This window comes from Nocardia sp. CWNU-33 (assembly GCF_046764895.1).
Classification (GTDB): Bacteria; Actinomycetota; Actinomycetes; order Mycobacteriales; family Mycobacteriaceae; genus Nocardia.
The window spans coordinates 1-56,710 of sequence record NZ_JBKOQN010000027.1; the positions used below are offsets into that span (position 1 = coordinate 1).

The 56,710-nt window shown below is 64.5% G+C and carries 54 protein-coding genes, 4 tRNA genes and 3 pseudogenes (1 of these 61 cut by a window edge); 23 read left to right on the plus strand and 38 right to left on the minus strand.

The annotated features are described in order from the left end of the window. The 4 genes from ACLMAL_RS28690 to ACLMAL_RS28705 all read right to left on the minus strand — a co-directional run. On the minus strand, positions 1-713 hold a 713-nt coding region (locus tag ACLMAL_RS28690), incomplete at its 3' end, for an L-threonylcarbamoyladenylate synthase (RefSeq protein ID WP_412001944.1). A 525-nt stretch (positions 714-1,238) separates the two neighbouring features. Beyond that, on the minus strand, positions 1,239-2,120 hold the full coding sequence (locus ACLMAL_RS28695; RefSeq protein WP_412001945.1) for a MerR family transcriptional regulator: 882 nt from the start codon (positions 2,118-2,120) through the stop codon (positions 1,239-1,241). Positions 2,121-2,230: 110 nt separating this feature from the next. Further along, positions 2,231-3,712: an SDR family oxidoreductase gene (locus ACLMAL_RS28700; protein WP_412001946.1), complete on the minus strand. Its 1,482-nt coding sequence runs from the start codon at positions 3,710-3,712 to the stop codon at positions 2,231-2,233. A 64-nt stretch (positions 3,713-3,776) separates the two neighbouring features. Continuing rightward, a complete protein-coding gene (locus tag ACLMAL_RS28705) occupies positions 3,777-4,430 on the minus strand; it encodes a fasciclin domain-containing protein (RefSeq protein WP_412001947.1) in 654 nt (217 codons plus the stop codon). 1,026 nt (positions 4,431-5,456) lie between these two features. Between ACLMAL_RS28705 and ACLMAL_RS28710 the strand changes: the two genes are divergently transcribed. The 3 genes from ACLMAL_RS28710 (at position 5,457) to ACLMAL_RS28720 (ending at position 7,445) form a co-directional block, all read left to right on the plus strand. After that, positions 5,457-6,089, plus strand: coding sequence for a hypothetical protein (locus ACLMAL_RS28710; protein ID WP_412001948.1), 633 nt, complete (start codon positions 5,457-5,459; stop codon positions 6,087-6,089). Between the two features lie 359 nt (positions 6,090-6,448). Then, positions 6,449-7,039, plus strand: coding sequence for a hypothetical protein (locus tag ACLMAL_RS28715; protein WP_412001949.1), 591 nt, complete (start codon positions 6,449-6,451; stop codon positions 7,037-7,039). A 259-nt stretch (positions 7,040-7,298) separates the two neighbouring features. Beyond that, on the plus strand, positions 7,299-7,445 hold the full coding sequence (locus tag ACLMAL_RS28720) for a DegT/DnrJ/EryC1/StrS family aminotransferase (RefSeq protein WP_412001950.1): 147 nt from the start codon (positions 7,299-7,301) through the stop codon (positions 7,443-7,445). 117 nt (positions 7,446-7,562) lie between these two features. Here ACLMAL_RS28720 and ACLMAL_RS28725 read toward each other — a convergent pair whose 3' ends face one another. Together ACLMAL_RS28725 and ACLMAL_RS28730 are read right to left on the minus strand one after the other, a co-directional pair. After that, complete coding sequence (locus ACLMAL_RS28725; RefSeq protein WP_412001951.1) at positions 7,563-7,688, minus strand: hypothetical protein; 126 nt, start codon at positions 7,686-7,688, stop codon at positions 7,563-7,565. 1,686 nt (positions 7,689-9,374) lie between these two features. Then, a complete protein-coding gene (locus ACLMAL_RS28730; RefSeq protein ID WP_412001952.1) occupies positions 9,375-10,205 on the minus strand; it encodes an RNA polymerase sigma factor SigF in 831 nt (276 codons plus the stop codon). A gap of 207 nt (positions 10,206-10,412) precedes the next feature. Between ACLMAL_RS28730 and ACLMAL_RS28735 the strand changes: the two are divergent. Next, a pseudogene (locus tag ACLMAL_RS28735) lies at positions 10,413-10,905 on the plus strand (SDR family oxidoreductase); the annotation flags it as partial. A gap of 206 nt (positions 10,906-11,111) precedes the next feature. Further along, positions 11,112-11,357, plus strand: a complete 246-nt coding sequence (locus ACLMAL_RS28740) for a CsbD family protein (RefSeq protein ID WP_412001953.1) — start codon at positions 11,112-11,114, stop codon at positions 11,355-11,357. A gap of 93 nt (positions 11,358-11,450) precedes the next feature. Here the strand turns inward: ACLMAL_RS28740 and ACLMAL_RS28745 are convergent, their stop codons facing one another. Both ACLMAL_RS28745 and ACLMAL_RS28750 read right to left on the minus strand, forming a co-directional pair. Continuing rightward, positions 11,451-11,789 carry a hypothetical protein gene (locus ACLMAL_RS28745; protein WP_412001954.1) on the minus strand — a complete coding sequence of 113 codons (339 nt, stop codon included), beginning with the start codon at positions 11,787-11,789 and terminating at the stop codon, positions 11,451-11,453. Between the two features lie 26 nt (positions 11,790-11,815). Further along, positions 11,816-12,145: a hypothetical protein gene (locus tag ACLMAL_RS28750; RefSeq protein WP_412001955.1), complete on the minus strand. Its 330-nt coding sequence runs from the start codon at positions 12,143-12,145 to the stop codon at positions 11,816-11,818. Between the two features lie 116 nt (positions 12,146-12,261). On the opposite strand from ACLMAL_RS28750, the gene ACLMAL_RS28755 reads away from it, so the two are divergent. Then, complete coding sequence (locus tag ACLMAL_RS28755; RefSeq protein ID WP_412001956.1) at positions 12,262-12,612, plus strand: hypothetical protein; 351 nt, start codon at positions 12,262-12,264, stop codon at positions 12,610-12,612. Positions 12,613-12,758: 146 nt separating this feature from the next. Here ACLMAL_RS28755 and ACLMAL_RS28760 read toward each other — a convergent pair whose 3' ends face one another. The 3 genes from ACLMAL_RS28760 to ACLMAL_RS28770 all read right to left on the minus strand — a co-directional run bounded on the left by ACLMAL_RS28760 (position 12,759) and on the right by ACLMAL_RS28770 (position 13,747). After that, positions 12,759-13,145 (minus strand): hypothetical protein, encoded by a 387-nt coding sequence (locus ACLMAL_RS28760; RefSeq protein WP_412002030.1) that lies wholly within the window; start codon positions 13,143-13,145, stop codon positions 12,759-12,761. Positions 13,146-13,381: 236 nt separating this feature from the next. Beyond that, on the minus strand, positions 13,382-13,528 hold the full coding sequence (locus tag ACLMAL_RS28765) for a hypothetical protein (protein WP_412001957.1): 147 nt from the start codon (positions 13,526-13,528) through the stop codon (positions 13,382-13,384). Between the two features lie 54 nt (positions 13,529-13,582). Next, positions 13,583-13,747: a hypothetical protein gene (locus ACLMAL_RS28770; RefSeq protein WP_412001958.1), complete on the minus strand. Its 165-nt coding sequence runs from the start codon at positions 13,745-13,747 to the stop codon at positions 13,583-13,585. A gap of 458 nt (positions 13,748-14,205) precedes the next feature. On the opposite strand from ACLMAL_RS28770, the gene ACLMAL_RS28775 reads away from it, so the two are divergent. Beyond that, positions 14,206-14,457 carry a hypothetical protein gene (locus ACLMAL_RS28775; protein WP_412001959.1) on the plus strand — a complete coding sequence of 84 codons (252 nt, stop codon included), beginning with the start codon at positions 14,206-14,208 and terminating at the stop codon, positions 14,455-14,457. Positions 14,458-14,543: 86 nt separating this feature from the next. Here the strand turns inward: ACLMAL_RS28775 and ACLMAL_RS28780 are convergent, their stop codons facing one another. From ACLMAL_RS28780 to ACLMAL_RS28810, 7 genes are all read right to left on the minus strand, one after another. Then, a complete protein-coding gene (locus ACLMAL_RS28780; protein WP_412001960.1) occupies positions 14,544-14,801 on the minus strand; it encodes a DUF4235 domain-containing protein in 258 nt (85 codons plus the stop codon). Next, on the minus strand, positions 14,798-15,262 hold the full coding sequence (locus ACLMAL_RS28785; RefSeq protein ID WP_412001961.1) for a DUF3618 domain-containing protein: 465 nt from the start codon (positions 15,260-15,262) through the stop codon (positions 14,798-14,800). The genes ACLMAL_RS28780 and ACLMAL_RS28785 overlap by 4 nt, the downstream gene beginning before the upstream one ends. Further along, positions 15,259-15,672 (minus strand): phage holin family protein, encoded by a 414-nt coding sequence (locus ACLMAL_RS28790; protein WP_412001962.1) that lies wholly within the window; start codon positions 15,670-15,672, stop codon positions 15,259-15,261. The genes ACLMAL_RS28785 and ACLMAL_RS28790 overlap by 4 nt, the downstream gene beginning before the upstream one ends. 148 nt (positions 15,673-15,820) lie before the next feature. Continuing rightward, the gene (locus ACLMAL_RS28795; protein ID WP_412001963.1) at positions 15,821-16,093 is read right to left on the minus strand and encodes a GlsB/YeaQ/YmgE family stress response membrane protein; all 273 of its coding nucleotides are present in this window, start codon (positions 16,091-16,093) and stop codon (positions 15,821-15,823) included. Positions 16,094-16,632: 539 nt separating this feature from the next. Beyond that, positions 16,633-16,980 carry an STAS domain-containing protein gene (locus ACLMAL_RS28800; protein WP_412001964.1) on the minus strand — a complete coding sequence of 116 codons (348 nt, stop codon included), beginning with the start codon at positions 16,978-16,980 and terminating at the stop codon, positions 16,633-16,635. Between the two features lie 125 nt (positions 16,981-17,105). Continuing rightward, a complete protein-coding gene (locus ACLMAL_RS28805; RefSeq protein WP_412001965.1) occupies positions 17,106-18,041 on the minus strand; it encodes an anti-sigma factor RsbA family regulatory protein in 936 nt (311 codons plus the stop codon). Next, positions 18,038-18,328, minus strand: coding sequence for an STAS domain-containing protein (locus ACLMAL_RS28810; RefSeq protein ID WP_412001966.1), 291 nt, complete (start codon positions 18,326-18,328; stop codon positions 18,038-18,040). Before ACLMAL_RS28810 ends, ACLMAL_RS28805 begins: the two co-directional genes overlap by 4 nt. Positions 18,329-19,152: 824 nt before the next feature. Here ACLMAL_RS28810 and ACLMAL_RS28815 point away from each other — a divergent pair. Both ACLMAL_RS28815 and ACLMAL_RS28820 read left to right on the plus strand, forming a co-directional pair. Beyond that, positions 19,153-19,287 carry a hypothetical protein gene (locus tag ACLMAL_RS28815; RefSeq protein WP_412001967.1) on the plus strand — a complete coding sequence of 45 codons (135 nt, stop codon included), beginning with the start codon at positions 19,153-19,155 and terminating at the stop codon, positions 19,285-19,287. Positions 19,288-19,405: 118 nt separating this feature from the next. After that, positions 19,406-20,476: a YihY/virulence factor BrkB family protein gene (locus ACLMAL_RS28820; RefSeq protein WP_412002031.1), complete on the plus strand. Its 1,071-nt coding sequence runs from the start codon at positions 19,406-19,408 to the stop codon at positions 20,474-20,476. 372 nt (positions 20,477-20,848) lie between these two features. Here ACLMAL_RS28820 and ACLMAL_RS28825 read toward each other — a convergent pair whose 3' ends face one another. From ACLMAL_RS28825 to ACLMAL_RS28880, 12 genes and pseudogenes are all read right to left on the minus strand, one after another. Continuing rightward, positions 20,849-21,487 carry a hypothetical protein gene (locus ACLMAL_RS28825; protein ID WP_412001968.1) on the minus strand — a complete coding sequence of 213 codons (639 nt, stop codon included), beginning with the start codon at positions 21,485-21,487 and terminating at the stop codon, positions 20,849-20,851. Between the two features lie 51 nt (positions 21,488-21,538). Further along, positions 21,539-23,890 (minus strand): SpoIIE family protein phosphatase, encoded by a 2,352-nt coding sequence (locus ACLMAL_RS28830; RefSeq protein ID WP_412001969.1) that lies wholly within the window; start codon positions 23,888-23,890, stop codon positions 21,539-21,541. Next, positions 23,890-26,901 carry a response regulator gene (locus ACLMAL_RS28835; RefSeq protein ID WP_412001970.1) on the minus strand — a complete coding sequence of 1,004 codons (3,012 nt, stop codon included), beginning with the start codon at positions 26,899-26,901 and terminating at the stop codon, positions 23,890-23,892. Before ACLMAL_RS28835 ends, ACLMAL_RS28830 begins: the two co-directional genes overlap by 1 nt. A 15-nt stretch (positions 26,902-26,916) precedes the next feature. After that, on the minus strand, positions 26,917-27,762 hold the full coding sequence (locus ACLMAL_RS28840) for a HAMP domain-containing protein (RefSeq protein WP_412001971.1): 846 nt from the start codon (positions 27,760-27,762) through the stop codon (positions 26,917-26,919). Between the two features lie 776 nt (positions 27,763-28,538). After that, positions 28,539-28,853 (minus strand): annotated as a pseudogene (locus ACLMAL_RS28845) (IS701 family transposase); the annotation flags it as partial. Positions 28,854-28,979: 126 nt separating this feature from the next. Further along, the gene (locus ACLMAL_RS28850; protein ID WP_412001972.1) at positions 28,980-29,699 is read right to left on the minus strand and encodes a maleylpyruvate isomerase family mycothiol-dependent enzyme; all 720 of its coding nucleotides are present in this window, start codon (positions 29,697-29,699) and stop codon (positions 28,980-28,982) included. Positions 29,700-29,712: 13 nt separating this feature from the next. Beyond that, positions 29,713-30,540, minus strand: a complete 828-nt coding sequence (locus ACLMAL_RS28855; protein ID WP_412001973.1) for a fumarylacetoacetate hydrolase family protein — start codon at positions 30,538-30,540, stop codon at positions 29,713-29,715. Between the two features lie 6 nt (positions 30,541-30,546). Then, a complete protein-coding gene (locus ACLMAL_RS28860; RefSeq protein ID WP_412001974.1) occupies positions 30,547-31,623 on the minus strand; it encodes a cupin domain-containing protein in 1,077 nt (358 codons plus the stop codon). Between the two features lie 60 nt (positions 31,624-31,683). Beyond that, positions 31,684-33,372 carry a (2,3-dihydroxybenzoyl)adenylate synthase gene (locus tag ACLMAL_RS28865; protein WP_412001975.1) on the minus strand — a complete coding sequence of 563 codons (1,689 nt, stop codon included), beginning with the start codon at positions 33,370-33,372 and terminating at the stop codon, positions 31,684-31,686. Continuing rightward, complete coding sequence (locus ACLMAL_RS28870; protein WP_412001976.1) at positions 33,369-35,486, minus strand: acetate--CoA ligase family protein; 2,118 nt, start codon at positions 35,484-35,486, stop codon at positions 33,369-33,371. The genes ACLMAL_RS28865 and ACLMAL_RS28870 overlap by 4 nt, the downstream gene beginning before the upstream one ends. Continuing rightward, on the minus strand, positions 35,483-37,189 hold the full coding sequence (locus tag ACLMAL_RS28875) for an FAD-dependent monooxygenase (protein WP_412001977.1): 1,707 nt from the start codon (positions 37,187-37,189) through the stop codon (positions 35,483-35,485). Before ACLMAL_RS28875 ends, ACLMAL_RS28870 begins: the two co-directional genes overlap by 4 nt. 87 nt (positions 37,190-37,276) lie before the next feature. Continuing rightward, entirely contained in the window at positions 37,277-38,098 is an 822-nt protein-coding gene (locus ACLMAL_RS28880) for a PaaX family transcriptional regulator C-terminal domain-containing protein (RefSeq protein ID WP_412001978.1), read from the minus strand. A 203-nt stretch (positions 38,099-38,301) separates the two neighbouring features. Between ACLMAL_RS28880 and ACLMAL_RS28885 the strand changes: the two genes are divergently transcribed. The 3 genes from ACLMAL_RS28885 (at position 38,302) to ACLMAL_RS28895 (ending at position 42,437) form a co-directional block, all read left to right on the plus strand. Next, complete coding sequence (locus tag ACLMAL_RS28885; RefSeq protein WP_412001979.1) at positions 38,302-39,648, plus strand: MFS transporter; 1,347 nt, start codon at positions 38,302-38,304, stop codon at positions 39,646-39,648. Between the two features lie 179 nt (positions 39,649-39,827). Then, positions 39,828-40,934, plus strand: a complete 1,107-nt coding sequence (locus ACLMAL_RS28890) for an NAD(P)-dependent alcohol dehydrogenase (protein WP_412001980.1) — start codon at positions 39,828-39,830, stop codon at positions 40,932-40,934. A gap of 57 nt (positions 40,935-40,991) precedes the next feature. After that, positions 40,992-42,437 carry an aldehyde dehydrogenase family protein gene (locus tag ACLMAL_RS28895; protein WP_412001981.1) on the plus strand — a complete coding sequence of 482 codons (1,446 nt, stop codon included), beginning with the start codon at positions 40,992-40,994 and terminating at the stop codon, positions 42,435-42,437. Positions 42,438-42,704: 267 nt separating this feature from the next. Here the strand turns inward: ACLMAL_RS28895 and ACLMAL_RS28900 are convergent. Further along, positions 42,705-42,902 (minus strand): annotated as a pseudogene (locus ACLMAL_RS28900) (AIM24 family protein); the annotation flags it as partial. A 488-nt stretch (positions 42,903-43,390) separates the two neighbouring features. Further along, positions 43,391-44,281 carry a hypothetical protein gene (locus tag ACLMAL_RS28905; RefSeq protein WP_412001982.1) on the minus strand — a complete coding sequence of 297 codons (891 nt, stop codon included), beginning with the start codon at positions 44,279-44,281 and terminating at the stop codon, positions 43,391-43,393. A gap of 470 nt (positions 44,282-44,751) precedes the next feature. Here ACLMAL_RS28905 and ACLMAL_RS28910 point away from each other — a divergent pair, with 470 nt between their 5' ends. From ACLMAL_RS28910 to ACLMAL_RS28925, 4 genes are all read left to right on the plus strand, one after another. Further along, positions 44,752-45,369 carry a hypothetical protein gene (locus ACLMAL_RS28910; RefSeq protein WP_412001983.1) on the plus strand — a complete coding sequence of 206 codons (618 nt, stop codon included), beginning with the start codon at positions 44,752-44,754 and terminating at the stop codon, positions 45,367-45,369. A 25-nt stretch (positions 45,370-45,394) separates the two neighbouring features. Then, positions 45,395-45,616, plus strand: a complete 222-nt coding sequence (locus ACLMAL_RS28915) for a hypothetical protein (protein WP_412002038.1) — start codon at positions 45,395-45,397, stop codon at positions 45,614-45,616. A gap of 891 nt (positions 45,617-46,507) precedes the next feature. After that, positions 46,508-46,642 carry a CsbD family protein gene (locus ACLMAL_RS28920; protein ID WP_412001984.1) on the plus strand — a complete coding sequence of 45 codons (135 nt, stop codon included), beginning with the start codon at positions 46,508-46,510 and terminating at the stop codon, positions 46,640-46,642. 81 nt (positions 46,643-46,723) lie between these two features. Beyond that, complete coding sequence (locus ACLMAL_RS28925) at positions 46,724-46,879, plus strand: DUF6131 family protein (RefSeq protein WP_412001985.1); 156 nt, start codon at positions 46,724-46,726, stop codon at positions 46,877-46,879. 231 nt (positions 46,880-47,110) lie between these two features. Here the strand turns inward: ACLMAL_RS28925 and ACLMAL_RS28930 are convergent. After that, positions 47,111-47,182: transfer RNA gene (locus ACLMAL_RS28930), tRNA-Val, on the minus strand. A 482-nt stretch (positions 47,183-47,664) separates the two neighbouring features. Here ACLMAL_RS28930 and ACLMAL_RS28935 point away from each other — a divergent pair. The 3 genes from ACLMAL_RS28935 to ACLMAL_RS28945 all read left to right on the plus strand — a co-directional run bounded on the left by ACLMAL_RS28935 (position 47,665) and on the right by ACLMAL_RS28945 (position 47,933). Continuing rightward, positions 47,665-47,737 (plus strand) — tRNA-Gly (locus tag ACLMAL_RS28935). A 49-nt stretch (positions 47,738-47,786) separates the two neighbouring features. Further along, positions 47,787-47,857, plus strand: a tRNA-Cys gene (locus ACLMAL_RS28940). A 1-nt stretch (position 47,858) separates the two neighbouring features. Further along, positions 47,859-47,933: transfer RNA gene (locus ACLMAL_RS28945), tRNA-Val, on the plus strand. A gap of 40 nt (positions 47,934-47,973) precedes the next feature. On the opposite strand, the gene ACLMAL_RS28950 is transcribed toward ACLMAL_RS28945, so the two are convergent. Further along, positions 47,974-48,345 carry a hypothetical protein gene (locus tag ACLMAL_RS28950; protein ID WP_412001986.1) on the minus strand — a complete coding sequence of 124 codons (372 nt, stop codon included), beginning with the start codon at positions 48,343-48,345 and terminating at the stop codon, positions 47,974-47,976. Positions 48,346-48,699: 354 nt separating this feature from the next. On the opposite strand from ACLMAL_RS28950, the gene ACLMAL_RS28955 reads away from it, so the two are divergent. After that, on the plus strand, positions 48,700-49,917 hold the full coding sequence (locus tag ACLMAL_RS28955; protein ID WP_412002032.1) for a sigma factor-like helix-turn-helix DNA-binding protein: 1,218 nt from the start codon (positions 48,700-48,702) through the stop codon (positions 49,915-49,917). A 17-nt stretch (positions 49,918-49,934) separates the two neighbouring features. Here the strand turns inward: ACLMAL_RS28955 and ACLMAL_RS28960 are convergent, their stop codons facing one another. Continuing rightward, complete coding sequence (locus tag ACLMAL_RS28960) at positions 49,935-50,915, minus strand: hypothetical protein (protein WP_412001987.1); 981 nt, start codon at positions 50,913-50,915, stop codon at positions 49,935-49,937. 530 nt (positions 50,916-51,445) lie between these two features. Between ACLMAL_RS28960 and ACLMAL_RS28965 the strand changes: the two genes are divergently transcribed. After that, a complete protein-coding gene (locus tag ACLMAL_RS28965; protein ID WP_412001988.1) occupies positions 51,446-52,636 on the plus strand; it encodes a hypothetical protein in 1,191 nt (396 codons plus the stop codon). 377 nt (positions 52,637-53,013) lie between these two features. Here the strand turns inward: ACLMAL_RS28965 and ACLMAL_RS28970 are convergent, their stop codons facing one another. Next, a complete protein-coding gene (locus ACLMAL_RS28970; protein WP_412002033.1) occupies positions 53,014-53,943 on the minus strand; it encodes a LysR family transcriptional regulator in 930 nt (309 codons plus the stop codon). A gap of 144 nt (positions 53,944-54,087) precedes the next feature. Between ACLMAL_RS28970 and ACLMAL_RS28975 the strand changes: the two genes are divergently transcribed. Continuing rightward, positions 54,088-54,543 carry a YncE family protein gene (locus ACLMAL_RS28975; protein WP_412001989.1) on the plus strand — a complete coding sequence of 152 codons (456 nt, stop codon included), beginning with the start codon at positions 54,088-54,090 and terminating at the stop codon, positions 54,541-54,543. Positions 54,544-54,688: 145 nt separating this feature from the next. Beyond that, positions 54,689-54,841 carry a hypothetical protein gene (locus ACLMAL_RS28980; protein WP_412001990.1) on the plus strand — a complete coding sequence of 51 codons (153 nt, stop codon included), beginning with the start codon at positions 54,689-54,691 and terminating at the stop codon, positions 54,839-54,841. Here the strand turns inward: ACLMAL_RS28980 and ACLMAL_RS28985 are convergent. Both ACLMAL_RS28985 and ACLMAL_RS28990 read right to left on the minus strand, forming a co-directional pair. Further along, complete coding sequence (locus ACLMAL_RS28985; RefSeq protein WP_412001991.1) at positions 54,838-56,367, minus strand: flavin-containing monooxygenase; 1,530 nt, start codon at positions 56,365-56,367, stop codon at positions 54,838-54,840. The genes ACLMAL_RS28980 and ACLMAL_RS28985 overlap by 4 nt on opposite strands. A 51-nt stretch (positions 56,368-56,418) precedes the next feature. After that, positions 56,419-56,710: the end of a cytochrome P450 gene (locus ACLMAL_RS28990; RefSeq protein WP_412001992.1), read on the minus strand. 1,025 nt of this gene lie beyond the right edge of the window; 292 of the gene's 1,317 nt are visible here — the last part of the coding sequence; its start codon lies off the right edge, out of view; the stop codon is at positions 56,419-56,421.

Here is a 56,710-nt window from a genome sequence, read left to right on the forward strand (position 1 = left end):
CCATCGGCCGCTCCTGGTTGCGCATCATCTGGGCTTGCTGGCGCGACAAAACGGGCTACGACTCTGCCCTCAAACAACCCGGCCAGAACGCGATTGCCGCATAGGGGTTGACTCAGGGAACTCATCGCGCCCGCCCGCGTGAGGAGGGGCACCGCGCCGGTGAGATCCACGATCGAGGAAGCGACCGCGGCCGGGGTGGGCCCACCGTCGAGGTAGACGGCCACCGAATCGCGGAGCATGGCTCGTGCGGCATCGCAGTCCGGCGGGGACGGCTGCCCGGTCAGGTTGGCGCTCGAGACCGCCAGCGGCCCGGTTGCGGTGAGCAAATCCAACGCCACCGGATGTGACGGCATCCGTACCGCGACCGTGCCGTGGGTCTCCCCGAGATCCCAGTTCAGTCCCGGCCTCTGGCGCACGACCAGCGTCAGCCCACCCGGCCAGAACGCCTCCACCAACGCCCAGCCGGGCGCGGGCAGATCGCTGACCAGCTCGTCCAACACCTCTGGTGCCGCGACGAGCACCGGGGACGGCATCCCGCGGCCGCGGCCCTTGGCCCGCAGCAGACGCTCGACCGCCGCGGGATCGAAAGCTCCGGCGCCGACGCCGTACACGGTGTCGGTCGGCAACACCACCAGCTCACCGCGGCTCACCGCCTCGGCGGCCTCTGTCAGCCCAGCAGCACGCCCGGCCACAGTGGAGCAGTCATAGCGCATCACGCCCGCACTCTCCTTTCCGTAGTCGTTGTCTGTGCTCCAACCCCGGCATCCCCGGTAATCTATCGGCCCGATCCGGTGCCGCAGCGACGTCGGGGTGGTGGGATCGGTGGGGCCGTGGATCAGGGAGCGGTGGCGGGCCAGTCCCGGGGCAGGTTGAGCCAACAGCCGATCACGCCGACCGCGCTCAGGAATGCCTGCGTCCCGTCCGAACCTCCGGCGACGGCGCGTGGCCGGTCATCGACTTGGAATGGGCAGTTTCACCTTTGACTGAAACGGCGTTCAGATGCTCAACGCCGTCACCCACGAGAACGCCGTTTCTCCGGCGGCTGCCGACGGAAGCGCCTATCGCCAGTGCCCAATCCACAACTAGACGGAACGCCCATCCATAGCTGCCACAGAATTACCTGCGTCACCAAGTATTCAGAGACTCAACGACATGGGGAGACCTCGTCTCCGATGCCCAGCGAGCAGACTGCAGTCCACAGACGGTTTGATGCCCTCGACATGGGAAGTCGCTCGCGATCACCGCAGATTCGCCGCTACCGCGGCCTGTAGCTCCGCGATGGCCGCCTCGAGCGTGTCGACACGAACCGCTGCTGACGGCGCCGCGCATTCTCTCCATCCGGGCCCCGCCAGCAGCACGTGCGCCCAGCCCTCGCGCGGGCCGAACGTCGGAACCGCGATCGCGGTGCGGTTCGATTGCGACCACAGCACCACCACCGGCCTGCGATCATGCTTGGCCAGCGCATCGGCGAGGGCGGCGGCGGGCACCGACGCGCCGAGTAGCAGCGCAGGCAGACCGAGTTCGGCCATGGCGGCGCGCAACACCTCCAATGGGAGCACATGATTCTCCCCGTCGGTGCAGGCCAGCACGATCGATGGCCCATCGGAGACGTTGCGCAACAAGGGAATCGCCCGGTGCAGACTGGTAGTCACTGCCCAGGACAGCAGATGCTCGACATCGACGAACCCGGCTCCCCCACCCTGCTTTCCGACGATCTCGGCAAAAGCCGGGCGGCACAACCGATTCCACGTCGCCACCACCCCATGATGAGTGAGATAGGCAGTGATCATGGCGAGCAACTCGGCGGCGTCGAGCCGCCCCGCGGCGGAGATCACCGGCCCGAGGTCACCGAGCTGCGGCTCCGGCACGGCCACCGCGCGGGCAGCCACCGCTGCACTGGCCGGGCTCGCGCCCGCCCGCACCAACTCGACCATCCGAACCGCAACCGCGAAGTCGGTCGGCGTGTAGCGCCGATGCCGGCCCCTGCAGCGCTGCGACGGTCCGAGGCCGTATCGCTGATTCCAACTCTGCAACGTCGCCACCGGAATTCCGAGCCTGCGAGCCACCACTCCAACGGAGTACTCGATCAGCGGCTCCGCGGGCCACTCGTCACTGCTCACGGGCCCACCGCACTTACCTCGATCCCCCTGCACCCCATCACCTGACCGCAGCCACTCAACGCCAGGCCTCCTCCAGTTTGTAGCGAGTCGAGGAGCGGGTCGTCGAATCTTCAGCTTGATGAGGGCGCGCTCGCGGCGGGGGTGTGTTCGGCCGTCCCGGTGATATTGCGAGCCATGCCGCCGAACACGGCGTTGTGAAACGGTGTGATCGCCTTCCAGTAGAGGTGCCCGGCAAGTCCGTGCGGCTGGAAGATGGCGCGTTGCCGGTAGCGGGAACCCCCGCCGGGGTCGGGCTCGACGCCGAGTTCGAGCCATGCCAGTCCCGGGACTCGCATTTCGGCGCGAAGCCGCAGCAAGTAGGGACGGTCGATGTGTTCAACGCGCCACCAATCCAGCGCTTCGCCGGCGTGCAGGCGGTGTGGGTCTTTGCGGCCACGACGTAAACCGACACCGCCGGTAACCCGGTCGATCCAGCCGCGCAGCGACCACGCAAGCGGAAACGAGTACCAGCCGTTCTCGCCACCGATGGACTCGATGACCGCCCACAAGGTTTCGGAGTCGGCGTAGGTGTCTCGCTCACGGAGGTCCTCGTAAAGTGAGCCGCCGGACCAGGCCGGGTCAGTAGGCAGCGGATCCGAGGGCGCGCCGGATGTGCTGGCGTCCGACCAGCGGGTCGGCACCTCGGCGTTGCGAATGCGGGTCAGTGCCAATTCCATGGCACGTTCGCAGCGGGTGAGGCCATCGGCGGGGTCGGGGATGCACTGGGCGATGTCATGGTCGCCGCACACGACTTCGTGGACGAGAGATTCGATGAGCGGGACGGCCAGGGCGCGCGGCACCGGGGTCACCAGGTTGACCCATTGCGCCGACAGCCACGGCGTGAGCACCGGGACCGGCAGCACCACCCGACGAGTCAGCCCGGCGACCACCGCGTATTTGCGCATCATGGTCAGGTAGGTCAGGACGTCGGGGCCGCCGATATCGAACGGACGGTTGACCTCAGCGGGCAGCTCGGCGGCCCGCACAAGGTAGTACAGGACATCGCGCACGGCGATGGGTTGGATGCGGTTGCGCACCCATCGGGGGGTGATCATCGCGGGCAGGCGTTCGGACAGGTAGCGCAGCATCTCGAAGCTGGCCGAGCCGGATCCGATGATGACTGCCGCGCGCAGTTCCGCGGTGGGGACCCCGGATGCCCGCAGGATTTCTCCGACCTCGGCGCGGGAGGCGAGGTGGCGCGAGAGCTCCGTGTGGTCCGGGATGATGCCGCCGAGATAGACGATGCGCCTGACCCCGGCCGCAGTCGCCGCGTCCGCGACGACCCGCGCGGCGTGCTGGTCGATGTCGTCGAAGTCCCGGCGGGTCAACGAGTGCACCAGGTAGTAGACGACCTCCTGGTCGGCGACTGCGGCACGCACCTGGTCGTCATCGGTGACATCGCCGCGGACCACCTCGACCCGGTCCCGCCATGGCACTTCCGCAAGTTTCGCCGGTGTCCTGGCCACCGCCCGGACCTGATGACCGGCCAGCGCCAGTACAGGCACCAAGCGTCCGCCGATGTAGCCGGTTGCGCCGAAAACCACACAACGCATGCTCGATCATCCTTCTTCCCGGTCACGGTGCATAAACGACGCATGCACATCCAGCCGCACCGTTTCACGCGGGTGGCATCAAGACCGAGTCGATCAGGTAGACGGTGGCGTTCGCCGTCTGCACTCCGCCACAGATCACCGAGGCGTCGGCGACCTTGATGTTGTCGCCCGAGCGGGTCACGCTCACGGTGGCACCTTCGACGGTCTTGTGTTCGCCCGCGATCTGGCTCGGCGCGAGCCTTCCGGGCACCGCGTGATAGGTGAGAATCGTTGTTAACTTTGCCGAATCGGTTTTGAGCGAATCGATCGTCGCGGCGTCGATTTTCGCGAATGCATCATCCATGGGCGCGAAGATTGTGAACTGACCGCCGTTGAGCGTATCGACCAGGTTGACTTGCGGATTGAGCTGACCGGATACCGCCGCGACCAGCGTCTTCAGCAGAGGGTTGTTCGATGCCGCCACAGCAACCGGCTCTTGCGCCATGCTGTCGACCGATCCGGGTCCGGTCGGCACCTGTTTCGCGTAGTCAGCGCAACCGGGCCCGACCAAATCCGCAGCAACACTGCCCGGCGCCGCCGAAGTAGGCGCGGCCGAAGTGGCCATCGTTTTCGATGCAGTGGACGAGGAATCGGAGCTGTCGTCGGAGCAGGCCGAGGCGCCGAGCAAGGCTGTCGCCAAGGCCAGACCGGTCAATACCGATCGTTGGGTTTTTCTCATTGTTCTGTCGCTTTCGTCGATTCGACCTCACAGAGTCGTCTGTGGTTGTGGCGGCTAGCATCGCCGACAGCGCCGCCAGCCGTGGCGAGGGTCCGAAGGTCGGGCTGCACCTGACTCGCCCTCACTGTGCTCTATCAGCAATCCAGCGCGACAATCTCGAGCACCATCTGAGTGTCGCACCATCTCGACTCGAATGCATCGCTTTTGCATCGAATAATCCCGGATAGTGATGCTTGCCGGTCTCGTGGGGACGACGGTCACTGCCAGGTCATGGCACAAACCGTCAAGTCGGTGGCAATACCGATATCCGTCGCGTCCCTGGTCAGCTCTGCGAACGAGGGTCGGTCACTTCGAAACTGGAGGTACCGAACTGTGGCGCAAGCTCCGACTCGTCGACAGCGCATGTACGCACCCGGCGCGCCGAGTCATCGATCCCGGCTTATGCATGCCGCAACCTCGCCCATCGACTGCTGACAGCACCCCTGACCCTACTGCGGCGATCACAGCGGCAACGGAAACAGGTCACTGCCTAGCCACGGGGCATTTCGGTGATCGCGCCTGGCGAATGCACCGTCGTCGAGTAAGACTGCACCGGACGCACATCAGGGATGAACGCCCCCGACCCACCGATCTGGATCTTCACACATGCTCCCTAGATCTCGCCCCTACTTAACTGTGAACGATCACGGGCGATTGTTTGGACACCCTTTGTGTCCTGGGTCCGTGAGGCCTCATCGAAGACCAGGTGCCGAACCTGAGGCCCGCCGTAACCGCCGGTCTTCGCTCTGCCCCGCAAACTGGCGTATGCGGCGCGATGGCCTGCTGAGTATGCGTCGGCGGACGTCGCCATGACTGATCTCCGGTCACGAGCGCTCGTCTGGTCGAAAAGTACTGTGGTTCAACGGCACTGGCTGCACACTCGGAGACAGCAGTGAGCCAGGCGAATCGCTCGGTGTCCGGACCGGAATGCCTGATTGGTGCGAAGATGGTTGGGGCAGAATCGGATTCGCAGGTGGGAGCGAAGTTATGAACGCACGAGATGTTGTTGCGGGGCGCTTCGCTGACCGCAACCGGTACGCGGCGCCATGCGGGCGATGTTCGGTGCTGGTGCGCGCTCGTGGCGGCGTCGTCCGCGACAACTCGGTGATGGGCAAGGCGTTGATGTGCCTGACCTGCCTGGGAATCGAGCATGATCCCGATGCCGAGATCCGGCAGTCCACACCGCATGCGGCGGCGTGGGTGACCGTGCTGGTGCTGGGATTGACCCGTGCGTGCCGACTCTGTGGTGAGGAGGTGGTCTGCGTCTCCGGGTTGTATCCGTACCAGCCCGCGCCAGGGTATCGAAACCTGATCACAACCCAGGATGAGGACGGCATCTTGCTGGCCACCGCGGCCGGGCTGCTCGACAGGATCGGCCGCCGCGACATCACCGACACGATCGGTTCGGTGTACAGCCAATCATTGAAGGCATGGACGATAGCGGTGAGTTGCCCGCACTGCCGCGGGTTGCAGGGCAACTACTTTGTCGGTGAGGAAACGATGGGCCGTGTCCGCACCGACGGCATTGCCGGGCTCGAAGTCCTCGGTCGTGTCCCCTGCGTGACCCCTGAATGGCAGCTGATCGTTCATGACCCGCACTTCGCCCGGTTATCGTTCTGACCCCCAAACCCACACTATGTCGCGATTCGAGCCGGTCTGTCGGTGTTAGGCGGCACCACCAATCTTGTGCCCGGAAAATCCGGGGCGCCAACGGATCCAGTAAGGGGGGACCTGCCGATGTCCGAGCAGACCAACCGTCGCCGCCGCGCCTACGAGCTGTTGACTGATGAACGCAATGTCGAAATAGTGCGGCTGCTGCGCACCGGGTTGCCGGTGCGAGGTAATCGCCGACCGCGTCAGTCGCAGTATGACCGTGCTTGGTACGCAATGTCGCAAGCCGGTTCGACCTTTTCCCCTGTGCACTCCTGCCTGGCGTGTCAGCGGATGGTCTCCGTGTTCGGACTGCCAGCATGGTGTCCATGACCACGGCGGAGAAGAAGACGGCACGCTGGCGCGTCTGGCAGACCACACGCCTCGCCCGCCCGAACACTTCGGAGCGGGAGGGCGATCTTGTCACGGCAGTGCAAGCCGAGATCTGGCATTGCCGTTACCCACCGGTCAGCGCCATTCAGGCCTTGAGCACCGAATGCGGTCACCCAGTGCACGCAGCTGACATGAGGATGTTCACCGGTTTGGACATCACGCTGCGCGCCCGCGGCTGGAGCTTCATCGGGGAATGCTCCGGCCCGGAAGTGCTCACCTTCAGCTACGGACCCGCCGCCGCCGACTTCGACTACGCGAGCCAGGGACGCGAACCGGTCACCACGGTCGTGGTCGTGTTGGATCGCTCGCTTGTGACCGGTACCGTCGCCGACTGCGAGGTCGAAATCCTGCTCGCGGGCGCACCGCACGGGCAAGCCCACCTCACTCGCCTGTCCTCCCTCACGAAGCATCTCGCCGTCATCGAGGCCCACCGACCCGCGGACCCACCCCCGATCTGCTTCCCGGTCGGGCGTGCCCGTGCAGCTCAGCGCGTGGGCCGCGCTGCGGCAGCCGCAGCGCATGTATAGCTGTGGACCGGCGGCCGACACCGAACTCGGGCCCACCACCGATTCGTCGTAGTGGTCTGCGTGAGCCGCCGCGTGGCGACATCCTTCGCGCAGGTAGTGGACATGGCCGCTGCGGGGGACGGACACTTGTCCGCAACCGCGGGGCTCTCCGACTACACACCGCAGGCCCCGTCCCTTTACTCGACTGAGCCGACAGTATTTCGACCAGTACGCGCGCACCGCGTCGCGCAAGCGAAAATGTAATCACCACCCCATCACCTTGCCGGCCACCGCCAACATCATCGTCCACCTCGGCGCGACCCCGGTGTTCGCCGACGTCGAGCCCGACACCCTCAACATCGACCCCGTCGCCATGCGCGTGGCGATCACCGAGAAGGCCAAAGATCTCCTCGTCGAGCGGTGGTAACTCGATAGCTTCGATGTCAGGACCGAACGGGAGACTTTGCTTCCCGCCTACCCGGGCTGGGTGGCAACCTTGTATGCCGATGGCGTGACAGCCGTCAGCCATCGGGACATGGCTGACCTACGCACGGTCGTTCGGACCGGCGAGGAGTTGAGCGATCAGGTGCTCGCCGCCGGACGCGATGTCACTGCGGTCGGGATTCGCGGGGCTGGTCCTCGGCTCTGCGTACACCGCTGTGGTGGCCACCTTCGACACCCTCGTCGGTGGCTTCGGTTTCCGAGGCCTGCGATGCGGGTTGCTCGTCGGCTGGGGAGGTGGTGGCGCCTCCGGGAGTGTCTTCGGGGGCAGGTGCTTTGAACTTCGAGTCGGTCACCGGGTGTACAGCGCCTGCGGTGTTGGCGCCGGTCCCTTCGCCCGCACTGGTACTCGTGATTCTTCCTTCGGCGCTTGTTCGGCGGCCTTCGTAGGGAGGTATGGCCGGTTCCGCGTCTCCCGGAGGGACGGTCCCGGTCGTGCCGATGTTTTCTTCGGTCGGGTTGTGGTCGCGTGTCGAGGTGACTTCTTCTTGGTCGAACGTGCCGGCCGGGCGATCGGCCGTTCCGCCGCCCGGCTTATCCGACCCGGTGTCTCGTGAGCCTTTGGCTCCTCGTTCCGATTGGGGCTCTTCAGATAGATGTTTGCTGGACATAGCTCCATCGTCTCCTCTAATAGAGCGCTGGATTATCGTCTCTGCATTTCAAGGGTGATGCTCGATTCAACCGCAGTCAAGGCTGCGGTGACGACGTTGAGACCAAATTTTCGCCGCTAGTACATTCCGTGGACCCTAATGACGGAAAGAGCAAGGCGGTTCGCATCTCCGCCGTTGGTAGCTCGGTCCGGCGCGGTATCGGCGAACCCCAGGGCCTACCGGCAGCACGAGGTCGTCGTCGACGTAGTAAATGCGACACGAATTTCTACCGGCAGGTGCCGGTAGGAGATGATCTGATTTTCAGCAGAACTCACGTTCTGCTGAAGGAATGAGTGGCCTCAGCACCCAATGCCGCGACGCTGGAGGCACTGCTTCGGCTGACTCCTCGCAGCGCGAGGAGTCAGCCGACAGCACCCTGGCAGCGCAGCACGCAGCTCGAACGTCGCCGTTGACCGACGATCAGATGCGCGATCATCTCCCCTAAACGAGGAGTGTCTCACATTCCACGACACCGGAGTCGAGAGCACAGGCACAGCTGCCCCGGGCCTCCCCTCCGCGGCAGCGCGTCGACTTGGGACAGGCCGAATGCGGGTAAGAAATCCCATCACACACCGCCCGGACTACTCCGAACCCCGACAGTTGTCGACAATCGGAGCTCCGGCGGAGATGAAAACGCGCCGCCTCCAGACCCATTGGTTGACGTGTAGACCAAAGCGGGTGCGAAGCCTGCACGCTCGCGGGATGGCGGTCGATGGAGCATCAAGTGCCCGTCAGCATTCCGGTGAAATGACTATTCGTAGGACGGATACACCGCAGAACGCAGCCGACCGGGAGTTGAGCGGCATTGCGTGCCATAGCATTCATCGCGATGTCCGTCCTGAAGGCCGCGCTCTGCAGTCGGTGCGGTCACAATGCTCAGCCTCCTAAACTGGTGGTCAGGAGGGGCGCTGCCAGGACTACTCCACCGTGCGGCGCCGTCGGCATCGCACATGCATACTGGTGCCAACCGGGCACAAATGGATTCGGATCCGATCTCCCAGAGCAGATGCTCCACTGCTGTCGGACGCAGCAGCCACACGACCGTGACTGGCAACAGTGAAGGGGGAGAACTCTCGGCGTCGAGGTATCACTCGTCTGAGACAGTTGCGGGTGCTGATGGATGTATCCGCTATCGGTGCAACATGATACGTCCCGGTCGATTGGTTGGGGAGCATCGTTACCGTGACGTCGGGCTCGGCGGAGATTCAAGCCGCTCGCCTGAGTGCAGGCTCGCCCACGGCCCGCTCTCGCAGGCCCGACAGGATCCGGACCAGCAGCCGCGAGACCTGCATCTGGGAAACACCCAGGCGTTCACCGATATAGGACTGAGTCCGATTCTCGAAGAACCGCCATACCAGCACCTGGCGATCGACTTCGGGCAGTGCAGCCAGCAGCGGCCGCACCGCCATCGAGTCCTCCAGCAGTCGGTAGCACGGCTCTTCGGCACCGAGACGATCCATCACCGGCAGTCCGGTGTTGTCGTCGGGATCGCCGACAGCGTCGAGGGTGTCGGTCTTGTAGGCATTTCGGGCGATCAGCGCTCGAGTGACTTCACTGAGCTCGATATCGAGCTCAGCGGCGAGCTCACGCGCGTTCGGTATCCGGCCCAACCGCTGCGAGAGAACTTCGGTGGCGGGGCCGAGGAGCTGCTGAACTTCCTTCGCTCGGCGCGGCACCCTCACCGACCAGGTGCGGTCGCGGAAGTGGCGGCGGATCTCACCCATGATGGTCGGCACCGCGAACGCCAGGAACGAGCTGCCGCGGGTGATGTCGAAGCGGTCCACGGCCTGCACCAACCCCAAGCGGGCGATTTGGTGCAGGTCGTCGAACGCCTCGCCGCGACCTGTAAAGCGGCGGGCGATGTGCTCGGCCAGCGGCAAGCACAGCTCGATGATGGTGTCGCGCACCTCTCGGCGATGACGATCGTCGGCGGCCAGGGCAGAGAGTTTCTCGAACCACGGTTCGATGTTGTCGTAGCTGTCGCCGGTAGAACCGGTGGCGTGCGGTCTCACGGTTCGAATGATTGTTTCGGTCATCGAAATCCTTCGCTCTCAACGGAATCCGTCTCCATCAGACATACCCACGTTTCGTGTTATCGAAACGTGACCACTGTCCATCGGCCGCCCAACCGAGACACGCCTCGGTCACGTTTCCTACACCCACCAGGCTCGATGGGCGTGTTCACGCGGGATCGTCGGGCGGAGACTCCGGAGGCGGCGTTTGCTCCGGGTCGCCCCGGGTACGTCCTGGTCAGCAACGCCGCCTACCAGATGACCCACGAGAGTCTCGAGGAGATCAGCGACGAGGAATTCGACTACACCTTCCGGCTCAATGTCGGCGCGTACTTCCATCTGGCGAAGGCGGCACTACCGTATATGTGTCCCGGCTTATCGATCATCGGAAGCTCCTCGGTGAACTCGGATATGCCCTCACCCACCCTCGCACCGTACGCCGCGACAAAGGCAGCCATCGCCAAACCTCTCCGCGAGTCTCGCACAGCTACTGGGCGAGAAGGGGATTCGGGTCAACAGCGGGGCTCCTGGTCCGATCTGGACACCGTTGATCCCCGCCACCATGCCACCGAAGAAGGTAGCGAATTTCGGTGACGACGTTCCATTGGGGCGCGCGGGCCAACCCGCCGAACTCGCCGCGACCTACGTGCTGCTCGCCTCCGATGACGGCAGCTATATTTCCGGTGCGCGTGTGGCAGTTACCGGCGGTCGGCCGATCTTGTAGATCTGACCGGCGATAGATCCCCTATCGCGGGAGGACTGGTGTTCGGCGGAGTGCCGCTGGCTCGACAGAGCCGGAAAGCGTCCACGCTGGGCTATCTCCGATCCGACTCCCCAAACGCTTCCGAAATCGAGCGTCCAGATTGAGCCCATCGATCGCGGGTATGCGGTCAGTGTCCACCTGACAACCGACATTCGGAGGTAGATATCGTGTCCGAACACAACAGCGGTCCCCGCGAAGGCGTCGAAGGCACTGTCGAAGGTGTCAAGGGCAAGGTCAAGGAGGCCGTAGGAGCCGTCTTCGGAAACGACGACCTGCGGGACGAAGGAAAGGCTCAGCAGGACAAGGCGGAATCCCAGCGCGAAGCCGCGAAGAAGGAAGCCGCTGCCGAAAAGGCACGTGCCGAAGCCGCTGTGGACGAACAGCGTCAGCGCGCCCACCAGCACGGCCAATAGCCGAGTCGGCCCTTCATAGAACAGCCCATAGCTGAACACAGAAAGGGTTGCCGGGCTTTCGCCCGGCAACCCTTTCGTTTCGACGGTATCAGTCTACTTGGGAACAAATATGCCCGTCAGGTCCGCCTTCCTGATCGGTGTATCCGGATTGGCCTGCGCCTTACACATCAATTCGATGGACGCAATGGCGGCGTCGATGGTCTGGTCGTTGGTCGGTGCGGACTTGTCGCTGCTGCGTTCCTGCTCGAGGAACTTGGTGACGGTGACGCGCTGTTTGTCGTTGTCCTGCGCGACGAACTCGTTGCACGGTGTGTCACCACCCGCGTTGACTGCCTTCTTGGCCTCGTCGCAGCCGCTGGTGAAGACAGTGGTCACGGCGGCGACAGCCAACGCGGCGATCGCCATCCTGCTCGGATGTCCGGTTGCTCGCATGTCGCATTCTCCTGACGAAAAAGAGATCAATGGCCCCGCGGTTCGCTGAGGCCGAGCCCTTCCTGGTGTTTCACCTGCCGGTGCTCGGCGATCACCAGCACCGAACCCATGAGCAGGCACAGGACACATGCGATACCGGCGATGACCGCCCAGCCAGCGAATCCGTATCCCGCGGCGGTCAGTGTGAGCGCTACCAAGGCGATACCGATGCCGAAGAGAATGATTCCCGGCCAGTTACGGGTGTCTTCGATGGATTCACCGGCATGGGTTCTCGTGGTGCGTGACTCGTCGGGAAACTCGTGTTCGGGCCGGTCGATGTCGTTGTTTCGGCTCGCATCGTTCGGTTCGCCGTGCATGATGTGTCCTTCCGGGTCGAACCGTCGAACAGGGGCATTCGTCCGAATACCCCGCGACGGTGCGTGTATGCGCTCGGGAACCCGAGCAAGCGAACGGTCGAGGAAGGAAGCTGTTCGTGGCCGTACAAGATCGCGCCTCGGATCGGAACCCAGGAAACCGAGGCGAGAAGCTGCTGACCACCATCAAACAGATCCATGACCCCGAAAACGACACCACCACAACGCAGAACGTGACTCTGGGCCACAACGAAGGTAACCGGCCCAGCACCAACCTTGCCCGACTGCGCACCGTGCTGTTCGACGGCCAACTCAGCACACGCTCCACGGTCACCGCCGGAAACTCCTCACAACTGTCCGACGGAGCCTCCGCCTACATACTGATGGGAGCCCGCGAATCCGAGCGCAGGCCTTTAGGATCTACCGCAGACTCGCCGTCGCAGTATGCGCACCCGACGAAATGGGCATAGATCGGTGCCCGCAGTATTGAAACTGCTCCGCCGACACGGTCTCACCGTGGAAGACATCGGGCTCTGGGAACTCAAAGAAGCGCGGGCGGAAGGCCCTCCTCCGCTCCGTCTCGATCGCAGCCTACGGCAGCGTGAGGGGTGTGCTGTCAATCGGGCCCCGGCGGAAGCGGGCGAAGGTGAGGATGTCGTACACGGCGCGGATTTCCGAGCCGATGTATCCGGCCAGTTACCGTGGGCCCATGATCCCGCAATCGAGCAGGCCGTCGGCGCATTGGCCGACAGTGGGAGAATCGTGATCGGTGACAACGGCCGGCATTGCGGCCACGACAGCCAGCGCGGCCTGCCGCGACCATCCCGCCGCCGATACAACATGGTGACGATGACATAACGCACGCCCCCGGCGCTTTGCTTCGATGAGGGGCATGCCCGACCAGCCGGGAGCCGGTCATACGGTAGGGGTGGCCGACCGCGATGGCGCCGCCGTCGACATTCAGCCGATCAGGGTCGATGCCGAGTTTGTCGCGGCAGTACACCGCTTGGGCGATCCCGGTGCGCGCCGCCGCCTGGTCGATCGGGCCGTTGCTGCCGTTCCACGCCAAGCACGCGAGGTCCAGTGCCAGTGGATCGGCGGGCCAGTTCGCGCGCCCAACTCGTCGCCGTCGCGATGGGCGGCGGCCCGACGCAGAAGCAGACCCGGTTCGATCATCTGCTGCTCACCATCCACGAGGCGCCGCAGGCTGATGTTCCACGAGACGCCGCGGGCTGCTGTCTAGTTCGGGGTGTCGCCCTCGTAGTCCATATTCGCTGCCTGATCTTCCGTCGTAGCCGATGTTTCGTCGTTCGACTCCGGCTGATCGGCGTCGTCATGCTTGGTCTCGGGGTCCTCGGGACGGTTGGTATCGGGTTCGGAGGTCATGGTTTCCAGCATGCCGCACCCGGTCCCCGGGCGACACCTGGTGTGCTCGGGCGGCTAGATCAGGGCCAGTAGCAGGCTTGTCGCGGCGATGAGGGCAATCCAGATCGCAAGGATCGCGTACGCGGAGTGCGCGGTGCCGAAACATGGGGCGACCTGCCCAGGGCGACGGCGTTTGGCGGGATAGGAGGCGTTCAACGAGATCATCTCCTTCGTAAGCATCAGAGCGTGCGCGCGGCTCGGCGGGGCTACCCGCGGAACGGCTGTATGGGAACGGGAGCGGCGGGTTTGCGTATCTCCTACCAGTGGCTCGCGGTCACCGTGGCGTACCCGGCGACTACCGCGGATATCGGAAGAAGCGGCGCGATCAGCATGATCGTGATCAGTGACATGGAGGACACCTCCCACTCGAGTTCGTTCCTACAGCGCTGCGCTCGTTCCCGTAACTTCCGTTGTACCTGAACCTCAAGTATCCCAACAGGTTTCCCGCCCGATGCGGTGATACACCTCACCGTCGGCCGAGCAGCCCGGAGCAACGCATGCCGAGACCGAGACCCGCTATCACCACCGGGCCCTGCCAAACAGGGGCATCGCGGTTCCGCCGCGGGTGGGGACCAGCATCCACAGCAGTGTCGGAGCGTGGCCGTTGATGGCGCAGGATACCCACCACCGTGCTCACGGTGGACCGTCCCGCATGCTGGAGTTGGGCCAGGCTGTGGCCGTTCGGGCAAGCGTGGATTCGGTTGGAGCTCATCGAGAACGGGGCGAATTCCACCATGGTGCGCATGCTCGAGAAGATCGAGAAGGGCTCAGGGCGACCACTTCCCAGCGCGTTGCAGGCCACCGTGTTGAGACCACGCAACCAGGAGTCACTGGCACGGTTGACCGACCTTGTCGTCACCGGGTACAGAGAGACCCTGACGGGTCGCTAGACCCGCGGGCGTGGGACCGGCGGTCCGCGGGTGGCACGTGATCGACGGCTGCGCCATAGGTTCGGCAGCGTCGGAAGCCGCCGGAGTCATTCCGGCCACGTGCCGGTCAAGCTTTCGTATCCCGTCGCGCCCGCGCGATCGATCGCGGCCTTGACGAGGCCGAATACGGCGCCCTGCAGTGCCGCTGCTATCAAAACTTCACGCCAGGTGTAGTTCTTTGCAGTAGCGGCTGGTGCTTCGTTCTCGCCTCGAAGAGCGCGCCATACGCGGATGAACACGGCATTGGCCACCAGCCCGCCGACGACGCTGACGAGCATGCCCAGGGGCTTGTAGAGCGCTTTCATTCTGTTCGCCGCCGAAGGATCCACCAGACCAGCAGCGTGGCGACCGCGGCAGTTACGACGGTGGGGACCGGCCGCCGAGCAGCCAGACTCGCGAGTTTGTTGCCGCGTTCGACGACCGGTCGGGGTGCTGCGGACTCGGCCCTGTCGACCAGTTCGCGCGCCTGGGACTTGGCCTGCGTGGCCATCTCGTGTGCAGTATCCCTGGCGCGGGCCGCCTTCTCGGCGGCAGCCTCCGTGGTGTGGACAGCTTTGTCGCGCGCGCTGTCCGCGGTCTCATGCAGTTTGTCCTTGGCTCGCGTCTTCACGTCCAGTTTGTCGGTTAATTCCGAAACTGTGTGTCCCAGTTGCTCTCTGGCTTCATCACGGTCCGCGCGCAGGGCCTCTTCATCGACCGGTCCACTCACGATAGGCTTCGGGGGCTCGGTGACCGTTCGGTCGGGCGGATGTCGTTTGTCAGTCATCGGTGTTTCCCGTCCTTGATAGTTTCGATGTCACGTTTGACACCCTCGACTGTTTCCTGAGGTAGTGGCGGCACAGCCTGCTGGACGTCTCTCTTGCCGAGGATGCCGAGGATCGCGCCGACGACCAGCAACAACGCACCCACGATCAGCGCCGCAGCCCATGCGGGTAGCACAATCGCCAAGGCGAAAATCGCCGCCGCGATCAGGCCGGCCCCACCGTAGAACGCCAGCAACGCGCCCGCTCCGGCCAACCCGGCCCCGCGACCGATCACCTTGCCCTTGTTCTGCACTTCAATCCTGGCCAGCCGAATCTCGTCACGGACGAGCCTGCTGATCTGCTCGGTTGCGTCGGTGACCAGTTGAGCGGTCGACCGCGATTCCGTCGACGGCCCGGTCTGTATTTGCGTCATGTGGCACCTCCCACTCGAGGTGGCGGTACCCGGCCGTGATGGCGGCAAACGCGAACGAACATAGAAACGCCATCGTGACAGTTTCAGAGGACGGCGGGGTGCGGTCACCCAGGGGCGACCGCACCCCGCCGATGCGGACACTCGAGCGTCAGCGCACGGCTCGTCGGCCGGTCGCGAGATTGACCAGGAACAGCAGGATCACCGCACCGCCGAGACAGGTGAAGAAGCTGAACCACAAACCGCCGCCCTGGACATCGACTCCGAACAGCTTCAGCAGGAAACCACCGAGCAGGCCGCCGACCACGCCGACCACGATATTGAGCAGAATGCCCTGCTGAGCATCGGTCTTCATGAACTTGCTGGCGATCCATCCAGCGAGTCCGCCGATAATGATCCATCCGATAATTCCGAGACCGAGCATGGCGTTCTCCTTACTGTTGACGTCGCCGAGACAACCGGCGCTCTTTGCTGCATACCCGCCCCTGCCGAAAGGAAGCAGCGCGCATCAAGATCCTTCGGAGGCCCGGCTAGTTGGACCCACGCGGTTCTCTCCCCCGCGCCCACACCTACGAGCAGCGTCACCTTCTCGGCGCCGTTCAATACATCGGCGGCCTCGGCATCGTGCGACTGTGCGAGACGAATCACGGTGCAGTAGAACCACTCTCGACCGTTGCGCCCGCTATGTCTCCGGGCACGGTCAAGATTGCTACGCCCGGGCGCGACATCGCGGCATTCACTGGCCTGTTCGAACAGGCGCGTCAACTGGGCCTCGCTGGTCACCGTGGCCGTGAATTCGGCGACGTCACGGAAGACCGCGTCGTTGTCCACTTCCTGGAAGTACTAGCTGCAGAGCGGCGTAGACCAGAGACTCTGCCCCGCAGAGCTACCCGCACGGGAATCAATATGACCGTGCCACCTCGATGGCCGAGAACGAGCGCAGCCGCAAATGACGCGAAAGGACTACTTGTCGACGGCCAGCGCTTCCTCCAGCGTGCCGTAGATATCGAGCAACTCGTCGAACCCGGTCAATTCGACAGGCCGCCGGACTGGCGCGGTGGCGACGACCCGCAAGTGCCGTCCGGCGCTCGCCTCCAGCGCTTCGACCAGCACGGTCACCCCGGCCGAACCGAAGAACCCGACCTCGGACAGGTCGATGACGAGCACCGGCGAACCGATGCTCAAGGCTTCGGCCACTGCCGCCGATAACTTCGGCGCCGAGACCATGTCGACCTCGCCGGCAGCGGACAGGACCACCGCAGATTCGTCCGATCGCGTCCGAAGGACCAGCTCTCTTACTTCGTTGCCCACTATTTCGCTACCTCCGGACACAGGGCACCTGCGCGAGCAACTGCTCTTGCATCACAAGTAACCCTACTTGTGAGATTTCTGTGCCGCTGCCTCTACCCTTTTCATGCGGGTAGACGGGCGTGTGGCTAGACGAGCGGCAGGCGGATGTACAGCGTGGTCCCTTGCACACCGGTGTACATGCACACCAGGTCGGCGAGTTGGTTGACGATCAGCAGGCCACGGCCACCGGGAACTCGTGCGGGCGCAGGCAGGCGCCCGGCGAGCGGATTACTGATATGCCCCGAGTCCCGAACTTGGCAGCACAGTTGTCCATCCGCCGGCCATAGCGCGAGAGTGCCGCGCCCGCCACCATGCACCACCGAGTTCGTGGTGGTCTCGGCAATGACCAGTTCCATGTCGATGATTCGCTCCGGAGTCATGCCCGCGTTCCGGGCGTAGTCCACCGCTAGGTGCCTGACGCCGGCCAGCGCCGCACCATCGAACGCGAGCAGCATGGCGGTGCCGGGAGGATCCTCCAGCGGTCGGTTGTACGACGCCACAATGTGCTCGGGATTGTATGCACTACTCACGCTTTCACCGGCGCTGTCGAACAGCGTGGGGTGGGTTGCGCGTGCGTCGGCCAGGACTTCGGCGGAGAGCGACGCGGCGTTGTAGGGGCAGAGAATGGTGACCTCGCACCCGGCAAACGCCGCATTGATCAGTGCTTCGTGCTGAACGCAGGCGGGGTACTCCGTCGCCGAGCGACCGGCCCAGATCGGTTCGCCGATAATGCGAACCCGGCCGGCGGGGTGCGCATCCGCGAAGGCCCGCAGCACCCCGGGAATGATTCGCCCGGGATTGCGTCCCTCGACCGTCATATCCATCAACCGCACCGACTCGCCGTCCGACCCCAGCACGGCGCGCAGCAGCGCCAGATTCTCTGTCGGGACCGCTACCGCGACAGGTTCTCCCTTGGCCAACCCCTCCCGGATGAAACCGATTGTGCCGGAGAGATACTCGTCACTGTCGCGATAGAAGAGCGCCGGATGAACGAAGAGATCAGTCGTGTCGGCCGCGCTCATAAATGAGCTACTTCGATGGCCGCCTCGGCAGGCCAGAATCGCCGCAGCACGCGGAGCACCGACACCGGCGGGCGGTACAGCGCGATCCGCCGATCCGCTACCGCGTCCTGCGAGGCTTCGACGAGGATCAGGGTTCCGCGGGTATCGACGAACCGCATTTCGCATAGGTCCAGGTGGACTTTGTCGGTAGCGGGCAATGCGCTCAGGGCGGCCTGCCAGTCGCCGTAGTTGGTGAAATCGACTTCGCCGACACAGCGCAGGCCCGGGGGCCGGCCCGTCGAATACACGCGCAAGGAGTCCCGGTCAGGGGATAGTGCTACGGAATTCCCGGGATCTCGCCCGGGCTGAGTCATCACCGTCTGTCACTCTTTCTGCCGGTCTCCGGCATCGGAAGCTGCCGCACATGGTACGCGCCACCACATCGGCCGACATTTGCGCGCGATACGGGATGCAAGAATTGCCACCGTGCAGGCACAAGTCCTGAATGTTTGATTGCGGCGACATTTCAGGGTATCCGCGCTGAGTCGGAGCTCGGTATGTTCGTGAGCGAGCCGGAGAGAGTGGGTTGAGTCATTTCCGATCAAATTCGAGGCCACGATCCCGAGGCAGCGGCTGCACGAGGATGAGGACGACGCGGGAGTCCGTTCCGCGGAGCACGGACACAGCGATGTTGTCGCGCAACCCCATACGGAAGCTGAGAGCCGCCCCATCATAGCTGCCGAATCCAGGACAGCCGAGGTGAGCAGTTCCGGGTATCCGTTCGGCAGGCCGGGCCGGCGCTTCGACCGGCGTTCGCCATCCATGGTCGGCGTGGCTGGTACGCCCGTGGCTTCCGCCCTCGGTCGCCGTCACCACGGTCTTCCTGATCGGCAGCGGCATGTTCGCGGGCTGTCTCGCCGGCGGCGATTCCACCGCGGGTGACGCAGGGCGGTGCGCTCATTCACAACGCACCCGATTACGTCAGCCACCTCTCCCCGCGCTATCCGTTCATTCATACGCCCAATGACTGGTACCACCTGCAGGACTGCGTGCAGCAGTCCCTCCGCACGGATTCCTCGCACGTGCTCGGCGATGTTCTGAATGCATCGGTCGCACGGTCCAGGTTCCGCCGGTGGTCACCGTGGTTTCGGTACTGCTGGGCGGCGCACTGCTCGGCATTGTCGGTGCGCTGCTGGCTATCCCGGTCGCCGCGGCGGGCCTGCTGACTATGAACGATACGCTGCTGCCGTCGCTCGACAACCGCTGATCTGCGAAGCGGGCAGTGTTTACGGCCGCTCGGGCGGGGTAGTCGGACTTCGATCTGGAGGTGACATATGTCAAATGCTGTATCCGTCACCGAGGATCGGCCGGAAGGGCCTACGCAGATGAGCGGCCAGTCGTGGAGGCGGGTGCTGCGGAGCACGGCGCGCCGGCTCCTTCACGATGAACTCACGGATTGGGCTGCGGCACTCACATATTACAGCGTATTGTCCATCTTCCCTGGCCTGCTGGTTATTGTCTCGGCGCTCGGGTTGCTCGGTCCCGGCGCCACCGGATCGTTGATAGACACGATCCGCGGAATCGGCCCGGGCAGCGGAACGGCGTTACTGGTCGACGCGATCAAAGAACTCGACGGTGCGCGATCCTTCGCCGGACCCTTGGCGGTCGCAGGTCTGATCACGGCCTTCTGGACGGCCTCCACTTACATCGGCGCCTTCATTCGTGCGGTCAATTCGATTTACGGGCCCGCTGAGGGCCGTCCGCTATGGAAGACCCTTCCGCTCCGGCTGGGACTGACCACAGCGGTGATGCTGCTGGTGGCGTTGTGCGGCATCGGTGTTGTGGTCAGTGGCAGCATTGCCGACCAGATCGGTCACTGGTTCGGGCTCGGGTCGGCCGGAGTGGCGGCCTGGAATATCGCGAAATGGCCCGTGCTGGCTGTACTGGTCAGTGTGGTGCTGGCAATGCTGTACTGGCTGGCGCCCAACGCCCGCCAGCTGGGCTGGCGGTGGCTGACACCCGGCAGCGTGCTCGCGGTGCTGATCTGGACCGCCGCTTCGGCCGGATTCGCCTGCTACGTCACGAATTTCGGTAACTACGACAAGGTGTATGGGTCTCTCGCCAGTGCGATCGTGTTCTCGAGCTGGTTGTGGCTCACCAATGTCGCGGTACTACTCGGCGCGCAGTTCGATGCCGAGCTGGCTCGTGGCCGCCGCATTGAGCAGGGTGGTTCGCCCGATCAGGAACCGATTCTGCCGACACGCGACCCACCGGACGGCGTGGCGGAGAAGGCCATCGATGCTTCTATGTCAAGCCGCAGGTTGATGACGGGTGATGTGGTGCTGCCAAGGTGCTTGATCGGCGGTCATGGTGCGGTGGATGACATCGACGAGATGGCGTTGGAGGATGCGGCGGGCGCCGCCGGCGCCTTTGGCAGGTTCATGCCGGGCGAGTAGCGCCTGAGCGTTCGGGTGGAACCGTTTTTGCACGATGGCTGCGGTGTAGAGGATGCTGTTGAGTCGGCGGTTGCCGCCTCGGTGTACGCAGATCACCGGGCACCTCCCCCATCATGGTGGGATAGCGACGGAGAGGAAACGCTAGTAGGAGACATCGAACCGGTCGATAGTGTGCAGCAGTCCGATGCGAGCCGTCCGCTGCATGCCTTCGAATGATTCGACGCGTCCGGACAAGCTGCGGGCGATGTGGTCGGCACGCGGCCGGTAACGGTCGATCCCCTTGTTGCGCAATAACGTCTCGCCGAGGATCGAGATCTGTAGTCACGGCGTGCCAACTCTTGCAAGGCCGGCTCGTCATCTTCCTAGCCATTCTCATCCATCGAGGCCGTACTGACTGCGGTGAAAAGTCACCTCTATCGGGAAGCCGGAAGCATCAGCGTCGAAGGGCTGCGTGATCGTCCATATCGAATCGGTCAGCGCGTCCAGCATGTTCCAGCCGAATTCGCGTTGATCGAAGGGTGTCGCGGTGTACGAGACCGACGCGACTCGCACCGTCATGGCCCGTTCGTCGTAGGTGAACTCGCACTCGATCTCTGCCCGCGGCGCTGCCGACAGCATCAGTGTGGTCGCTACTTCGTCGAGCGCGACACGGATATCGGTAGCCGTATCGATCGTGAAATCCGCTATGAGGCAGATGGTTTCGGACAGCGCCCGCAGCATGGCCAGCTGTGTCAGTCCGGCCGGCACCCGAACTCCGACCGAGGTGGCCGAGGACGTGAATTCCGGCAGAACGCGCCTGCTGCGCCCATGATCCGAATGGACAAGGCGCAGCGCTGCCTGAGCCGTACGGTCCGAAAACTTCCCGTTCTCTGTGCGCTGTGCGGGTGGTAACTCGGTCACTGTGAATCGCCCCTGGGTACTGGTAGGCAGTCGTGTTCGCTCGATCTCGTATTCCTCCTGTTGCTGGACGTACCCGGTGCGGTCGGGGGAAAACACTGCGGTGTTGAACACTGGATTTGCGGCTATTGCCGTGACTGCAGCGCCTCGTTCGAACGATCCGCCCTAGCTCGGCCCCACGTAGATGCCGACCACACATGTGTCGTCATCGGTGTCGGCGTCGCTGTCGGCGAGCAAGTCGTCCAGACGGTCGTCCAGGCTCCCGGTGAATTGGGCGGAGATCGTAAGCAGTCGCTCCACGCAGTGATCCAGGTTCCGGTCGCGGCGCTCGATCAGTCCATCGGTATAGAGGAGCAGGGTGTCATCCGGTTCCAGTTGGAGTTCGCCCTCCTCGTAGGTCGCCTCCGCCGAAGCACCGAGAATCATTCCTTTCAACGCGGGAAGGCTGGACGCTTGGCCTTTGCGTACCAGCACCGGCGGCAGGTGGCCCGCGCGAGCCCAGCACAGTGCCCGCGTCTGCGGATCGTAGAGGCCGCAGATGGTGGTGGCGAAAATTCTGTCGGTGAGGTGGTGGGCCACCACGTTCAGCCACGTCAGCATCTGTCCTGGGCCCGCACCTGTCGCAGCGAGGCCGCGTAAGGCGTTGCGCAGCACAACCATTCCGGTTGCCGCCGTAATGCCGTGGCCAGCGATGTCCCCGACCGACACCAGAATCTTCCTGGACGGCAGCACGATCGCGTCGTACCAGTCGCCGCCGACCAGGTGGTCCTGCTGGGTTGGCTGGTAACGGACCGCGATACGGAGTCCGAACGCATCGGTCGACGGCTGCGCGTCGGGCATGATCGCCTGCTGGAGTCGGCGCGCCAGCAGACTTTGCTCGGCCGCATGCTCTTCGGTGTGTGTGAGCCGGTCCCGCGTTGCCGACAGCGCGATCTCGGTCCAATGCTGCGCCGACACGTCTTGGTAGACACCGCGAATAGTGAGCAAGTGTCCCGCTGTGTCGAGTACCGGTTCGGCGATGATCCGGCTGTGCCGGGTAACCCCGTCCGGGCGGATCAAGCGAAACGCTGTGGAGGCTGGTCGACGATAGCGCAACAGGGTCCGGAGGAACTGCCGCACCGAGTCCGAGTCGACTTCGTGGACGTGGTCGGGCAGCTGGGCGAGCGGGATAGGGTCAGCGGTTGGCGCCAGCCCGTAGAGGGCGAACAGCTGGTCGCTCCACGTGATCTCGCCGTTGGCAACGTTCTCCTCGAATCCCCCGACCCGACCGAGCCGCTGGGCATGCTGCAACAGCGCCGCCAGCCGCGTCGCCTCGTCCTCCACTCGCCACACCACAAGGACAGCGGCACCGTGACGGCTGATACTCAGGGCTGCCGAGACAGTCAGCGGTATCTGGTCGACCAATTCGGTCAGCATCATCCGATCGGCGCGGTAGCTTTCGCCGGTGGCGAAGACATGCTCGATCCGCTCGAAGAGCCGACCCTCGGATGCTGCCATCGGGTACGCCTCGAAAAGCAACGCACCGCTGATCAGGCCGCGGTGGCGGCCAGCCGGATCGACGAAGCAGGCATTGACGTGGTGGATACGGAAGTCGGCGAGCGCGCCGTTGTCCAGGGAGGGCAGCAGTACCAGCGCAGGATCGAACAGCCCGTCCGCCAGCCGCACAAGATCGGAAACGACATGCCGAGACAGCGGCGGAGCGACAACTAGGTCCGACTCCAGTATATGCGCACACAGCTCCGCCAACGCCTCGAACTGTCGGCGTACCTGCGGCGGTTGCGGTTCGATCGGATGCGGCCAGCACACCTCCAGCACCCCGAGCAGTTTGCCGCCGGCACCCACCGGGATCGCGGCCCGGCCACCAACAAGGTCACCGATCGAGGGCACCCCCGATGCGCCCAGGCTCCCGACCCATAGGGCGTCGCGTTCCACGAGCGCCTGCCGCGCCAGGGTTGCCACTCCCGGTGGCACGTAGCGCCACCGCTCTGCCTCGTGCGCGGCGATCCCGGCGAAACCCACCAGGGACAGCGCCGCGTCAGTGCCTGCGGACCAAATCGCGACGGCCGTAGCACCCAGCGGGGCGACAGCATGCTCGAGAACCGACACCGCCACGCGCTGTGTGTCGCTCGCCGCGAGTAGCCCGCTCTCGGCGGTACGCAGCCGCACGGCAGCCGTCGCCTCGTCGGGTCCGGCGGTCCGCCGCAGGAACTGCCCCACCGCCGCGCTGACCTTGTCCCGCGCCGCCTGGTTGACCAAGTCGGCGGCCAGCTCGAGCTGAGTAATGCCTGCTTGCTCGGACAGGATGTCGAGCTGCAGTGCCGCTTGCGCAGGCCCGCACCGCAATCGCTCCACAAGCACGCCCTTGGCCATCTCCACCAGTGCCCGCCCGTCGGCGGTGGCCTGGGCCTGATAGACCTCCCTGCGCAGCCGTTCCACGGTAGCCGCGAGGCGGGTGAAAACTGGTCGTGCAACCGAACCGCCGGACTCTTCGGAGTCGCGGGCGTTCGAGTCGGCCATCAGGCGCCCAGCCAGTGCTGGATGCACGCGAGCAAAGCGTCCGCGTCCACCGGCTTGGTCACGTAGTCATTGGCGCCGGAGGCGAGGCTCTTGTCCCGATCGCCCAACATGGCCTTGGCTGTCACCGCGATGATCGGCAGCTCCGCGTACTGCGGCATCTCGCGAATCGTCGCGGTCGCGGTGTAGCCGTCCATCTCGGGCATCATCACGTCCATCAGAACCAGGTCCGTCTCCTGGTGAGCGAAAAGTTTATCGATGCCTTCACGCCCGTTCTCGGCATGAAGCACGCTGACGCCGTGCAACTCGAGAATGCTGCTGAGCGCGAACAGGTTTCGGGCGTCATCGTCGACAATGAGGACCGTGCGCCCGGTGAGCCCACCGACCGGCTGCGGCACGGTGGCCGCCGCATCCTCATGACGTACCAAGGGCAGCACGTCGCCCGGCGCTTCCGCGGTGACATGCAACGCGATCCGCTCCCGCAGCTCATCCAGGCTGGTCAGCAGCTCCAGCGGCCGGCGCCCGACGCGTTCCCGCAGGAGGCGCTCCTGCTCAGCATCGAGCCTGCGATTGTGGGCGAGCACCGGAACCCCGCGCAACGCGGTGTCCGCGTCCATCCTTTCCAGAAATAGCAAAGCGGCGTTGTCCGGCATATCCAGTTCCATCACCACGCAGTGGAAGGACTGCGTGGCCATCGCCGCTGCCGTCTCCTCCATTCCGATCACACTGACAACCTGGACGGGACCTCGCGGGTCGTTGCTGTCGGCAAGGTCGGCCACGGCGCTCTGCGCGACCAGTGACAACAGGCCCTGCGATCGTTCCTCTACGACCAGCAGTCTGCGCGGTTGCCCCACTGTGAGGGAAGGCGGCGCGGGGCGGCTGTCAGTGTGAAGAGCGGCCCCGCCCTCCTGGTGGGAGACTTCCTGGAAGTCCGGCCGGGCGACCGGAAGGTACAGGTTGAACGTGCTGCCCCGACCGGGCACGCTTTCAGCAGAGATAACCCCGCCGAGCAGGTACGCGATCTCCCTGCTGATCGACAGCCCCAGCCCGGTGCCGCCGTACTTACGGCTGGTTGTGCCATCTGCCTGCTGGAAAGCGCCGAAGATCGACTCCAGCTGATGCTCGGCGATGCCGATGCCGGTGTCGACCACCCGAAAAGCGATAGCCGGACCATGTCGGCGCACTGTCGCGGGCAGATCACGCGGGTCCGAGGTTTCCAGGCGCAGCTCCACCGCCCCGGTCTCGGTGAACTTCACCGCGTTGGACAGCAGGTTGCCCAGCACCTGCCGCAGTCGGGAGCCATCGGTGAGCAGTTCAAGGGGCAGGTCGGGCGCACTCGTAATCCGGAACCCCAGGCTCTTCTGCGTGGTCATCGGCCGGAAGGTGGCGTCAACGTAATCCAGCAGCTTGCGCAGCGGCACCTGTTCGGGCGTGATGTCCATCTTGCCCGCCTCGACCTTGGATAAATCGAGGATGTCGTTGATCAGCTGCAGCAGATCCGACCCGGCCGAGTGAATGATCCCCGCGTACTCGACTTGTTTGGGTGTGAGATTGCGGGTCGGATTCTGGGCCAGCAACTGGGCGAGAATCAGCAGGCTGTTGAGCGGTGTGCGCAGCTCGTGGCTCATATTGGCCAGGAACTCCGACTTGTATTTCGACGCGAGCGCGAGTTGCTGGGCACGGGTCTCCAGCTCCTGCCGGGCCTGCTCGATCTCGAGGTTCTTGCCCTCGATATCGCGGTTCTGCATGGCCAGCAGCGCCGCCTTATCTTCCATCTCGGCATTCGACCGCTGCAGTTCTTCCTGCCGCACCTGCAGCTCCTCCGAGCGGGCTTGCAGCTCGGAGGTCAAACGCTGCGATTCGGCCAGCAATTCATCGGTTCGGGCATTGGCGATAATGGTGTTGACGTTGACGCCTACCGTTTCCATCAGCTGGTCGAGGAAGTCTCGGTGGGTGCGGGTGAAGCGGTGCAGTGAGGCCAGCTCGATCACGCCGAGCACTTGATCCTCGACCCCGATAGGCAGCACGAGAAGGTTGACCGGTGCGGTCTGCCCCAAGCCGGAGGAGATGGTGACATAGTCGCCGGGTACATCGTCGACCGCGATGGTGCGGCGGCTGCGCGCGGCCTGACCGACCAGAGACTGGCCGAAGGCGAATCGTGGCGCCGTACCTGGCTCCTCCGGGCGTCCGTACGAGCTGATCAACCCCAGCTCCGGGCGCTCGGCCGTGTCGTCGGCCAAATAGAATGCGCCGAACTGCGCCGAGACCAACGGCGCCAGCTCGTCCATGATCAGCTCCGCCACCACATTCAGGTCGCGCTGCCCCTGCATCAGGCCCGAGATGCGGGCCAGGTTCGTCTTCAGCCAATCCTGGTCCTGATTGGCCTTGGTGGTCTCGCGCAACGACTCCACCATCGAGTTGATGTTGTCCTTCAAATCCGCAACTTCGCCGGACGCCTCGACAGTGATCGAGCGGGTCAGATCGCCCTCCGCGACGGCGCTGGTGACCTCGGCAATAGCCCGAACTTGACGAGTCAGGTTGCCCGCCAGCTCATTGACGTTCTCAGTCAACCGCTTCCACGTTCCCGAAACACCCTCGACCTCTGCCTGCCCGCCCAACCGACCCTGCGATCCCACCTCTCGGGCGACGCGGGTCACCTCCGCGGCGAACGCGGAAAGTTGATCGACCATCGTATTGATCGTGGTCTTCAGCTCGAGGATCTCGCCGCGAGCGTCCACATCGATCTTGCGGGTCAGGTCGCCCTGCGCGACCGCGGTGGTCACCTGGGCGATATTGCGGACCTGGCTGGTCAGGTTGTTCGCCATGGAATTGACGTTGTCGGTCAGGTCCTTCCACGTGCCAGCCACGTTCGACACGCGGGCCTGGCCGCCGAGCATGCCTTCGGTACCGACCTCACGAGCAACGCGAGTGACCTCGTCCGCGAATGCGGACAGCGTGTCGACCATCGTGTTGATCACCCCGGCCAGCGTTGCGACCTCGCCCTTCGCCTCCACGGTGATCTTCTGGCTCTAATCGCCGCGTGCCACCGCGGTGGCGACCTGAGCGATCGAACGCACCTGGCTGGTCAGGTTGGAGGCCATGACGTTGACATTGTCGGTCAAATCCTTCCACGTGCCTGATGCACCGCGCACGGTCGCCTGGCCGCCGAGGTTGCCTTCGGTACCGACCTCTCGGGCGACGCGGGTGACCTCATCGGCAAAGGAAGAGAGCTGGTCGACCATCGTATTGATGGTCTCCTTGAGCTCCAGGATCTCCCCGCGCGCGTCCACTCGAATCTTCTGGCTCAGATCGCCACCGGCGACTGCGGTGGCGACCTGAGCGATCGAACGCGCCTGCGCAGTGAGGTTGCCGGCCATGAAGTTCACCGAGTCGGTCAAGTCACGCCAGGTACCCGAGACACCCTTGACGTCCGCCTGACCTCCCAGGATGCCTTCCGTTCCCACCTCGCGGGACACGCGGGTGACCTCATCGGCAAAAGAGGAGAGCTGGTCGACCATCGTATTGATGGTCTCCTTGAGCTCCAGGATCTCCCCGCGCGCGTCCACATCGATCTTCTGCGACAGATCCCCTCGTGCCACAGCGGTGGCGACTTGAGCGATATCGCGCACCTGGCTGGTCAGGTTGCCCGCCATCGCGTTCACCGAGTCGGTGAGGTCCTTCCAAGTACCGGACACACTGGGCACCTCGGCCTGTCCGCCCAGCCGCCCGTCCGTGCCAACCTCGCGCGCTACACGAGTAACTTCGGAGGTGAACAGGGAGAGCTGGTCAACCATACCGTTGAACACGGCGGCGATCTCGCCGAGCAGACCGTCGGCGTCGGTAGGCAACCGGGTACCGAAATCACCGTCGTGCACGGCCGTCAAACCAGCCAGCAGCCGGCTCAGCTCGACCTGGTCCGGAGCTGCGGCGGCCTGCTTCGAAGTGGTGGGTACCGGGTCTGCCATATCCGTCATTCCATCCTCGCTCTGGTTGACCGATCCGCGCCGACGTGAATCCGGTCCAAGTGCAACACTTGCGTCGCGACGCCCCTGACGACATCGGTGACGAGCGATGAGTTGCTGGATTCGACACCCTGCAGAAGGAGACTCTACGTCTATGAACGTTCGTGCATGAATCCATTGGCGCACAGGTGATCAGGCCGCGAACGGCCGGTGCCGAATCCTGTCGCACCCGATCACAGCGAACATCGCCGCCAGGCGAGATGCCCAGAATTTCCGCGCCGTCAGCGCCTACACGAACACCACCGACTACGGATCCGCCGACACCTTGTTCGCCAGCAGCTATTTGCCACTGCCAGTCCAGTGGCAGTGCCCGGTGAGCAGCAGGTCGGCGGTCGTCCGCCACAGGTTCGTCGTGTTGGATTTGGTTGAGCTGTTCGAGCAGGACTGCGAGGAGTCCGGCGCTGTCGCGGACGAGCCGGGCGTCTCTATGGACCAGAGAGCCCATGAGCGTGCCCGGTTGCGAGAGCCGCCAGTTCGTCAGCGCCTCACGAGTGCGTGCCTCCTGCAATAGCCAGCTGTCCGGGTTGAACGGGGCTCTGCGGGCTGCACGAAAATCAAGTTCCTCGAGTCGAATCCGGCGACCAACCAGATGCGAGCGGTCCAGGGTAGGCGCGACGTCACCCGCCATTGCGAACCTGGTAATGGTCGAGTCCGGCTTCGCCGTCGGCCTGCTGGAACGCTTCCTCCACATGCCAGCGAGAACCCGCTGTCCAGGCCAGATCGACCAGCCGCGCCAGGGCCGGACTATAGCAGATGTATAGGCGATCTCGGCCGGGTCGCTGATGCTGCGCCGGGCCAGCAGCCAGTGCCCGCGCCCGGTAGCCCACCTGCCGTCGATCTGGCGGCGTGCCCAGTCGTATTCGCGGGGTCCGTGCGCGCCGGGCGCCGACCGAGAGTCGCTGCCAGGTTCGGTCGACGAATTCGGCGACCAACTCATCGGCCCGGCGCTGTGCGGTCGGCGCGGGTAGTTATCCGGGCGTCGCAACGGATGCCATCACGTAGAACACGGTCGTGGAAGTGACAGGCGGACGTCACATCTGACTGTCACCGGTGGATCCGCCGACCGCCTGTCACAGCCAGGTCGGCGGACCGTCGATATCACCTTCCACTTGCACGCCAACCGAGCCGCGTCCGGCGGCCCATCGGACCACCGCCGGTAGCGGGCCGGAGACGATTCCGCCCGGTGACGACTCCTGCTGCACGACAATGGAAGACCGGCCGTCGACTGACAGAATGAGACCCGCGCCGAGGGCTTTCTTCTTCCACATGCCGACGATGTCGATGAGCAGCGAGTCGAGAACATCGTCGGGAAAGTCCGTGAAGCGGCCGCCGTTGTCCAGGTCGACCGCGTGGATCCACACCTCACGAGTACGCATCCACGCGGTTTCCGACGCCTCGACGAGGCGCCCCTGCGCCGTGCGCACTTCGGCCGACCATGCCGATTCCGGCAGCTCACACCACTTCTCGTTCAGCCGAGCAACGGTGTGGTCGAAGAGGTTTCGCAATGCCGCCGCGTTGAGAGTTGCGCCCTCGCCGATCTCACGATTCCGTTGATCGGCGCAGGTGTACATCGGCGTCTCGATGCCGGTCGCCGCCCAGTCCAGCACCCGGCACAATGCTGCGGCGTTGTATCCGACGTGGGCCAGCAGGTGCCGGTGAGTCCAGCCCGGCAGCAGGCAGTCACCGTCGAGGTCGTCGTCGACCAACTCGGCGAGACGTTGTGCGAAGTACGCAGTGCCACGGCGGGCGATCAACAACCGCTCGGGCAACGTCAGATCGTGAAAGCTCACGGACGCCTCGCTTCTACTTGACGATCGTCTTGTTCTTCACCGATCCGAGACCTTCGATGCGCACCTCGACGGTCTGTCCATCCTGGATGTAGACGGCCGGTTTGCGGGCGTGTCCGACGCCACCGGTGGTGCCGGTGATGACCACGTCTCCGGGCTGCAGAGTGACGATATGCGAGATGTATTCGACCAGTTTCGGCGGTGTGAACACGAGATCGTCAGTAGTGGTGCTCTGCACGACCTGCCCGTCGAGTCTCGTCTCGAGCGCGCCACCGAAGGAGTACGAGTCGGTTGTGGTGAGGAACGGGCCGAAGCCGCTGGTCTTCTCGAACGTCTTGCCCTGATCCCATTGCAAGGTGCGGTACTGGTAGTCGCGCATCGTGTAGTCGTTGATCACCGAGTACCCGGCAATATAGGCGGAGGCGTCGATCTCGGACACCTGGTAGGCCCGCTTGCCGATGACGAAAGCCAGCTCGCCTTCCCAATCCAATTGCGACGCAGCATAAGCCGGGACGATCACGTCGTCGTAGGGACCTATTAGCGCTTCTTTGAACTTGGCGAACAGCGTGGGGTATTCAGGCAGATCACGACCCATTTCCTTGATGTGTGTGGCGTAGTTGAGCCCGACGCAGACGATCTTTCCGGGATGCGGAACCACCGGCGCGTAGTCGGCGCCGGAGAGGTCGAGGGTGGCACCCGCGGCGTTCTCCGCCAACGTCTTCCAATTCTCATCGTCCATCAGAGCGGACAGGTCGGCGAACCCGTCGATGACGGTGGCACTGGCATCGTCGTCGACCCGCACGGCGGCAGTGGCACCTTGGAGACGCAGGGTGGCAAGTTTCATGATTGGTCAGGCTCCTTCGGAAATGTGGGTGCGGGCGAGGTGCAGGCGCTCGACGATGGGCGCGTCGGAGAACGCGAAGAGATCGAACTCGCTGTCGGCGCGGATGGACCATTCCGTCCACGACGGAACGACGATCATGTCGCCCTTACTCACTGCGCGGCTCTCCCCGGCGAGAACGAATCGGCCCGATCCCTTGAACACCTGGTAAACGGTCGACCCAACCTGGCGACGCGGACGAGTGTGCGCGCCCTCGCGCAGGCGATGAAATTCCGCCCGGATCGTCGGCATCACATCGCCACCGGTTGTGGGGTTGGTGTAGCGGACCGCTGCATGTCCGGGCTCGGTGGTGGCCGCATAGCCCTCGTCTTCGAGCGCCAGTTGCTCCCGTAGAGCCGCATCGGTGTGCTCCCACCGGTATGCGGCGATCGGCGAGCTCGTTTTCGCGCCCAACCCCACCAGCGGTCGTAATCCGGGATGCGCCCACAACCGCTCGGAACGCGACACGTCCGGCATCGAGTCGTCGGTGACGCCTTCGGATCCGAATTCGAAAAACCCGGTATCCGTGTAGTGCACGAATGGGATATCGAGTCCGTCGATCCACGCCATCGGTTGATCGGTCTCATTGTGATGGCCGTGGAAATGCCAACCGGGAGTAAGCAGGAAATCGCCGCGGCGCATCGCGACCGGATCGCCGTTCACAACCGTCCATACTCCCGCACCCTCGACGACGAACCGGAAAGCGTTCTGCGCGTGCCGATGTTCCGGCGCGATCTCCTTGGGTCCCAGGTATTGGATCGCTGCCCACAACGTCGGCGTCACGTACGGCGCCCCACCCAGACCGGGATTGGCCAGGGCGATCGCACGCCGCTCTCCCCCACGGCCCACCGGCACGAGATCACCCGCGCGTTCGGCCAGCGGATACAACGTCGACCACTTCCAAACGAACGGCACAGCCTTGGACGTGGGCGTCATCGGCATGAGGTCGCCCGGCTGGGTCCACAGCGGGTTCAAGTGCGCGCCCTCGAAATCCCGGTAGAGCTGTTCGAGAGGAGCATCGTCGAGGCGGGGCTCGGTGTCAGTCATCGGTTCGTCACTTTCGTCGGATGCGTCAGCGGCATCGATGTGGTCGTCGGCGCGGCTTCGCTACGGCGCCAACGTCTCACGTTCGTTCATCAGCCGGTCGCGGATGTCGTCGCGAAGGGTCTTCTTGTCGACTTTTCCCACCTTCGTTGTGGGGATCTCGTCGATGATGACCAGCCGCTCAGGGAGTTTGAACCGGGCGACGCCGGCAGCATTCATTACGGCGAGGATGTCGTCGAGGGTGACCTCGTGCCCGGCTGCCTGCGAGATGTATAGGCACAGTCGCTCGCCGAGAACCGAATCGGGCATGGCCACGGCGGCCGCCATGTCGACACCGTCGATCTGGTAGGCGAAGTTCTCGATCTCTTCAGCTGAGATCTTCTCGCCCCCTCGGTTGATCATGTCTTTGTCGCGCCCGGCTACGACGAGGTTCCCATCCGGACGCCGGATGACGATGTCCCCGCTGGAATACCACCCTTCGGCTGTGAACGCGCGGGCATTGTGCTCGGCCGCGCGGAAGTACCCACGCGGGGTGTAGGGACCGCGGGTGAGCAGGGCGCCGGGGGTGCCGTCGGGAACCGGATCACCCTTTTCGTCGACGACAGCGATCTCGTCGGCCTCGCTCACCGGGCGGCCCTGCGTGGTGATGATGATTTCGGGGTCGTCGTCGAGCCGAGTCATGTTGACCAACCCTTCGGCCATCCCGAACACCTGCTGCAGGCGTGTGCCGAGGATCGGCTCAACGCGTGCCGCGAGTTCGTCGGGCATCCGGGAGCCGCCGACTTGCAGGACGCGCAGAGTCGTTCCGGTGTAGGTGTGATGTTCGCGCTGGTGTTCGATCCATGCCTGGGCGACGGCCGGAACGGTCGCGGCGACGGTGACGCCTTCGGCGTCAATGGCACGCAGCGCTCGTTCAGGCGCCGGCGAGGGCAGCATCACCGTCCGCCCGCCCGCGAAGAGCGCGCCCAGGATACCGGGGCATGCGAGCGAGAAGTTGTGACTGCTGGGCAGGGTGCCCAGATAAACTGTGCCGGAATCGAATCGAGAGACCGCATTACAGCGGAGGATGTTGTAGACGTAGTCGTTGTGGGTGCGGACAATCAGCTTCGGGAGTCCGGTGGTGCCGCCGGAAAGCAGCAAGCACGCTACGTCGCTGCCGTTCGGCTCGTAGTCGGCTTCTACGAAGCGTGGTGTTGTGTCCATTCCCGCACGAAGTGTCAGTTCGGGTGCGTAGCGGGTATCGCGGGGCGACAGCGCGCCGTGGACCAGTACGGTTCCTACGCTGGGCACCTCTGCGGCGACCTGCTGGGCGACTTCGCGCAGATCGGTGTCGCGGTCGGTGTCGGCGACGACGATGGCGGTGGCGTCCGACAGCGACGCAAGGTGGGTCAGTTCGTGCCGCCGGTGCGCGGGCAGGGCCATCACGGGAACAACGCCGATGCGCAAGCAAGCGAGCGTCAGCGCGACGAACTCCCAACAGTTCGGCAGTTGCAACACAATTCGGTCGCCGGGTGCGATGGACAGGTCCAGTAAGTACTGTGCGCAGGAAGCGGACTTGTCCCACAGTTGCCGGTAGCTCAGACGGGTCGGCCCGTCGACGAGCGCGATATCGTCGGGCCGGCGCTCGACCTGCCGTGCGACATGTGAGCCGAGTGAGGTTTCCTCCCAGTAGCCGGCTTTGCGGTAGCGCTGCTCGAATTCCTCGGGCCACGGCACGACGCCTTCGATCGTCACACGGGCGCGGCTGTTCATTGCGACTCTCCTTCGAGTGCGATCTGCCGGTTCGGTGCCGCCACGATGACGGCGTCAAGCGCGATCAGTCCGGTTGGCGTCAGTCGCAGCGGGTTGATCTCGATGTCGCCGATGTCGGCGTGGCTGGTGAGGTAGTCGGCCAAAGCAATGGCGACTCGCGCGAATTCGTCGCGGTTCAACACCGGGCCGCCACGCCAACCGTCCAGCAGCGGAGCGCACTGGAGATCGTCGAGCATGGCCGCTGCGCCGGCTGCAGTGAGATCGCCGCTGCGAATGGTCACGTCCCCGATCGCCTCGGCCGCTGTGCCGCCGAGCCCGGCGACGACGATCGGTCCGAACACCTCGTCGTGGCGTACGCCGAGAAACAGGTCGACGCCGGGCTCGGCCATGGTCTCGACGAGGTAGGCCGGGGAATCGATGGCGTCCAGTGCATCGAGCGCGCTGTCGAGTTCCTGCGGAGTCCGGATACCGAGGTGCACGCCGCCGATGTCGGTCTTGTGCAGGACACCGGCGTCGAGGATCTTCACCGCCACGGGCAACGATAGCTCGGTCAGCGCTTGGTGAGCAGTGTCGCGGTCGGGGCATGCCCGCCGGCGCGGAGTCGTGATCGCTAGAGCGTCGAGCAGATCCTTCGACGTTGCTTCGTCGGCGGGCAAGTTGATCACAGGCAGCGGCGGATGCGTAGCGGTCCGGGTACCCGCATCGACAGCGCGTAGGAATCGGCTGCGGGCGTCGTGAACGAGGGCGCGGATCCCCGTCGCGAGGGCAGTCGGGCTGGACACAACCGGCACACCGATACCGGCCGCCGCCGCCGCGGTTTTCGACACGGCTTCGGCCGGGCCACCGACGCCAAGTACGACAGGCATATCGGCGTGCACGCCGGCTTTGCTCACGGCATCGGCAAGGTCGATGGCATCGGGCTCGGCGAGTGCGTACACCGCGAGCGCGCTGACCTCCGGGTCGGAAGCGGTCGCCGAGAGCACAGTGCTGAATGTTGCGCCGGGCCGTCCGGTGTCGACGGGATTCGCCTGGAATGTCATCGGCGGCAACAATGTCGACAACCTCACCTGCACAGACTCGGACAGTGTCGGCACGCGAACATTGCGGGCAAGCAGCTCGTCAAGGATCATCAATCCTGGGCCGGCCTGGGCTGTGACCACTCCGACACCCGGCGACGCCGCAGCAGGCAGCCGCGTCCGGCTCAGGACCGCGAGCGCATCGACCAACTGCTGTTCGGAATCGACGACGACCGCACCTGCCTCCGTCAGCAGAGCGCGAGTGGTCCGCCATGACGTCGCGAGAGCACCGGTATGCGACTCGGAGAAAGCCGAAACGTCGCTGCGTCCGACGACAATCGCCACGATCGGTTTGACTGCGCTCACGGCACGGACTGCCGACAGCAGCGAGCGACCGTTACCTACGGACTCGACATGCAGCGCGACGGCTGTGATCGATGGATCACGGCGCACGTGTTCGAGTACGTCGACGGCCGTGACGTCGACACAGTTTCCCAGCCCGACCCCGAGGCCGAGGCCGACTCCGTGCTCGGAAAGCAGAAAGGACAGAGCGTGATTCATGCCACCGCTCGCCGCGACCACGGCGACACTGCCCGGAATGATGTGTTCGACCGTCGGCACGAAGCTCACTGTCGTACTCGCGGGGCGGAAGAAGCCCGACGTGTTGGGCCCGAGTAGCCGGATGCCGGAGCTGGAGGCGATGTCGGCAAGCTGGTTCTGCAATGCGGCGCCGACGGCGCCTGCTTCGGCGAACCCACCCGAGCAGATCACTGCTGCGCCGACTTCGCATTCCGCTGCCTCGCGGACAGCGTCGGGGGTCGCGACAGCGGGAATGCAGAGCACCGCCAAGTCGATCGGCGCGCCGTTCGCTTCGGTCGCGGCGCGCAGCGACACGTGGAAACCGTCGCCTTCGCCCTTCGGGTTGATGCCGAAGATCGTCAGCGAGCCGTCGCTGCCACGGTTGACGGCATCCAGCATCACCGACCCCAGTTTCCCCGGTGCCGTGGACGCACCGACGACGGCAATCGACCGTGGGCGGAAAAGGCGATCCAATCGGGTGTCGGGCGTGGTGGCAGCCTGCATGTGCGCGAAGGTCATTTCGCCACCTCACCGTGAGTGCGGACCCGAGAGCGGGTTTCCGAGTCGGGCTCGAAAGCGACGGCGTCGGCGCGGCCGGAAAGGATCAATGTCGTGGCACAATCGCGTTCATCGACGGCCCGGCGAGCGCGGACCGAGGTGGGCTGGTCGACGACGACGGCTGGAAGCCGGTGATTCAGGCGCACATGTTCGGCGCACAACACCCGGGACAGCGCAGTCCCCGCCCGCACGACGACGGCATCAGGTCGGTGCGCACATACATTGTCCAGCGAGGTACGAGTTGCGACATCCAGCGAGGTGCGGTCGACATCTGGTGCGGTGAAAAGCGGTAGTGCAGCAGCACCGTGTACGTGCGTCGCGGCGGATACCACAGTGGTGCCGTCACTGAGTCCGATGCTCTCATCGGAGTATTCGGTCACCGTCAACAAACGGGAATCGAGAATGCGGTCTCCGAGCGTAAGAGCCGTGTCCAAAGGCGCGGCACCATGCTCATGGTGCCAGGCCTTTTCGGTCTCGAGAACGAAGCCCGGATCCCGCACACGCATCTTCTCGGCGGAGATGGCGCGACTGAAGAAGTGGAACCCGAACTGCCAGGGTTCGAAGGCGCGGTGGTACTCACCGAAGTGGTCCCACCACGACAGGCTCGGCATGGACGAATCCTGAATCTTCGCGACCTGTGGGAGCCGTATCTCCTGAAAACCAGCCAGCGCTTTATCGAGATCGTCAGGATGCTCGTGCAGCGTTCGAGCCAGCACCGCGGCATCTTCCATCGCCATCTTGGTACCGGATCCAACCGAGAAGTGCGCCGTATGGACGGCGTCTCCGAGGAATACGACGGGCGTTCCGTGCGGCGCGTGGGTGTACCAGCGGTCGGTGCGGCGGGTGCGGAAATTCGCCCAGCGGGAGTTGTTGGCCACCAATTGGTGTCCGTCTATCTGATCGGCGAACAGTTCCTCGAGGTACCGCTGAGTCACCAGATCCGACTCACCCTGAGGAGCGCAGACGTTGAAGCCGTCCAGTCCCGCACGACGCCATGTGTCTTCGTCGGTCTCCACGATGAATGTGCTCAGTCCCGACCCGATCGGGTATGCGTGTGCTGCGAAGTTGCCGTGTTCGGACTGCTTGTGCAGGAAGGTCAGACCAGCGAACTGGAATGTCGTACCGAACCAGATGAACTTGACCGCGGCCTCATCGACGGAATGTCCGAGTTCTTCGGTAAATCGTTGCCGCGTCGAGGAGTTCGTTCCATCCGAGGCAACTATCAAGTCGTAGCCCTGCTGGGTGTCGAGCAGGTCGACATCGACGGTGGCCGCGAAATGCAGCCGCGCGCCCAGTTCGGTTGCACGCCCGCGTAGCGCATCCAGCAGTACGCGCCGGTGCACGGCAGACATTCCATTGCCCCCGGCGGCCATCGTCGTGCCCTTGCTGCGGACTTCGATCGTGTCCCAACGCCGTCCGTGAGCGGCGAGCGTGTCCCGCAGGATCGGATCGACCCGATCGACGTTGTCGAGTGTCGCGTCGGAGAACACGACTCCGAATCCGAACACGTCGGATTCGTTGTTGCGCTCGAAGACATCGATATCACTGCCAGGAACGGTTTGGGCCAGTGCGATCGCGGTGAACAAGCCGGCCGGTCCGCCGCCGATGCAGGCGACGCGCAGTGGTGCCGCGGCGGCGGGTGGGTTTCGGTCTGGGATTGACATGGCCGCCCTTCGTGTGACTGGGCCCGGATCTCGGGCGGAGGCTCAACCAATTATGTGACAACCTTTCTCGAATCGTCAACACATTTGTCACATATTGCCGTTAGCAACATCGGGCCCGCTACCGACGATGTCCGCGACGAAAGCTTCCGCCGCCGGGAGAAGGATGTCGTGACATTCGCTGAACACATCGTGAGCGACACGACCACGCCACCCCGGAGGAAGCAGCATCTCGGGCAGATCGGGATCGCGGAAGGGATACCGCCGATAGCTTTGAATCAACCTCATGCGCTCGATCAGCGCCTGCTTGCCGCCGAGACCGCGGCGGTACCTGACCAAAAGCGGCTGGAACTCTCCGATGAAGTTCTGATAGTCGGTGTCGAGCCCGCTCAGATCCCAGCACCGCTCGGCCACAAGGCGATCGCTGGGCAGCCCACCGGTCTGGCTGCGCAAGAACTGGATGCGCAATTCGTCGTCGCCGGAAAGCATTTCACGTAACTGCTTCTCGCGATCGTGCGGCGAGAACCACGCCGTTCCACCGTAATGCCCGAATCCACACCAGGTCAGCGCCGTCTCGATGCGTTTGCGTCGCTCGCGATCGAGATTCGACTCGTCGACGAGCGCCTGAGCCCACGTTCGATCCCAATCGTCGAAGTGGCGCTCGAAGATCCGCGCGCGCCCGTCATCGAGCAGGCGCCAACTCTTCTCATTGAGCAGATAGGACACCTCACGCCCGTTCTTCGCCGAGTCGAACCACCCGTCTTTGCGTAGCCGTGTCATCACGACCCTGACGGTGGCCGGCTCGATGTCGAACGCGCCCATCAAGGTCGTGAGGGCACCGAGCTTGGCCGACCCCCCCGTGTAGCGGAAGTACTCGCCGTACAGATCGAACACGAGTGCCCGTGGTCGCATCCCTGTCATCCCTTCACCCATGATCGATACCCGACCATAAAAATGTGTCACATATGTTGACATTCTATCGAATCATGTCACATAGTGACTGTGCTCACATAACTTCCGACGCCTGCGCCGACCCGCGCACCACGGACGCACCCCACTGGTCGCGACCGGACTCAGCGAATGCCTCCAGGCCACCACACATCACGGAGGAACAGGTGACCATCCGAACCCCCATCACGTCCACCGACAGCGGCGGCCGACGATCGAGTGCATCGATCGTGGCACTCTGCTTCGTGACTATCGTCTACGACGGCTACGACCTGGTCGTTTACGGCGCCACAGTGCCCTCACTTCTCACCTACGAACCATGGCAACTGACTGCCGGCCAGGTCGGCACGATCGGCAGCTACGCACTCGTCGGCATGCTGCTGGGCGCCTTGATGTCGGGGTGGCTGTCGCCGAGGATCGGCGCACGGGCCATAGTGCTGGGTTCGCTGATCTCATTCTCGGTGATGATGGGACTGAGCGCGATCGCGCCGAACCCAGAAGTATTCGGACTGTTGCGATTCTTGGGCGGCCTCGGCCTCGGCGGCCTCGTGCCGACTGTCATCGCGCTGACAGTCGAGTACTCGCCGCGGTCGCGCCGACAGTTCAACAACGCGCTGATGTACAGCGGATACTCGGTCGGCGGCGTCGTCGCCGCACTCGCCGCACTCGCGCTACTACCCGAGATCAGCTTCCGCATCATGTACGCACTCGGGCTGTTGCCACTGGTCACCATCGTTCCATTGGCCTGGAGGCTTCTACCCGAATCACTCGCATACCTCGTCGGCCGAAACCAAAACGCACAAGCGCGCCAACTCGCCGACAAGTACGGCGTCGAACTCCCCGTCCCGGCTCCGTCGACGACCACATCGACCGGCAGCATTGCCCGGGTACTGACCGGACGGCGACGAATCTCGATGCTGCTGTTCGTCATCGCATCGTTCTGCGGCCTGCTGCTCGTCTACGGCGTCAACACCTGGCTGCCAAACATTATGCGACAGGCCGGTTACTCCCTCGGTAGCTCACTGAGCTTCCTGCTCGTGCTGAACCTCGGAGCGATCGTCGGCGCACTCCTCGCCGCAAAGGCTGCCGATCGCCTCGGTAGCAAACCCGTGACCGTCACCGCGTTCCTGCTCGCCGTCCTTGCCATCCTGTCCCTCGGAACCGGGCTGCCGCTCTACGCGGCCATGGTCATGGTTGCCGTCGCAGGACTCGGCACTGTAGGCACTCAGATCCTCGTCAACGGTTATGTCGCAACCTATTTCAGCGACAACGAGCGAACATCCGCCCTCGCATTGTCGCTCGGGCTCGGCCGTGTCGGCGCCATCCTCGGCCCCGTCCTCGGCGGCTGGATCGCATCGTCCGCGCTCGGCGTCGAATGGAACTTCTTCGTCTTCGCCGCCTTCGCGGCTCTCGGCTGCCTCGCGATCGGCCTCGTCAGCCGTTCCGGTGCGGCCGTACGACTTCACTCTGAGCAATCACTCGTGCAGCAACCTCGAGCAAACTCACCCGCATAACGAGCAACAAGTGCCGAAGACCTTCGTACTCGTCCACGGAGCATGCCACGCCAGCCGGAGCTTGCGGCCGGTGGCCGAACATCTACACGCCCAAGGACATCGGATCTGCGCGCCGACCCCGCCCGGTCGAGGCCGCAACCAACTAGCCGACAACCAGCCACGCCGAAAGTAGAAAATTCATGTCCACCACAGTCACCGCCGCAGTCGCCCGCAGTACCGGTAGTCCGCTGACCATCGAACAGTTGACACTCGACGATCTGCGTCCGGACGAAGTACGGGTACGTATGGTTGCCACTGGTATCTGCCACACCGACGCCATCGTGCGCGACGGCATCTACCCGACTCCCCTGCCTGCCGTTCTCGGACACGAAGGTGCAGGTATCGTCGACGCGATCGGCGACGCGATCACCACAGTCGAGGTCGGCGACCATGTCGTGTTGTCCGCGGCGTACTGCGGCCGCTGCCGCCAATGCCATGCGGGGCGAATGGCGTACTGCGAGAACCTGTTCGAGCAAGACTTCGGCGGACATCGCCGTGACGGTTCGACCGCGCTGCGGTCGGGCGACAACGCGATTTCCTCGCACTTCTTCGGTCAATCCTCGTTCGCCACGTACGCCAACGTCGTCGAGACCAGTGTCGTCAAAGTCGACCCCGATGCGCCGCTGGCCACACTTGCACCGCTCGGTTGCGGACTACAGACTGGCGCCGGCGCTGTGCTCAACGACCTGCGGCCCGAGCCGGGAACCTCACTCGCCGTATTCGGAACTGGCGCGGTCGGGTCGGCCGCGATCATGGCCGCACGGGTGGCCGGCTGCACCACCGTTGTTGCTGTCGACCTTCACGATTCCCGACTCGAGCTCGCCACACAGATCGGTGCGACCCACACAGTCAACGCCGCCAACACCGACGTCGTGGACGAGTTGATGAAGGCAACAGATGGCGCCGGGATCCACTACGCCATCGACACCACCGCGGTTCCCGCCGTACTCCGACACGCCGCCGAGGCGCTCGGAATCGGGGGGACACTCGCTCTGGTCGGCGCAGCGGCACCCGGCACGGAGGTGAACTTCGAAATCGGCGCGTCCCTGGTCAAAGGCTGGACGTTCAAGACGGTCATCCAGGGCAGCTCGGTGCCACAGATCTTCATCCCGCGCCTCGTCGAACTGTGGAAACAAGGCCGATTCCCCTTCGACAAGCTGATTCGTCATTACGCACTGGCGGACATCAACACCGCGTTCGCCGACTCCGCCAACGGATCGACCGTCAAACCTGTCGTCGTTTTCTGATGACCCGTTCCACCACAAGCGAATTCCGAACAAACGACTAGCAAGGAGACATGCGCGATGACCACCACAACCGAGGTTCTGTCGATAGGTCACCTCATCGGTAGGACCATGACCGGCGTCGACGCCTTCGAAGAGGTCCGTGATCCCGGTCGACTCGACGATGTTGTCGCACGCGTGGCAGTCGGCACCGCCGCCGATGTGAACAAAGCGGTCGAACTCGCCCACAACGCATTTCAGTCCTGGAAAAAAGTCCCACCAGCCCAGCGAGCTCACCTGTTGCTCGAGGCCGCCGACATCCTCGCCGGCTCGGCCGACGATCTTTCACCCCTACTCGTTCGCGAGCATGGCGGCGTGCTCTGGGAAGCCCAGACAGACTTCGCACTCGGAACCGGTGTGCTGCAGCACACCGCAAGTCTCATCGACGACTTCTTCACTCCGAAGCAATACGACGACGCCGAGAGCTTCATCAGTATCGAGCGAGTTCCGCGGGGGGTCGTCGCGGCAGTCGTTCCGTGGAATATGCCGGTCGTGCTCACCATGATGAAACTCGCGCCAGCGCTCGCAACGGGAAACACCATTGTGCTCAAGCCATCTCCGTTCGCACCCGCGGCACTGACCCTCGCGCTGCAGCGGATCGCGCGCCAGCTGCCCGAGGGTGTCGTCAACGTCGTTCACGGCGACGCCGATGTCGGGCAGGCGCTCACCTCGCATCCACTGGTCCGGAAAGTGGGCTTCACCGGTGGCACCGCCACGGCCCGGCGGGTGATGGCTTCCGCAGCCGGAACGATCAAGAACCTGACGCTCGAGCTCGGCGGCAACGACCCCGCCGTCGTCCTCGACGACGTGGACATCGACGGGGCGCTCGACCGGATGCTCAAGGGGGTCTTCACACGAACCGGGCAAATCTGTTTCGCGGTCAAGCGAATCTATGTCCCCCGCAACTTGTACGGCGCCTTCGCCGACGCCTTCTGCGAACGCGTCGACCAGTACGCGGTAGGCCACGGCCTCGACGAGAACGCGGGCTTCGGACCACTCAACAACAAGACACAGTTCGACAGCGTTACCGCGCTGATCGAGGAAACCAAGAACTCGGCCGCGACCACCGTGCAACTCGGCCGAAAGCTGGACTCGGCGCGGAACGGGTACTACGTGCTGCCCCACGTTGTACGCGACGCCGAGCACTCGGCGCCGATCAGCAACTGCGAGCAGTTCGGCCCGATCATTCCGCTCATCGCCTACGACGACGAGGAGCAGGTCGTGCAGTGGGCCAACGACTCCGAGTACGGACTGGCGTCATCGGTGTGGACCACCGACATCGATCGCGGACTCACGATGGCCAGGAAGATAGAAGCTGGAAGCACCTTCATCAATACGCACGCATTCGAATCCTTGGATCTGCGGATGCCGTTCGGTGGCGTCAAACAAAGCGGTATCGGACGTGAGTTCGGCACAGCCGGAATGAGTGAGTATGTCGAAGACCATGCCATCCGCGTATTGAAGTAACAGCAGGCCGAGTCGCCCCAGACAGCAGCGACCACACGACCGCGACCTGCATGACCGACGCGGTCGTGTGCAACAGCCGACAACCCTCGGACCACAGGGGCAACAGCCAGAAGAGGATTCCCGATAATTCAGCCGGATCACGATCAGGGAACAGTGACCAGCACGCGCCCGTCGCTCCCTGCATCGACGCGATCGTAGGCGCGGGCGATGTCGGTCAGCGGGTAGCAGGCACCGATCGAGACAGTCACGACCCCGGCCGTCGCCGCAGCCCTCGATGGTGCGCACCAGCATGGAGTCACTGAGCACCTTTTCGCTGGATTGGATCAATACCGTTCCGCTGCCGGTGAAGTCGAACTGTCGTTCCTCGTCGGAGTTGACGCCGAACCTGGCCACACCCGGCGCGAGGAAATTCGTCACCCACCGCTGGTCGTAGTGGTGACTCGGCGAAGGGCAAGTTCGCAATCCGGCCTATCCGACAGCGGCTCCCCTCAGCAGCGGCAGGCCGATGCGCCGTCCCACTCGAGGCGGTCGCACCGGCCGTATCCGAGACTGAACCGGGAAGGAGGGCGGTCCAGTGCCGTGGAACGACGTCCTGTGGACGCCTCCACAGCACGCTCGAATGGTGATTCGTTGCCCCATCGGCGATCCCGAACCTAGTCGGCGATCGTCGTGTCTTCGGTCGGATTGACGCGAGTTAGGTGACAAGCTAGGGCAGTCGTCAACTTCGGGTACGAATCAGCCGATTCGTACAGTGCACGATTCCACCGAGCTCCCGGTGGAATCGTGACGAACGCAAGGATCCGGTCCCGCCGCGTTCAGAGCACGCGCCAACCAGACCATCACGAGATCCGATGACTGAACCCGACGCCGCGCGCCGCACAGTTCGTGCGCTCGCACCGCGACCACCGGTCATCGCCGCGCCCACACCCACCCCGCATGGAGCGACGATTCGGTCAACTGCTGGCACCTGCCTGGCCGGTGTCGCCGAGGGTAGCCGTGTGGCGGTGGAATGCGTCGGTAGGGCGGATGACCACGGTGTTGCCTTCGCGGTGGGTGATGGCCGCGAGATCGAGAGCGGCGTCGCGCCACCAGTAGACGCAGGAATTGATCAGCCAAGGATCCTCTGCATGCAGCGCCGCCAAATCGGCGAGCACCGTCATCGACCGGATGACCTCGACATCGGTGACCGGGTAGGCATAGATCGACTCTTTCGACGGCATGATCAGCACCGCGCCAGCTGGACCGGTCACCTGATGCTCGCCGAGCCAGCGCGCATGGGCGGTCAGATACTCCGGGCCGGTCAGCAATGCGATCGGTGGAAGCCCTCTCGCCGTAGGGATATCGAAACTGTCGCGGGTGATGGCGACGCCACCGTCAGCGCGTACATTACGTTCGGCCACGGCGAACAGCTCGAATTCGCTGACCGGCCAGTGCGCCAGCATGTCGTAGGTGACGTGGGTGACGGTGTGCACCCGATCGATCAGCACCCGCTGAACCAACCCCGGCGCCACTATCCGCCGCACCCCATCCACCCCAACCGACGCGGTCCCGTACAGGCGGGTCCGGACCAGGTGCTGCATGACGGTGAAATCGGTGTAGTCGAGCGGGTATTCGGCATCGGTCTCGAGGGTGATTATGTGGGTGTCGATGCGGTCGGCGACCAGCACTGCCCACTGCTCCGCCGAGCACGAGGCGGCCAAGCGGCGGATGTCTCCCAATGTGAGCGTGAATGTCGCTGGACCGGACAGGGTGACGACGTCGGGTCGGGACAGTTGGCAGCGATAGCCGCGCTCTTGAGCGACCCTCCACACCACCTGTAGCAATCGATCCTGCTCAACCCCCATGACATACCTCCGCTCCTAGATGCCCCACAGCATTTGACGGATTCGCAGCCACCCCAGATCCGGTGAATTCGATTGTGCCCCTGGGTACCGACAGCAACCCGCCGCCGAAGACCTACCACTTCCTCGTTGGCAACATCATCCGAACGGCCCGCTGGCTCGGGGCGTCCGGTGCCGAACCAGAACCCGACAACACCGAACGGCGACGAGCGACGGGAGATGGGCCAGGTCAGTGACGCGCAGCATTTGCCCTCGCAGGTCATGGCGCGCCGGTGTGTACGAGATGGCCTGAACGCCCGCAACCGCACGGTAGGGTGCATGCCGGGCAGTAGCGAGCCCCAACCGAGTCGACGGACCGCCCACGCTGGACCCCGACAAATCGGCCAAGGTCCCCCGCGGATCCCGCCAACCGAAACCCGTCGCCGAGTCACACCACACGCAACGGGGCGTGGGACCGCTGCCCGGAAGATGCAATGACTCGCTATGCCGATCGAAAAGCACGCATCCGCGCCTACATGCGCGAGCACCCCGGCATGAAATACGGCGAAGCCGCCCGCCACATCGACAACCAAACCCGCCATGCCACAACAGCTCTCACCACCACACGGGTATTGCACCGGCGCATCCAGCGTTCGGACCCCGGTGCCTTGCGATCACTGCTGGTGCGCGCTCTCCGCGACCTGCGCACCACACCCCATCTCACGCCACCGGTGATCCGGCTCGCCCGCGGCTTGGGCGCTATCGTCATCGTCGGACACATCAGCGACCAGCTGCGCGACCATGCGATTCCCACGCGCGACAACTACGTCACCGTCGGCCGGGCATGCGCCCAAACCATCGAAGACCTCGGCCCGATCGTCGGGCACTACCTCGCGGGCGTTCATGGCCCCAACCCACAACGCCTCGCCGACAGCGCAGCCGACCCGCTGCTGCACTCCCACGGCGCGGACCCCGAGATGATCGCCAGCGGAATGATCACCTTCGGCGCGAAGGTCAGCACAATGTTTCGTAGTGTCGCTCACGACGAAACGGCACTGCCCGAACACCGGCGCGTCGCCGACCGATCGAACACGACTGCCACCTTGGGGTGAGACCCGAATACGTCAGAAAGGGGCAATGATGATCTCGTGGTGCTGGTCGGGGGATTGCCGGGCGGTGGGCGCCAGGGTCGCCGGACTGGTATTCGCCGAAAATAGGGCTGCCGTGATCCCCTGGTTGACAGGGGTTTCGGGCCACATCTGTGGTGCGGTGCCGCTGATGATGCGGTGGATGGTGGAGCGGCCGACGCTGTATTCCTCGGCGAGGTCGGCCAGGCTCGCGTCGTCGGCGGGGTCGTGATACCGGCGGTGGATCGTCTTCCGTGCTGATAGCGGCAGTTTCGGCTGCTTGCCTCGAGTCGGCCCTTCGCGCGGGCCTTCGCCATCCCCTCACGGGTGCGCAGGTGGCCGAGGTTGGCCTCGAACTCCGCGACCATTGCCAGGGTTTGGAGAAACAGCTTGCCGAACGAGTCGGCCCGGTGCGGGAGGCGCCGTAGTGCTCACCGAGCGGCCATTCCGGATGAGCTGCCAAGCCGCGACACCGACCGGCGTCCACGCGGCCGATACCGTGCTGCGCCTGATCTCCGGTCGGCAACCGAAACCGGTGCGGCGCAAGTTCATCAGGCGGCCTCGGGCGGTGCTGACGGGCCACCTCGCGGCGTTCAGCGAGGAACAAGCCTGCCGCCCCCGCTGCGTTCGGGCCACTGGGGCCGTTCAGTTACAACTGGTCCTGACCGACGCGCAAGATCCACCGCTTCGACGCCTCCAACGGTCAGTACGTGTGCGGTGACGGAATTGGCGTGCGACCCCACGCAGCTGCACGTCTCAGTCCAGGTCGGTGGGGTCGACCGACGTTCGAACACCCCGTCGAAACACCACAGCCTTGTTCGCGACGTGCTGGTTCGGCGCCATCGCATCGCGGCCCATCACCTCCCCGAGGCGACGCATCGACAATCCACGTACCTCGTCGCGGTTGATGATCTCGAGTGTTGCCCTCAGCACGCTCGCTGCAGTGGTCTACTCGTTGTCGCGGCCGTTGGGGGCGGGTTCGTGCGGGACGTTGCGTCATCGGGCGACACTCTCCCCTCTACCCGCAATGTAGACGTGGAGTGTGGTGCTGCCGCATTGACAGTACTGCCACGCGAGCGGTTGAATTGATCTAGGGGCTACAGCGTAGTTCTACGGGGTAGTGATGATTATCATCGCCAAGAAACTGCTCGTCCGGGCGGCCGGAAACACTCGTCTACGGGCCGAGGGTCGTATCGATCAAGCCACCGGCAACACCAAGCAGGCCGGAGCAAAAATGAAGGACGCCTTCGAACACTGAATCCCCGCACCGCCGATGTGGCCTACCCGCGGAGCGCCTCAGCACTGTGCACCCAGCTCTGCATCGAAATCAGGTATCACCATGATCATTCTCGGAATCGTCCTCCTCGTCGCCGGATTCCTGCTGAAAATCCAGATCCTCTGGGCCATCGGGATCGTGGTCCTCATCATCGGTCTGGTGCTACTGGCATTGGGGTCGATGGGCCGCGCCGTCGGTGGGCGACGCCACTACTACTGACACCGGGCCGTTACTGCGCGGACAATGGCGGCGCGTTTTCTCGGGCAACGGATCGAGGCACGCTCGACCGATCAGAACGAACGTGAGCGATACGGATCACATCCAGAGTCGGCGGTTGACCAGGGCCGCTAGAGGCCTCGTGACCACCAAATGCCCAGGATAGCTATTGCACGTATATTGCACGACAACGGGGTACTTCACCCGAAAACTCTCTGACCTGCAAATATCAAGTGGTCCCAGCTGGTTTCGAACCAGCGACCTTCCGCGTGTGAGGCGGACGCTCTCCCGCTGAGCTATGGGACCTAACTCTGCCGCCCGGGTGGCGCTGAAGCGTCATCCGAACGAGGAGGAACATTAGCACGCACCACCGGGCGTCTGCCAAATCGCCACCTCGATGACGCCGGGATGCCAAGCCGCACTTGCGATCGGGCAACGTGGGTCGCGGGTCCGACGAGCTACTCCGGCGACGCAACCCGGCCACGTCAGCGGCTCGACCATCCCCGAGGGCTACCTACCTTCTGGACACCCGATCTCGACACCACCCCACCCCCTTTAGGCCGCGTGTCCCGTACGCCTGCCACGGTCGCCACCGAGCCCCCTGCACCGCACCTCTACCCGAATCGCGCGCAATCCGCAGCCCCAACACCCGGACCGCCAACCGAACAACACTGGTGTGATTCGAATTCGACCCCTTCTACCAGCGGATTTGTACCTTTCCGCAAACGTCGTCTAATGTTTCATCTCGCACCACGGAGGACAGCGAGACAACCTCCGAGATGCAAAATGCGGATGTAGCGCAGCTGGTAGCGCATCACCTTGCCAAGGTGAGGGTCGCGGGTTCGAATCCCGTCATCCGCTCGAGAGGTAGGCCAGGCTTAAATATTCTTTATGCCGTCCTCCTTTGCGCGGTGGAGTGGCCGAGTGGTGAGGCAACGGCCTGCAAAGCCGTGCACACGGGTTCGATTCCCGTCTCCACCTCGCGCGATTAGCTCAGCGGGAGAGCGCTTCCCTGACACGGAAGAGGTCACTGGTTCAATCCCAGTATCGCGCACCACCGTTTTACCAGGTCAGGCCCCCTTTCTAGGGGGCCTTTCTTACGTCGTGCCAGATACGTGCCAGATCGTCACTTGCTCGGACCTGAAATCAGCGTCGAACTCACCTCCACACACCGCGCACACGATGCCACCGAGCCGATAGACGCTCGGCGCAAGACGGATCCTTCGCGAGCAGCTGTCCGTGGCAGTGATCCCGTTGCGGCTGCTGGTTCGACCACTCCGGTCCGGCTCGCGCTGCCGGTGAGCGATCAGTGCCAGATCGAGCTCGTTGAGCTGGCCTCGGTAAATCTCCCGCACCGCAGTCGACACCGTCGTGAGCGACCATAGCCAGCGCACGCACCTCCCCTGGTTGACCAGATAGGCATGTAGATCATCTGCTTTGTGGCTTGTGCATCGCGTCCACACCTTCATGGTCGCACCCGGCAACGACACAAACCGTGGCGGACGAAGTCAACGATGCACTTGCCCTGGCCGTCCGAGCGGCGACGGCGACGGCGACCCTACGTCGGCCGTCAACGTACGGTACCGACCGGCCTCACCGGCGAAAGATCCCGACCGAGAGAGTGTCGTCACCGAGCGATGACGGTTGGCGCCAGGCCGCGGCGGGCGTCGACAGTCGGCGGCGGAGTTGACGAACGGTCGACGTCAGCGCACGACAACGGCGCGTTCGACTGCGTGCGCTGGATCGACCGGGATGTCGGTGGGCGGCGTTAGGCTTTGCCGCGTTGCGTTGTGAAGTCGAGGTAGGGGGTTGCCGCGTTGACGATGGATCGAGGCCTGGCGCCGAGTGCGGGCGATGGCGGCCACGATGATGCGGAGTTCGAGTTTGTCGACGACATCGAAGGGGATGTGTCGCTCGGGCTCGAGGAGATCAACGAGTTGTTGGGTGAACTGGTCGAGATGCATGGGGATCGGCGGCGGCGGGATGCGGAGATCGTCGGGTTCCGATTGGGGGTGAGCGGGGAGGCGCCGGAGACGTTGGCGCGGATCGGGGCCCGATATGACCTGTCGCGGGACCGAATTCGGCAGTTGCATACGCGGGCGGTGGGGCAGATCATTCGGGAAGCGCAGCTGAGCGGGCATCGAGCGGCGGGGGTGTTCGGGGCGCGATATCCGGTGGGGACACGGGATTCGCAGTTGGTGCGGGCGTTGTTGGTGGAGACGTACGCGACGGACAGCGATATCGCGGCCAACGAGTTGTCGTATCTGAAGCTGCGGCTTGCGGGGCATGCCGGGGAGGACGCGCGGCGGATCGCGGGGTTTGTGATGCAGCGGATCATGGCATGGCAGAAGAAGACGAATCGGCGGCTGGCGAAGTTGCGCCATGCGGAACCATCGGCGACCGATGAGGTGAATTCGTGGCTGGGGCAAGTTGATCGGCCCGGGTCGGTGGTTGCTGCTGCGCTGCCCCGCGGGTCGGCGCGGGTCGTCGACGGCGATGACGATGGTAGGGGCAGGTTCTATCTGGGCAAGGTGGGGCGCGACGTGCCGTTCGATTCCGGGCTGGAGGCTCGGCTGTTGCGGATCCTCAACGCGAGCGATCTGATCGCCACGTTCCAGGAGCAGCCGAGCGCCGTCGAATTTCAGGTAGACGGCACCGATCGGGTCTTCTACCCGAGCATCGTCGCCGAGCTGGCCGACAAACGGGCCGTGCTGATCGATGTCCAACCGCTGGGACACGTCGGCTTTCATATCAATAGGGCCAAGTCGGCTGCGGGGCGTGCCTACGCGCGCGCCAACGGGTGGGGCTGGCTGGTCTGGACAGGTAGCCGACTCGGTGTGCCGGAACTGCTTGGGCGGCAGGTCGATTCACAGTCCGAGAGTCGGCTGCGTGAGCTGGTCGACAGCGGGCCGGTGTACTGGCCTGCAATACAGCGCTTGCGGACGGAGACCGGACTCGAATTGCTCGACCTCACCACACTGGTCCTGCGCAACGAATGGCGCTGGGATCGTGCGCCGTTCCGATTGACTGCGGGCCGCTGACGCGGCCGTCGTCCATCTCAGCGCACCACCATCGCACCGGCCAGGAAGGTGACGATCAGCATCATGGCGCAGCAGGTGATCAGTTGCCAGTGGCTGATGGTCTGCTGGAGATTGGTGATGGTGGCGCGCAGGCTGGTGTCGACTCGGTTGTGGTCGGCGAGCCTGCGCTGCACTGCGGCAAGTGAATCGGCGTGCTCCTGGGTGGATTCCTCGGCGCGCTCCAACCGGGCGGTGAGCTTCATGATCTGTTTCTGCTTGTCCCGCACCGATTTCCGGGACAGGGCCAGCGTGGTGCGCTGATTGACCAGTTCCCGGCGTTGGCGGGCGATGACGCTGGCCTGCGTTCTGGTGTGGTGTTCCCAGTCGGTCACGGTTGCCCATCCTCCTGTCGTCACGTCGCGGTAGCCCCACACGATGTCACCGGTGACCCAGCCCCGCAGAAAGTCGCGCAGTTCATACGGTTCGCGTTGCGGAACGACCACGGCACTGTGCGCGGCGTCGAGCATTCCGCGGTCGATGAGGTAGTCGCAGGCGGGTGGTGCAAGATCGGCGACCCCGATCGCGGGCAAGTAGGCCACCCAATAGCCCGGCGCGCACAGCCAGAGCACACCGGCACACCCGGACGCACGCAGCCGCTCGGTATGTTGCTGTGCCGAATCCCGATCCAGCGGCCCGCTGCGCACCTCGATGGCGAACTGCCGGTCGCCGACCCGCCAGTAGATGTCCACCGGCACGTCGCCGACGCGGCGATCGACCTCGGCCTCGTCGGCGCCGTAGGCGAGCATCCTGGCGGCCAGCCAATACTTCAGCCGCCGAATATTCCATTGCGCGTCGACACATTCCGGGCACCGACAGGCATATCCGGACTCGTCCCGCACCGGTCCGCGCACACGCCCATCGGACACCGCGTCATCGGACACGCGACTATCCGATATGCCCAACTCGGCGAGCATCGCCCGACGCCCGCAAGCGGTGTCCACTCGCTGCTTCGTCCTCACGCGACCACTCCCCTGCCCAAACCACCGCAGTTCCGACGACCTCGATCGCCGGCCATAGATCAAGAGTGCGTCAGACTTCCATCGCCCGCCAGTCCCCTTTACCCCGCGCTCGGGTGCGCCACAATTGGAGAACCACCGCCTACCAGCCAATGTGCAGTGCGTCACAAGGGATTTCGCAGCGACATACGAGAGCATCACCACAGAAGTTCCGGCGGATTGCCACTTGCCGCCATTCCGTGACACGGCCGGACCACGACGCACGTGCATTCGAGACGTTCGGCCGTCTGTGCCGAGGCGTCCATGCCACCCGTACAGCCCCCTCGACACAGTCGCTCGCTTCCATGCCGATCTACTATCGGTCGATCACCGCTGCAGCGATAGCGCACGACAGCGAGTAGTTTCCCAAGCGAACGAAAAGTGCCGCGGCCCACTGGGTGTTGGTTGCCTCGAGCCGCGTATCTACCGATCGACGGATAGAATCGGCCGGCCACGGGCGGAGTTCGGGCACATACGGGGAAGAAGGTAAACGAATGGACCACGGCGAGCCGGGTGGCGAGTCGATCGGCGTGCTCTTGTCGAGCCTCGCGACGACCCTGCGCGAGGTGAGCGACAAGCTGGACGCTGTGGCCGGCCGCGTGGACGATCGCGAAGACAACGACGTGGTCGAGCGCCTTGCGAAGCTGGAGGCGTGGGCTTTTCGTGCCGGGGACGATATGGCGAAGCTGGACGTGCGATTGGAACGCGTCGAATCCGGCGGCGCCACGAGCAAGGACACCGTCGAGGCCGCTCCCAGCAGGCTCGACGCGAGTCGTCCGAATTCGCCGAAGCTGCCCTCGCGCGCGCAACGCCGCGAAGCGACCGCGATACCGCCGCTCGCCGACCAGTCCGAACGGACACCGACAGCGCCCTTCGACGTTACTCCGGCGACGCCACGCCGAGACCCCGCCTCAGCCGTGACTCCGGATAGCCGGACCGAGCCCGCGGCACCCGCCTTCCGCAACGAACGGCCCGAATCCCTGGCGACTCCAATGCAGCACGAGCAGGTCGAGCCGGCGACGATCACCCCACGCACACCACGCACCGAGTCGACCGCAGCCCCGTTCCACAACGAACCCTTCGGTCCCGCAACACACAGCGAGCCACGTAACTCCCGGCTCGAGCAGACGGCACCGACCTTCGGCAACGAGCGCCTGGAGCCCCTAGCGCCGCCCCCTGGCGAATGGGCGCAGGCAGCCCCCACTACGCACTCCGAGCGACCCGAACCTGCCGAGACCCGGAGCAACGAACGCCTCACACCCCCTCCCCCGGCATCCCGAAACGACTGGGCCGACTTCAGCACACCCGCCGCGAGCAACGGCCGCAGCGCATCCACGCCGACCACGAACCACGACCGGGTCGACTACAACACCGCAGGATCGAGCAACGGCCGGACCGACTACAACACGCCTGGTTCGAGTAACGGCCGCCTGGAACCACCCCCGTCCCGACCCGATTCCGGCATGACCGCGCCCCGCAACGACCGCGAAGAAGTCGTCCCCATGCCGCCGGGAGCCCATCGCGCCGCCGCCACAAACACCGAAGACAATTCTCACGTGGACAAGCTGCAGGCGATGCTCGACGAACTCAAGCGCAACGGCCCCTTCGGCGCTCGCCCCGAGGCGCCTTCTCAAAGCGAATTGCCTGGTATCGACCCGCATTTCGCGGTCCGAACCGAGGGGTAGACAGCGGCCCTCCGGTGCCTGACACGGGCTGTTCGTCCCCCTGAACACGCCACCGCGGCCGACCCCAAGCCGTACCGATCGCAGAAACTCAACCCCGCATAGAACTCTCGGGCTACGATGCCGACGGCCCTCGTTCGAGATCGCAGGACCGGGTGACCAAGGCCTGCCTGCGACTTCGATGCAGTCCTGAAACAGCCGTCACCACGCCCGCAAGCGCATATACCTCGACCTGGTGTCCGGGCGGCTCGGCGGGCTCGGCACAAGGCAGCGGCACGATCGAGGCGGGCGAGCCGATGTCGACGGCGGACTGTCCCGACTACCGGTTGCTCACGAACCCCGGCCCGCGTCTGATATCGACAGGGCACGGCCGAGGCGGTCTACTGTCGGTCGCCGTGACGAGGGCTCGGGTCGGCGCCCTCGACAGCGTTGGTGAGGACGGCGCGGATCAGCTCACGAAACCAGCGGTGGCCACTGTCGGCAGTGTTGCGGGGGTGCCAGGCCATACCGATGGTCACCTCCGGCAGGGGTAGCGGAATCTTGAAGGCACACAACCCGAGTGCGGTCAGTGTGGTGGCGCTGAGGGCCGCGGGGGCCGGACAGATCAGGTGACCCGCGCGGACGGCGAGCAATGCGGTGGTGAGGTTCGGGACGGTCGCCACGACGCGGCGGGTGCGCCCGTGCAAGGCCAGTCGGTCGTCGATGGGTCCGCGGGCGCGCCCGAGTCGGGAAATGGCGAGGTGGGCGGCCGAGGCGAAGGCCGCCACCGTGACGCGGTCGGTGACGAGCGGGTGGTCGGGCGCGGCGACGCCGATCACGCGGTCGCCGAGCACCCGTTGCACCGTCGTTTCCGGATCGGTGTGGTCTATGACGCCCACCTCGATGTCGACTCGACCGTCACGTAACGCTGCGGTCCCTTCGAGAGTGTCGGGCAGAAAATGCACTGTGACGCCAGGGGCTCGGGTCCGGACGGCGGTCAGCAGCGGGGCGGCAAGTTCGGTCAGCACCGTGTCGCCCGCCTGCACGGCGAAGCTGCGCTTGAGCCCCGCGGGGTCGAGGGCGCCGCGCGGGGTGAGCAGCGCACGGCCCTGCTCGACCAACACGCTCACTTCGTAGCGCAACTCCAGCGCGCGCGGCGTCGGCACCAGATTGCGGCCTGCGCGCACCAGCAGTGGATCGCCGAGCACGCGCCGCAACCGAGCCAGCGTTCGGCTCATCGCGGGGGCCGAGGTGTGCAACCGCTCGGCAGCCCGCGTGACGCTGTGGGTGTCCAGTAGCGCATCCAGAGCAACCAACAGGTTCATGTCCAAGGCTTCCACCTATGGATTATCACCATCGGAAAGACAAGTTACCAATATTGCACTGGTGATAATCCGTGTCGGCTCCTAGCGCTGTCGACAGACGGTGCCGTCCTGCCGATCTCGAAATCCACTGCCGGAAGGACGCATCCACTCATGTCTCCGCATCCCCAGCTCGCTGTGCTGAGCCAAAGCGGCTGCAGACTGAGCTTCTTCGACCTCTCCACTCGAACCCGTACAGCACGAATCGATATCCTCCCCGAAGGGCACGAACTGCGTTTCGATCCCAGCTCACGGCTGTTATACGCCAGCCACACCTATCGCTCGGGCCATTGGCCCGCCCATGCGGCCGAGAGCCACGAGATCACCGTCGTCGATGTCGACACCCATGACGTCGCCGATGTCATCGACCCGTCTCCGGAGCACGCACCGCACGAACTGTTGCTCGACTCCGATGCTGGGCTGCTGTACGCGAGTGTCGAGGAGGGACCCGCAGGACCGGGCGGGCTTGTGGCGATCGATCTGGAATCCCGACATATCGTGCACCGCATCTCGGCGGACGCCGCGATCCCGCACTGGGCCACACTCACCGCGGACGGCAAGAAGGTCTAAACCAGCAACAATCGGGCACCATTCGTTTCAGTGCTCGATCTCGCCGGTCATGGGGCGGCACGACGGCTACCGGTGCCGGGGTAGCGAGGGCCTGACCCTGTCACCAGACGGCATCGTCTCGACTCCCGATGGAGCACTGGGATTCGTGAGCAACCTGCAATCCGGGACCGTCAGCGTCGTCGACAACGCTGCGGTCACCGCGACTCTGGGCGTGGATCGCGGCGATGATCTGCCGCTGGACAGATCGATCCCCGATCAGGGTGCGCACGGCGTGGCCTACATTCCGGCCATCGCCTAGCTGCCCGGCACCGCCTGGGTTCTGGCGGGCACCTGCACCCCCGGCGTGGTTTCGTTCGCCGGTGGTCGACGCTCGCCGAGACCGCGGTAGGACGACGGTTTGATCGTCCGGAACCATTGGGCGGCGCGAGTTCTCAGCGGCAACCGATAGTGCAGGTCGGCGAGCATCTCATCGATGTTGTGGATGGAGAACGGGGTGATCGCAGTGCCGTGGGCGTGGTGGCCGTTGGTCCGCTCGGCCATCCACTGCAGGCGTTCGTCGACCTGCGCGCCCATGGCCTCGGCGGTGGGCAGTGCGAGCCTGCCGCCGAGCAATGCAGCGGTCCAGTGCGCGGCGACCTCGGCGTTGAGCGCACTGATCACCGAGGAGTTGTAGCCGACGAAGGTGAGGTTCGGGACGCCGACCGGCAGGATCTGGCGGTACAGGCGGAAATTGCCGTCGTCGTCGGTGAGCTGACGCTGGATGTACGGGGTGAGGAACGGGACACGCTGATGGAATCCGGTGGCGCAGATGACGACGTCGGCCTGGATCGTCTCACCGGTGGACAGCTGCACGCCGGGTCCGCTGTCGCCGAGCATCTCCGCGATGGTGGCGTCGCGATGGACCGCGATACGGCCCGCCGCCACCTGCTCGTAGAAGTTTTCGGTGGTGAGGCCGACGGTGCTCTGCGCGATCTCCTCGAACCGGCCCTCAGGCACCAGACCCAATTCCCGCAGGTTCATGTGCTTGGTGGCGAGTTCCTGGATCACATCGAAGTTGGTGTCACGGAACGAGTCGCCCCGGCCGTGCAGGAAGCGTTCGAACCGGCCGAGTTCCTGATAGCGGAAATGTGCCTCCCCCAGGCGGGTCAGCATCAGTCGCTCGTAATCCAGGACGCGGGCCAGCTTGCGCGGCATCTTCCACAGCAGCCGTCGCGCGACCACACTGGTCGAGGCGGCAACGTGGCTGACCGCTTCGGCGATATCGCAGGCGGACTTGCCATAGCCGACCACCACGACCGACTTGCCGCGCACGGCTTCGACGTCATGGAATTTCGAGGCGACACCCAGCTGCCCGCCCGCGCGGCGGAAACCGTCGGCACCCGGGAAGTCGGGTAGCACGGGATCGCTGAACACGCCGTTGGCGATTACCAGGTGGTCGCAGGAGGTGCGGTGGATACCGCCCCTGTCACGAATCTCCAGTAGCCAACCGCTGTCGACGGGATCGGCGGCGACCACCTCGGTATTGAGCCGCAGGTGCTCGCCCAGGCCGTTGTGACGGACGTATCCGTCCAGGTACGCCTGCATCTGTTGCCCGTCGGGCACGCGAGGGTAGTCCGCGGGCATCGGATAGTCCGAGAAGTGATAGGTGTGCTTGCTGTTCTGCGCGCGCAGCCCCGGATACCGGCGCGTCGCGCTCCACACACCCCCGACGTCGGGAGTCCGGTCGAATACCTCGACCGGAAATCCCTCCTGTCGCAACACCTTCGCGCAGGCGAGGCCTGCGATGCCCGCACCTACGATCGCGATGCGGTTCCCGCTCGTCATGGGACGGAGATTACGTCGCCTGCGCCCGTGCGGCAAAGCCCGCCTAAGATTTCACCCGTCTGAACGCGGAGTGACGACCATCTTGGCCTTGCCACGCGGCACGGTAGTGATGTTGCGTACACGACCGCGTTCCGGCTTCGCGCCGGCAGGCGCCGACAGGCGGTATCTGCTCAGGATTTCGCGTAGCACGGTGGTGCCCTCCATGAGCGAGAAACCCGCACCGATGCAGCGGCGCACCCCGCCGCCGAAGGGGAGCCAGGTGTTCGGCTCCACCTCGCCGTCGAGGAAACGCGACGGCCGGAATGCGGCGGCGTCGCGATAGTTCTCCGTGCTGCGGTGCGCC

Excerpts from the sequence above, each read along its gene's own strand:
- ACLMAL_RS28790 (WP_412001962.1), bottom strand. The coding sequence starts at position 15,672 with ATGACGCAAATACAGACCGGGCCGTCGACGGAATCGCGGTCGACCGCT.
- ACLMAL_RS28700 (WP_412001946.1), bottom strand. The coding sequence starts at position 3,712 with ATGCGTTGTGTGGTTTTCGGCGCAACCGGCTACATCGGCGGACGCTTG.
- ACLMAL_RS28905 (WP_412001982.1), bottom strand. The coding sequence starts at position 44,281 with ATGGGGGTTGAGCAGGATCGATTGCTACAGGTGGTGTGGAGGGTCGCT.
- ACLMAL_RS28920 (WP_412001984.1), top strand. The coding sequence starts at position 46,508 with ATGATTATCATCGCCAAGAAACTGCTCGTCCGGGCGGCCGGAAACACT.
- ACLMAL_RS28780 (WP_412001960.1), bottom strand. The coding sequence starts at position 14,801 with ATGAAAGCGCTCTACAAGCCCCTGGGCATGCTCGTCAGCGTCGTCGGC.
- ACLMAL_RS28745 (WP_412001954.1), bottom strand. The coding sequence starts at position 11,789 with ATGCGAGCAACCGGACATCCGAGCAGGATGGCGATCGCCGCGTTGGCT.
- ACLMAL_RS28965 (WP_412001988.1), top strand. The coding sequence starts at position 51,446 with ATGGACCACGGCGAGCCGGGTGGCGAGTCGATCGGCGTGCTCTTGTCG.
- ACLMAL_RS28710 (WP_412001948.1), top strand. The coding sequence starts at position 5,457 with ATGAACGCACGAGATGTTGTTGCGGGGCGCTTCGCTGACCGCAACCGG.
- ACLMAL_RS28890 (WP_412001980.1), top strand. The coding sequence starts at position 39,828 with ATGTCCACCACAGTCACCGCCGCAGTCGCCCGCAGTACCGGTAGTCCG.
- ACLMAL_RS28805 (WP_412001965.1), bottom strand. The coding sequence starts at position 18,041 with ATGAGCGCGGCCGACACGACTGATCTCTTCGTTCATCCGGCGCTCTTC.
- ACLMAL_RS28730 (WP_412001952.1), bottom strand. The coding sequence starts at position 10,205 with ATGACCGAAACAATCATTCGAACCGTGAGACCGCACGCCACCGGTTCT.
- ACLMAL_RS28705 (WP_412001947.1), bottom strand. The coding sequence starts at position 4,430 with ATGAGAAAAACCCAACGATCGGTATTGACCGGTCTGGCCTTGGCGACA.
- ACLMAL_RS28895 (WP_412001981.1), top strand. The coding sequence starts at position 40,992 with ATGACCACCACAACCGAGGTTCTGTCGATAGGTCACCTCATCGGTAGG.
- ACLMAL_RS28820 (WP_412002031.1), top strand. The coding sequence starts at position 19,406 with ATGAGCGGCCAGTCGTGGAGGCGGGTGCTGCGGAGCACGGCGCGCCGG.
- ACLMAL_RS28950 (WP_412001986.1), bottom strand. The coding sequence starts at position 48,345 with ATGAAGGTGTGGACGCGATGCACAAGCCACAAAGCAGATGATCTACAT.
- ACLMAL_RS28910 (WP_412001983.1), top strand. The coding sequence starts at position 44,752 with ATGACTCGCTATGCCGATCGAAAAGCACGCATCCGCGCCTACATGCGC.
- ACLMAL_RS28830 (WP_412001969.1), bottom strand. The coding sequence starts at position 23,890 with ATGGCCGACTCGAACGCCCGCGACTCCGAAGAGTCCGGCGGTTCGGTT.
- ACLMAL_RS28870 (WP_412001976.1), bottom strand. The coding sequence starts at position 35,486 with ATGACCTTCGCGCACATGCAGGCTGCCACCACGCCCGACACCCGATTG.
- ACLMAL_RS28750 (WP_412001955.1), bottom strand. The coding sequence starts at position 12,145 with ATGCACGGCGAACCGAACGATGCGAGCCGAAACAACGACATCGACCGG.
- ACLMAL_RS28785 (WP_412001961.1), bottom strand. The coding sequence starts at position 15,262 with ATGACTGACAAACGACATCCGCCCGACCGAACGGTCACCGAGCCCCCG.
- ACLMAL_RS28880 (WP_412001978.1), bottom strand. The coding sequence starts at position 38,098 with ATGCGACCACGGGCACTCGTGTTCGATCTGTACGGCGAGTACTTCCGC.
- ACLMAL_RS28770 (WP_412001958.1), bottom strand. The coding sequence starts at position 13,747 with ATGCTTACGAAGGAGATGATCTCGTTGAACGCCTCCTATCCCGCCAAA.
- ACLMAL_RS28875 (WP_412001977.1), bottom strand. The coding sequence starts at position 37,189 with ATGTCAATCCCAGACCGAAACCCACCCGCCGCCGCGGCACCACTGCGC.
- ACLMAL_RS28985 (WP_412001991.1), bottom strand. The coding sequence starts at position 56,367 with ATGACGAGCGGGAACCGCATCGCGATCGTAGGTGCGGGCATCGCAGGC.
- ACLMAL_RS28855 (WP_412001973.1), bottom strand. The coding sequence starts at position 30,540 with ATGAAACTTGCCACCCTGCGTCTCCAAGGTGCCACTGCCGCCGTGCGG.
- ACLMAL_RS28955 (WP_412002032.1), top strand. The coding sequence starts at position 48,700 with ATGGATCGAGGCCTGGCGCCGAGTGCGGGCGATGGCGGCCACGATGAT.
- ACLMAL_RS28915 (WP_412002038.1), top strand. The coding sequence starts at position 45,395 with ATGATGATCTCGTGGTGCTGGTCGGGGGATTGCCGGGCGGTGGGCGCC.
- ACLMAL_RS28925 (WP_412001985.1), top strand. The coding sequence starts at position 46,724 with ATGATCATTCTCGGAATCGTCCTCCTCGTCGCCGGATTCCTGCTGAAA.
- ACLMAL_RS28715 (WP_412001949.1), top strand. The coding sequence starts at position 6,449 with ATGACCACGGCGGAGAAGAAGACGGCACGCTGGCGCGTCTGGCAGACC.
- ACLMAL_RS28975 (WP_412001989.1), top strand. The coding sequence starts at position 54,088 with ATGTCTCCGCATCCCCAGCTCGCTGTGCTGAGCCAAAGCGGCTGCAGA.
- ACLMAL_RS28860 (WP_412001974.1), bottom strand. The coding sequence starts at position 31,623 with ATGACTGACACCGAGCCCCGCCTCGACGATGCTCCTCTCGAACAGCTC.
- ACLMAL_RS28865 (WP_412001975.1), bottom strand. The coding sequence starts at position 33,372 with ATGAACAGCCGCGCCCGTGTGACGATCGAAGGCGTCGTGCCGTGGCCC.
- ACLMAL_RS28795 (WP_412001963.1), bottom strand. The coding sequence starts at position 16,093 with ATGCTCGGTCTCGGAATTATCGGATGGATCATTATCGGCGGACTCGCT.
- ACLMAL_RS28765 (WP_412001957.1), bottom strand. The coding sequence starts at position 13,528 with ATGACCTCCGAACCCGATACCAACCGTCCCGAGGACCCCGAGACCAAG.